Origin of the sequence: Gemmata sp. SH-PL17, assembly GCF_001610855.1 — a bacterium.
GTDB lineage: Bacteria > Planctomycetota > Planctomycetia > Gemmatales > Gemmataceae > Gemmata > Gemmata massiliana.
This window is the reverse complement of record NZ_CP011271.1, coordinates 6447662-6505332: the sequence shown is the minus strand read 5'-3', so window position 1 is coordinate 6505332 and position 57671 is coordinate 6447662. Positions and strand designations below refer to the sequence as shown.

The following is a 57671-nucleotide window of genomic DNA, read 5'->3' as shown; positions in this document are numbered from 1 at the left end:
GCGGTAAGAAGGTCGAGGCCAAAGTGGAGTACCCGAAGGGGAAAGAGCTGACCGATTCGACCGGCTCGAAATACCTCGTGTACGAGGGCACGGCGACGATTCGGGGAACGTTTGCTGCCGGGGAAGGAGAAGTCGAGGTTCGGGTGAAACTGAACGCCTGCAAAGAGGGATTGTGCCTCCCCCCAAGCGAATTGAAGTTGAAGTGAGGGGCGCGGTTAGCACGTGTGGTCCGTTGCTACCCACCGCCCTTGCGGGCGGGGTTCACGGTTGCTTGGCGAACCCGCCCGCAAGGGCGGTGGGTAGCGGTGAGTGGGTAGCTCGTGTGGGGCAATCGTCGGCCCTATTTCTGTCGTTCGCGGATGTCTGCGGCCGCGAACGTGTGCCCGGTGTGGCACCCGGTGCAGTAGTGGTAGCCGTTCGCGCGGATGCCGCTGTAATGGTCGCCAGCGATGGCGTAGAACGTGGGGGCGCGACCGTTCGCGCTCTTCGTTGGCGCGGTCCATTTCGCAACTTTGCCGTCCGCGTTCAGCCCGACCACGACGGTCGGGGTCGAGGGATCGGCCGGAACCCAGGTGTATAACTTCCCCTCGTCGTTGAGCGGCGCGACCGTCAATTTCTCCCACGAGCCGGTGATTCGCGGTTGGGCCGGGTCGTCGAACCGGTCCCGGTACGACGCATAGAACGCGACCGAACGCACATCGGGCGGCGGTAAGATGGCCGGGGCCCGGTAGCCCGTCGGTTTGTTGGTCGCACGCGGGTCCGGGATCGGCGAGCGAATCGGGTCCGGCGCGTCCGGCGGATCGATGTACATGGCGTCGAGGACCGAGGCGTTCTCGATGTATCCGCTCGGCCCGGTGTGTTCCCGCCCGTCGACGAGCTTGAGTTTCGCGGGGCGGGCGAACCCGGTCGCGGCCGGTTCCGCGCGAACGACCGGTTCGGGCGTCAGCGCTCGTGCATAAACGGCGACCGGTTCGGCGTCCGCGAGCGCGGGGTCGTCGAATACGAGTTCCGGGATTGGTGGGGCGCCGGTCCAGTCGTCCGAAGCGGTGTAGAGTCCGAAGGCACTCGGAAGCGCTTCGACCGGGGACGCGGCGAAGAGGACCGCCCCACCGGGGCACGCGGATGGGCACCCGGCGGACAACTCGCGCCCGTCCGCGTCGCGTGTGGGGCCGAACGAGAGTTCGCCGCCCGTGCTCGGCATTTCCGCGCTCGCACTGAGCGAACTCGGAGCCGAGCGGAGGTGCCCCCAATCGGCCTGAGCGACGCGCAGGCGCCCGGCAGAGGCTTCTGTCATGAACACGATGCGCCCGTTAAAGAGCGGGCGCGGGCGCCAGACCGGTTCCGGGCACTTGACCGCGTAGCCGAAATCGGCCCCGTTGGGCGTGACCCGCGCGGCCATCCAGTGGTCCGGGGGCCGCGTCGCGAACGTACCCCCCGTAGATACCGGGCGCACGTCCGAGAGGTCCGCCGTCACCACTTCCCGGTTCCGGCTCCACAAGCTGAACACGATCATGTCCTGGGAGACGAGGACCGGCCAGCGGTCGTTGTTGCGGTTCGCGGACCGCAGGGTCGGTGTTCCACCGACCGGCATCACCCAGATTTGTGTGGAGCGCCGGGTGTGATCGCGCCCCAAGTCCGGCACTCGGCTCGACGCGAACGCGATCCCGGCGGGTCCGAGGTCGGTCGGGTCCACGTCATCGAAGTCGAGGTGTTTGCGTTCGGCGTCCGGGATTCGCGCGCCGTCGAGCGCGAATCGTAGTGGAGGAAGGGAGGGGCACCCGGGATCGTCCGGTCCGCCGGTCAGCGGTTTGAGGTCACTTCCGTCGGTATTGACCTGATAGATCCGCCAGCGCCCCGCATCGGGGGACGCCTTCCGCCCGGCAAACAGGATTCGCGTGCCGTCGAGCGTAACGGACGGGCTCATCACGTCGATTAGCGTGCCGCCGTCCGGGAGCACGCGGCCCCACGTCAACTCGTACACTTTGCCGTTCGTGTCGAGTAACCGCAGGCGCCCTTCTTGTGCTGTCCACGGGATCGTTCCCGGGTACGTGAAGCCCTCGGCTTCCGGGGCCGCGGCCTTAAAACTTGCCGGCTCGGACCGGGACGTAAAGACGATCGGCACCGGCGGATTGGCACGAACGAACGGGCGCAAGTCGGTAGCTTCGGGCAGTGCGTACCGGGTGCCCTTCGCGAACAGGAAGTACCATGCGCTTCCGCCGATCGCGAGCAACCCGAGGACGGGGAGGGCGAACTTCCAATTCGCGAATCGACGCATGGGGCACCGGTTCGATGAGCACACGGAGGTGATTGACGGGTGGCGCCGTTGGTCGCGGTGCCACGATTTCTACAGCCGGTACCACCGCGGGCTGCGATTTGTTGAGATGCGCTTCGGTCTTAATTTCGTGGCACAGGCCTCTGGCCTGTGGAATCACTCACACAGGCCAGAGGCCTGTGCCACGAAATTAAGACGAGCGACAGGAGGACGTTAGTAGTCGCCGAGAACTTCACCCCCGGCGCGGGTGCCCAGGCCGCTGTACGTGGCCGGGTCGATGCCGTCGCGGATGAACCGGACGGACCCGTCGCCCAGCATGAAGTTGGCCCCGCCGGTGTGGCGGCTGCCGAAGCTGGCGATGTAGGCTTCCAGGTCGGCGGTCGGGTCCGAGATGGTCTTCTTCGGGTAGTTGAGTTTCACGCCGGTCGAGCCGAACGCTTCGTTGAACCCGTAGTCGCAGTCGATGCTGTCGGAGCCGAACTGCCAGCACGCCTTACGGCGCGCGGCGCCCTGGAGGTCGAGTTCCGCGTCGGTGTACGAGGTCTTGAGCGCGTACTCTTCTTCGCCCACGAAGACCGTGTTCGAGAGGCCGTCGGTGAAGTCCCGCATCCGCAGGCGCCCGCCCCACGTCGTCCGGCGGATGCTTTGGAACGCGCCGTCGAGGTTCTGAACGTCGGTGTGGACGTAAAGCTGCGTCCGCGTGCCGGACCCGCACACCGCGTAGCTGATCGGGGTGCGCTTGGCGACGAACCAGTTCTCGTAGCTCGGGCTGAACGAGTGCTCGGGGATCGTGGACGACGGGCACCGGAGCCCGGGGATCAGCAGCTCGCACGCCGCGATGTTGCGCTCGTTGATGCTCGCGCCGGTGATCGAGGCGTTCGCGAGGGCCGCCCGGACCCGCCGCCGACGGCCCAGTTCCCGTTCGAGCCCGACGGCCCGACGAGCCCGTCGTCGTTGTGCCCGCTCTCCGGGACCACCCAGATCGCCTGGTAGACGGCCGTTTGTTCGAGGTACGGCATGAGCCACGCCGACCACATGGCCCCGTTGTCCAGGGCGCCGGGCGGGAACCGCTCTTCGGTCGTGTGGATGTTGTGGAACGCCAGCCCGATCTGCTTCAGGTTGTTCGTGCACTTCATGCGGGCCGCGGCCTCGCGGACCTTTTGCACGGCCGGGAGCAACAGACCGATGAGGATCGCAATGATCGCGATCACGACCAACAGTTCGATCAGGGTGAAACCGGTGCGACGCGGAGTTGACATTGGCTCACCAATCATGGGGTGGGAAAAAGGAACGACAACGACACAGTGCGGGTTGTGGCAGCGGTGGGACGGTCGGGAGCGGGGTCACTTCTTCGCTTTGACTTCCAGCGTGAACGTCGCCGAATCGTGGGTGACGTTGATCGAAAGTGGGGTGTTGTTGCGGTCGCGGTAGGGCGCGGGGATGGACTCTTTGGCGGGCGTTTCCATCGACGCTTCGGACTTCTTCCCGCTCACCTGGGCGGGTTTGCCGTGGCGATCGAGGAACCGGGACACGGTGACCTTGTACTCACCGGGCGCGAAGCCGGTGCCGGTTTTGGCGTCCCCGCTCACGAAGTTACCCTTGTCGTCCGTGAACACCGTCCCGGCGCCCTCGCCGTTGGGGTCGCCGGGCCAGAACGTGAGCGTGGCCAGCGACCCCGGCTCGCCGTCGACCGTCAACGCGCCGGTAATGGGGATTTTGTTCGACCGGGACGAGCACCCGGCCAGCACGATCAGGCACGCGGCGAAAATCGCACCTGCCAGTGAGCGATAATAGAGACAGGACATGGAACAGATCCCCCGTCGGGCCGACGAAGCGTTGCGCGGAAAAATCCGCGAACATTACGGTAACGGTGGGGTGGCCTGTGAAGATGAAGACCGGGCGAATATTGTATCAGAATTTGAATGTGTGCGATACAGTTTGTGTGATTCAGTTTGTACTGCGCAAGTCACGTCCTGGTAGGGAAACTGGCCTTTAGTCTGATAACGTTCAGACGTGGACGCCCACGTCTGAAATTGGGCCGTTTTGAGTCGCGCCAAAAGACCGTAACTGATGGCTTAATCAGTACGTTGCGGTTCTCTTCACACTCCGCAGGTGGAAACCTGGATTTTTTGTCGTGTACTGCCTATAATCTGGTTGACGTCGCACGCGAATAGCGTAGACTGCCGGTAAGTTGGGAGCCCGCACTTTACTAGCGTGGTTAGCCGAGAAGAATTACGGCTCATAACGCGTCTTGACTTCCCCCCCTGTTATTTGGCACTGTAGGTCACCTCGCCCGATGTTTTGGACGAAATGCTAAAACTGGACGATCGGCGATCGAACTGCAAATATAGTGCTCGCCCCGTGTGGGGAAGTCTGTGCGAATCCTCTACCCGAGTTTTTGTTGAGTAGCGTTACGGGGAAGTGGTCCCGCGTAACTCGTTTTTGGTGGCACCCGTGCCACGTCTGACCGGGAGGCGGTTGACCGCCACCAGTCCTCTTTTCCCTTCTGACCGAGGATCTGCTATGCCCGACGCCAAGGGCGTCGAAGGGTCGCCACTGCCGCGCCCCTCACTTCTCCGTGCCGCAGCCGCCAAGCGGCCCTTCCGCAAGCCGACCGATGGCCCCGCTGGTCCCGCTACCGGCGCCCCGCCGGCCCCGGCCCCCGTTGCTCCGCCCCCCGAGCGCGTCGAGCGCGAGCGGCCCGAGCGCGTCGAACGGCCGCGCCCCGTCCACACCGGCTCCCGCCTCGACGATCTCTACCGCATGCCGATGCCGGAACTCTTCGCGCTCGCGGAGAAAGAGGGCATCCGCGAGCACACCGGGATGAGCCGGGCGCAACTCATCGTCGGCGTCGTGCGCCGGCAGATCGAGCGCGGCGAAGTGGTCCGCGGGTCCGGCACGCTGGAAGTTCTGCCCGACGGCTACGGGTTCCTCCGCAGCCAGGCGCACAACTACCTCGCCAGCCCGGAAGACATCTACGTTTCGCCGTCGCAGATCCGCCGCATGAGCCTCCGCACCGGGCTCGTAGTGGAAGGCCCGATCCGGCTCCCGATCGAGAACCAGGACAACTTCGCCCTGATGCAGATCGAGCTGGTGAACAACAAGCACCCCGACGAGGGGACGGGCGTCACCAGCTTTGAAGACCTCACGCCGCTGCACCCGAACGAGCGCCTCCGGCTCGAGAGCGCGCCCGACGAGCTCTCGATGCGGATCGTGGACCTCATCACCCCCGTGGGCAAGGGCCAGCGCGGGCTGATCGTCGCCCCGCCGCGGACCGGGAAGACCATCCTGCTCGCGAAGATGGCCAACGCGATCATCCGCAACCACCCCGAGTCCTACGTGTTCGTGCTGCTCGTGGACGAGCGCCCGGAAGAAGTGACCGAAATGCAGCGGCTGGTGAACAGCCCGAACGCCGAGGTGGTCGCGAGCACCTTCGACGAGCCGCCGGAAGAACACATCCACGTCTCCGAGATCGTGCTGGAGAAGGCCAAGCGGATGGTGGAGATGAAGAAGGACGTCATCATCCTTCTCGACTCGATCACGCGGTTGGCCCGCGCCCACAACACCGAGGCCCCGGGCGGCGGGAAGCTGCTCTCCGGTGGTCTCGACTCCAACGCGATGCAGAAGCCGAAGCGGTTCTTCGGTGCCGCGCGTAACGTCGAAGAGGGCGGTTCTCTCACCATCCTGGCGACGGCGCTGGTGGACACCGGCTCGCGCATGGACGAGGTGATCTTCGAGGAGTTCAAGGGCACGGGTAACAGCGAGCTCCACCTCGACCGCCGGCTCGTCGAGAAGCGGGTTTATCCCGCCATCGACGCGGTGAAGAGCGGGACGCGAAAGGAAGAGCTCCTGATGCACCCGGAGGAGTACGACAAGGTGCGCATCCTGCGCCGCGTGCTGGCCGACATGCACCCGGTGGAAGCGATGGAAATGCTCCTGAACAAGTCGCGGAAGACGAAGTCCAACATGGAGTTCCTCCTCTCGATGAACCTGGGCTAACTTCAGCACCCCCCGGCCGCATGGCCGGCGGGTTGAAGCGTAAGGCACCCTCGACCGCGGTTCGCCGTGATCGAGGGTGTTTGCGTTTGGAGGCGAGATCCGCGATGACAGAATCGGAATGGCTGAGATCGACGAACCCTTGCCAACTGCTTCGCGAGGTCTGTCCGCAGCACGTCCTGCGCGGCGAAGACGATTCACTACCGCGGAAAGAATTGCTGTTCACTTTTGCCGCGTGTCGTCACTGGAGGTTTCAAATCCGCAAAGAGTGGGCGGCACAGATCGCGGATAACGAGCGCGTGTTCGAGGAAACGGGTCGGGGACTCACGCGGAGCGAGCAAGACGCGCTGGATTTTGACATCGATATGGCCCGCGACGATTCGCGGACGAGAGAGGCGCGGGAACATTATTCGTTCCTGCGAGTAGTCGCCTTCGGTGTTTGGGATTTTGATCCCGGTGAGACTGTTGATTATTTCCTTCTGTCCGCACTATCTGATTGCGCTCGCGATATTTTCGCCAACCCCTTCCGCCCCGTTTCTTTCTCCCCTTCGTGGCGCACGTCCAACGCAGTCACACTTGCGTCCCAGATGTACGAGTCGCGTGACTTCAGCGCGATGCCGATCTTGGCGGACGCGCTTCAAGACGCCGGGTGCGACAGCGCGGATGTGCTGGACCACTGTCGCGACCCGAAGCAGATTCACGTCCGCGGGTGCTGGGTCGCAGACCTCGTTTTGGGCAAGACCTAACCCCCCACCCCCCTTCCCTAAAAAGGAAGGGGGAGCAAAACCAAATACAGCAGGCGTCGCGCGACCTGTGATGGTTTTAAGCCCCTCTCCGTTTAGGGGAGGGGTTGGGGAGGGGTTACAACCACAACGCCGAGAAGGGCACGCCATGTTCACGCTGTCGCGGGACGAGGTACGCGAACTGGATCGCCGGGCCATCAACGAGTTCGGCGTTCCGGGCGTGGTGCTCATGGAGAACGCCGGCCGCGGGTGCGCAGAACTCCTCATGCGCCTGAATCTGGAGCGCAAGCCGGTCGTGATTCTGTGCGGGCCGGGTAACAACGGCGGCGACGGCTTCGTCATCGCGCGGCACCTCGATAATCACGGGTGGCCGGTGAAAGCGTGGCTTCTGGCGGATGCGAAAAAGCTAACGGGTGACGCCGCGGTGAACTACGGTGCGGCCAAAGCGAGCGGGCTTGTCGGCGATCAGGTCAGCGCCCTTGATGGGTGGGTCGTAGATGCCCTCTTTGGCACGGGGTTGAGCCGCGCACTTGCGGCCCCTTACGACGGAGTCGTCGCCCAAATAAACGCCTCCCGCTGTCCGGTTCTCGCGATCGATATTCCCTCCGGTCTCGATTGCGATACGGGCGAACCGCTTGGGCCGACCGTGAAAGCCACGCACACCGCGACCTTCGTGGCCCATAAACGCGGATTCCTCAACACCGCATCGAAGCCCTGGACCGGCGAAGTTCACGTGATTGACATTGGCGCGCCGCGTGTCCTTGTGGATGAATACAAACAGAAGACTGGCGAGCGGCCGGCGTGAGCCGGCTGGTAACATCACACGGATTGTCACAACGCGCTGCGTGAGGGAACGCGATTCATGGACGCACTGCAATTCCTCGCGGCGAAGGACTCCAAGCGCCAATCGGTGTACGCCCTCGTCGGTGACGAAGACTTCCTGAAGCGGCACGCCCGCGAGCGCATCATTTCTGTCGTGCTCGGGGAGGAAGACCCGTCGTTCGCGGTCAGCGTGTACGCGGGAGACAAACTCGATTTCTCCACGGCCCGTAACGAACTCGAAACACTCCCGTTCCTCGCTCCGTGTCGCGTTGTGATCGTGGAAAATGCCGACAAGTTCGTGACGGACAATCGGCCCGCGCTGGAGGCGTACTTCACGAAACCGAGTCGCGTCGGGGTGCTGATTCTCGACGTCAAGACGTTCCCGGAAACTACCAAACTCGCGAAAGCGCTCCCCGACGCGGCCAAGATCGGGTGCAAGTCCCTGCCCATATACAAGCTCTCGGCGTGGTGCGTCGAATGGGCGAAGACCGCACACAAAAAGAAGCTCGTGGCAGGCGCTGCGGACTTGCTCGTCGAACTCGTCGGCACGTCGATGGGCTTGCTCGATCAGGAGATCGGCAAGCTCGCGAACGCGGTGGGTTCCAAGCCCGGTATTTCGGCCGAAGACGTGGACGCACTCGTGGGCCGCAGCAAGGCGGCCGACGTGTTCCGCATTATGGACGCGGTCGGCGAGGGGCGCCCGGGGGAGGCCCTGAGCATCCTTCAGGAACTGTTCGGCGAGGGCGAAGACCCGATGGCCGTTATCGGGCCGCTCACGGCCCAGCTCCGCAAGCTCGCTACCGTGGGGCGGCTCCATTTAGTAGAGAAAATGGCACTCGGTCCCGCGATGGATGCGGCCAACGTGCCGAAGTGGGACAAGGCGCGGATCAGTTTCGATAAGCAGCTCAAGCACCTCGGCGGGCGCCGACTGTTGAAACTTCCCGATTGGCTGGTCGAAATCAACCACGGTTTGAAGGGCGGGAACGCCCTTCCGGAACGGGTGCAAGTCGAGCGCCTGGTTGTGACCCTCGCGCGCCCGCTCGCTCTTGCAAAGGCGTGATGCAAACGGGTCGAGCAATTCAAAACATCCGGCCGCCGAGCGGGACGTCGTGGTCGGGCGCGAGCAGCACGACATTCCCTTCGGCGTCCGGCGCGCCCAGAACGAGCACTTCCGAGTTGAACCCGTTGATTTTGCGCGTCCCCAGGTTCACCGCGGCCACGACGAGCCGGCCGACGAGTGCTTCAACCGTGTAGAGCGCAACGAGTTGGGCGCTCGACTGCTTCACGCCGAGCGGCCCGAAGTCGATCCACAGTTTGAACGCCGGCTTCCGCGCGCCCGCGTTCGGTTCGGCACGCAGGACGCGCCCCATACGCACATCAACGAGGCCGAACGCTTCCAGTGGTTCCACAAAAGTCCTTAGTATTCGGAGATCACTTGCCCGTCGTTGCGCGTCGTGAGGCGCTCAAGTAAGATCGGGTCGGTGGTTTCTGGGAGTGCCCGCACACTGCCATCGGCCAAGCAGAACTGCACGACTCCGGAGTGCCGGCTCCCGAACTTCCATCCCGTATCGGTCGGGTTCGTTGTCAACGGGTTGGAGCGCGAAGCGGAGCGGCTCCAACACCGTGCGTAGTTCCCATTGTAGGTGGAACAGTCCGTCCACCCGACCCCGTGATTGCCCTTCGCAACCTGCTTTTCACCGATAAGGAGCGTGTTGGTCAGCCCGTCAGTGAAATCGGCGAACCGGAACCCGGTCTCCATCCGGAACGGGCCGTTCACGGCGTTGTTAACCTGGACCGACACCTGGCTCGCCGAGTCGCTTCCGCTCGGATCGAGGACCGCCGCGTAGTCGGACAACCCGCCGGGTTGGTGGGGGTAGTTCGCAGGAGCGATCTGCGGGACGTCCCCGGACACACTAAAGCCGTCCTTGCTGGTTCGGCGCGACGGGCAGAAGTAGCCCTTCACGTTGTACCGGGTGATAGTGCCCTGTTCGTAGTAGGTGAAATTGGGCCTCCATTCTCGGTAAAAGTTTTCCTCTTCGAGATGGGGCAGAATGAACACTGCCCAAGTCGCGCCGCCCTCGTAGACCAGGTTGTCCGCTTGGGGAGGGGGGACGATGGGGTGGATCCCGTACACGCGCGACGGGGGCAACCGCTCGAAGTTGTTGTGGTACATGTGCATGGCCAGCCCGATTTGCTTCAGGTTGTTGGCACAGGTTATGCGCGCCGCGGCTTCTCGCGCCTTCTGTACGGCCGGTAACAACATCCCGATCAAAATCGAGATGATGGCGATGACAACCAATAGCTCGATCAGCGTGAACGCTTTTCTCTTGAACACGGTCATCTCCTAACGGGGGAGGTCTTGCGATCCGGGGGGGCGAACCTGGAGCCCGAGCGCGCTGATTCGGAACTTGATGTCCTCGGGGTACCCGAATGCGACCCCGGAGAGTTGTACCTGGACCGAATCGGTCTTCTTCGGCGGAGCGGGAAACAGGAACCGAACCTCTGACACGTTCCCCGGCATCGCGCGGGGCGCGGGGCGCCCGCGGTCCGGAGTGAACGTGCCCTCAAATTTCGCCGGATCGAGTTGTTTGCCCGATCCATCAGTCACGCGCACCCCGTCCGTGGTCAAGCCGGCGGCCCACCCAGAGAGTGAAACTTCGCGCTCGAAGCCGACGTTGGCGATGTGCACGGAAATTTGAAGGTACGATTCCTTCGTCGTGCGCTTTGCGTTGTCCGGTCCGCGGAGCTCGACCGGCCCCACCACGGACCGGACCGTTACGCGGACGTCCTTGAGTTGCCACGAACTGCGCCCGGCGTCGAGCACCGCGCCGGGGGTGGTCATCGTCCTGATGCCGGTCCCGTGCTCGATCACAACCGGGCCTTGTGGCTCCTCGACCGGCGGGGCGTCCCACGGGTCCAGGTTGAGCCACGACGGGAGGAGCAGCACAACCACCGCGACGCCCGCGTGCAGCAGGGCCGCCAGCGCCCCTCCGATCCGGGCGCGCCCTTCCGCGCCGAGACACAGTAGCCCCCCGATGAACCCGATCGCGGCCAGAGCGAGCGCGATGAGCCGGCCGAACGGGAGCTGGGACGCCAGCACCGTTGGCCCCACGAGCGTGAGCGCCCCGAGCGCGAGCAAGAAACCGGCGTCGGTGGGCGCGGCCGGTTCGCCCGCGTCGGGGGTAAACACCGGGGCCGGTTGTGCCGCGGGACGTGATTGGGGGCGCGGCTCCGCGGGCAGGACGGGTGACGGCTCGGTCACGTCCAGGGCGTCCATCGCGCGGGTCTCTTCGACCGCGGGCAGTTTCAGTTTCGGCTTCTCGGCCGACGGCGCGGAGATCACGACCGCGTCCGCGCTGGCTTTCGCGACCCAATCCGGGAGATCGTCGTCCGGAACGATCGTGAAACTGCTCTTGCACTTGGGGCACTTGGCGCTGGCGCCCAGCGCGGTGCCCTTGGCCCGAACCCCACCGGAACGGCAATACGGACAGATGGCTACGATTGTTGACACGCAAACACCGGCATGTGAGAGAGGGCAGAGCGGAGGTGATTTCGCAACAGTTGTAACAGGTGTGACGGGATATGCCAAGAAATTTCGGCTCATGAGGCGTCAGGCGGGTAGGCATCGGGGAAGTTGGTGGGAACTGTGTTCAGTTCGGTGTAGCTTTGAGCGTCGTGGGGAATTTACCCGGGCAGGAGGTCGTTATGTCCGAACCGCTTGAACCTACACTCGAAGCCAAAGCCCAAGAATTGGCCGCGCGCATCAAGGCTCGATCCGCCGACGCCATCTTGGGGATGGCACGTCGGCTCGTTGCGACCACCGATGACGACCTCTTTGGTGACACGGAGTTCGCGTTGCGGGACCAAGCCCAAGGCATCGTCGCCGATGCTTACGCGGAACACCTCCCCCAAAAAGTGGCTACACCACCAGCGCCATCGACTGCCCCCACTGCTCCCACCGCGCCCCCTTCCACGGGTACCGCGAGAAAACGGTCGAAACGCTCGGCGGGCCGGTCACCTGCAACCGCGCCTATTACTACTGCGGGCTCTGCGCCAAAGGCTCCTGCCCTTGGGACGGGCGAGTCGGATTGACCGCTGGGCGTCTCTCGCCGGCGGTGGAACGACTCGCCACGCTCTGCGGGGCCGTCGCCGACAGTTTCGAGAAGGGAGCCGAACTGTTGAAGGAGACCACCGGCGTTGTGCTGAGTGCATCGACGGTGCAACGGACCACCGAAGCGACCGGGGAACGAATTGCCGAACACCTTCAGAAGGGTCGCACCTTCGGCGGCAAAGTGGCGTGGGACTGGTTCCGGGACGCGTGCGGGCGCACCGTGGGCTACATCGGGATCGACGCCACCGGCGTGCGCCAACAAGGGCCACGCGGCGAAGCGGCGGATGGTCGGATGGCCTACGTGGGGATGGTGTTCAACCCGCTCCCGGATCGCGAGCGCGTGTTCGAGTGCCTGCCCAAGCCGGGCGTGGCGATGAAGGCTCGGTACATCAGCGGTTTGTACCCGCTGGCGGAAATGGGTCCGCTGATACGCCGCCAGGGTGCTCAAGTGGACTTGGACCGTGCGGAGGTGTGGGTGGCGCTGACCGACGGCGGCGCGGGCTTGGAGGACTTCGTGCGGCTCAACTTCCCGCGTGTGGAAGCAGTGATCTTGGACTTCTATCACGCGGCGGAATACCTGGCGCAGTTGGCGCGTGCGTTACACCCGACCGACGAAGGCGCGGCACTTGCGCAGACGAAGTCGTGGTCGCGCCTGTTACGAGACGAATGGGGCCATGTGATGATCGGGGTGCTGGAGGGTTGGGAATGGCCGAGCCGAAAAGGGTTGGCGACGGTGCGGAGTGAGGTGCTGGGTTACTTCCGCAATCAGGTGGATCGGATGGACTACCCGAGTTACGAAGCCGCCGGCTGGTACATCGGTTCGGGTGCCGTCGAGAGCGCGTGCAAGACGGTGGTGGGACAGCGAATGAAGGGATCGGGAATGCGGTGGAGCGAACCGGGCTCCCATGCGGTCTGCCATGTCCGCGCGTTGTATCGCAGCGAACGCGGCCAGCGGACCGACTTCTGGCGACGGTCCACGACCACATGAAACAAACATCCACCAACTAATGTGACGCTTACCCGCGTCAGGGGTGATCAGGAGCATAATTCTCAGCGTATCGGGTATCGCGTCTTTGAGGTTGTATGACCACAGAAAGATGGTGACGAATTGTTATATTTTGTGTTTGCTAATAAATATGAACGAATTCGCGATCGTTCGCGGCGCGGCCCACTATCCTTCCAGGGTGTTGTCATGCACTTCGCGAATCCCGTCCCCGTCGTCATCTCGCGCCCACTCCCGCTGACCGGGCGTGTGGTTCACCGTCGCATGACCGCGATTGTTCTGCGCCAACCGGGCGTACCCCTTCCATTCGTCGGTGTACACCATCGCCTCCGCGACGGTCGACGAGCCGACGAATGAGGTAAGCGTCTCCTGATCCGTTCGACCCACGACCGCGAGGGCAACCGCGCCACTTCCCCGGCCGACGACTCCGACCACCGGCGGGCGATCGTTGTCGAAGTTCCCGTGGCCCCGTTGCTTGTTGGCCCGGCGCCGAGGCGGGTCATCGGGGTCCGGGTGGCAAATGCCTTTTTTCCCCCGCGTTCGGGAACATTTCATCGGCCTCGGTTGTCGAACCGGGCACCGGACCCATGTGCTCCGCGGCTTGCAAAGCCAAGCCCTGAAGTCGGTGCCGGAGTGTGAGCAGGTGCTTGCGATCACATCCGAGTTCGCGAGCCAGCTGTGCGGTTGGTGTGCCCTGGCAGATGCCCCGCAGGATCAACACCTACGGGACGGGCGAGCGGTGCGTCTTCTGGAGCGCGGTGCCCGTGTACGCGTTGAACACGGCCCCGCAGTGGCGGCACCGGTAGTCGAACACGGGCGCGCGATGGCGGTCGTGAACGGACAACGCATCGCCCCGCCGGCACCCGGGGCAATGCAATCCGTCGGGGTGTAGCGTGCCGACCAGGAACTGGTCGCACGCATCGATGTCCATCAACTCCCGGATCGGGAAGTCCATCCCTGGACGCTCCAAGAAAGAAGGGCGCACGGCCAGAAAGGATAACCGCTCCTACGACCTGAAAACACCCGATTCACCCCTGATGCCTCATGAGCCAAAAGTGTTACTGAGTGGCCGTCGCGTGCGAGCAGGTACGCAGTGGTTGCGCCCGCGATCCCAAATCCGACGATCCCAACGCGGAATTTTCGGGCCACGGGCGATCTCCTGGCAAACGGTCCCGGACTCAATTGGTCGGGAGGTTACCAGTTCGCGGGCCGGTTCGCGACCACTTTTTCGGTCGGTCGCGTGGTACGGATCGCGCTCTACATCTTGGAAGCCCGAGTCGGTTGCTTCTGGGCAGTGATCTGGAGCATCGCGCGCGTTTCCCGCAGCGATTCAATAACCGTCTTGGAGAGCGATTTCCGGATCAGCCGGATCGTTTCCAGGCCCGCACACTCGTGGAGGCGCAAGAAGCCGGGGCACTTTTCCATCTGGTAGTTGGCCAACTTCCGTTCGCGCTGAACGTGGTTCGCAAGCCCGTCGGCCGCGGCCGTCAGAGCAACCAGCACCGGGTGATCCCGTTCTGCTTTGGGGAAGTGGTGATTCAGAATCGCGCTCGTGACGCCCGGCGAGAGCTTGTTCGCGTTGGCGAACCGGACCCCGATCTCGCAGTGATCGAGTTGCAGGATGTCGCGCTCGCGCCCCAGGATGCCGCTGTCTTCCTCGAACGTCATGGGATCGGCGTGCATAAAGGCATCGGGCGCCCGAACACACACGATCACGCGGCCGATATCATGGAGCAACCCGGCGGTGAACTCTTCCCCGCGGAACCCGAGTCCGCCCGCGTTGTTCAACCGCGACGCCAGCGTCGCGGTAAACAGAGCGTGCCGGAGCAGCCCTTCGCACATGACACCGACTTGGGGCGTACTGTATTTGAAGACCCCGCCCACCCCAACAGCCGCGATAATCTGCTGGCACCGGCGCATACCCAGACGCACGGTCGCTTGTTGGACGTTTTCGGTCCCGCGCTTCCCGCGGAACGCGGCCGAGTTCGCGAGTTTGAGCACCGCTACAGCGAGCACCCCGTCCCGCCGGACCAGTTCGGCCAGGTTCGCGAGCGTCGCGTTCTGGTCGTTCGCGAGCGCGAGGGCGCGCACGGTCGTGTCGGAGAGCGTCGGGAACGACTCGACCTTTCCGAGATCGCGGATGAGTGCTGGCTGGGCCAACACATTCGGCGTCTCGCGACCAAAGAGCCGCGTAAAAGCTTTGAAGAACATGGAACGCTCACGGGTCGAGTCGGGTGTCGGGGGTGCCGGCTAACTTCCTATAGGACGTGAATTGACCTTCTGCCAGCCAATAGGGATTATCGGCGATATGTGAGAGTGCAAATGCGCGGACGGAACAATTGGGAACCGGCATGAAGATCGGCGGAGTCGTGCTGTGCGGCGGAAAATCGTCGCGAATGGGGCGGCCGAAGGCGTGGCTCCCGTTCGGCGGCGAATTCATGCTCCAGCGCGCGGTTCGCGTTCTGAGCGAAATCGTCGAACCGGTTGTTGTCGTTGCGGCGCGGAACCAGGACGTGCCACCACTACCATCTGAAGTCGCCATTGTTAGCGACGAAATCGACGAAAAAGGCCCGCTCGCAGGTTTAGCTGCGGGTTTAGCCGCACTCGCGGGGCAGTGCGATGCGGTGTACCTGTCCGCGTGCGACGTGCCGTTTCTGAAGCCGGAATTCGTGCGCCGGGTGGTTTCGTTCTTGAGGGAGGAAAGGCAACCTCCCCCCCCGCCCCCCTTTCCTTCAGGGAGGGGGGATGGGGAGGTAGGTTCGGCCCCAAACGCCCCCTTCCCTTCAGGGAGGGGGGGCGCAGGATTACGTGCCACCGTTCCTCGTGTCGGCGGGTTCCTTCATCCACTGGCCGCAGCGTACCGCATGGAAGTTGCGCAGGTCGTGCGTGCGATGCTCACAGAGGGGCAACTGCGTGCGACGGACCTCTTCGACCGCGTTCCGACGCGCGTAATCGAGCCCGAAGAGTTGACCGACGTGGACCCCGAACTGGCGTCACTCCGTAATCTGAATTCGCCGGAGGATTACGAGGCCGCACTGCGGCTCCTACCGACCGGTGCCGAGGATCGCCCGTAAACCAGCCCGCATCTCGCGTGTAGGCGGGTTCTCGGGTTTCCGTCCCCTGACTTCTGGTTTCAGCCATGCACCCACACAAGCCGCACTACGACCGCCACGCCGGGACCGACGCGAACAAGGCGTTTCTGCACAAGATCAGCCGCGAGCGGATCGACCCGGCGGGTGTCGCGGGTGGTACGAGCGCGGCCGATCTCATCGACGGCGCGTTCCTGTCTTACAACGGCGGCCGGCTCCGCGAGGGCTGCCAGTTGTACGTGCGGAAGATGCTCGCGAACAACGGCACGATCGGCCTCGCGCTCTCGGGCGCCCTTACGCCGGCCGGACTGGGGATGTCGTGCTTGGTGCCACTCGTGGAAGCCGGGTTCATCGACTGGATCGTTTCGACCGGCGCGAACCTGTACCACGACACGCACTACGCACTCGGCATGGACCTGTACCAGGCCGGACCGAGCCTGCCGGACCTGGAACTGCGCGAAAATCAGGTTATCCGCATTTACGACATCATTTTCGACTACGAGAACCTGCTCGGAACGGACAAATTCTTCCGCACCCTCTGTCGCGGAGAGGCGTTCCAGCAGACAATGGGGACGGCCGAGTTCCACAACCTCGTGGGCAAATACCTCGCGGAGCGCGAGGACCAAACCGGGCACCGCGGGAAGAACTTGCTGGCCGCCGCGTACCGCCACGGGGTACCGATCTTCACCAGTTCGCCCGGCGACAGTTCGATCGGCATGAATCTCGCGGCCCTCATGCTCGAAGGCAGCAAGCTCCGAATCGACCCGCTCCGCGACGTGAACCAGTCGGCCGCGATCGTGTGGGACGCAAAGGCATCGGGTGGAAATAGTTCAGTTCTGATCCTCGGGGGCGGAAGTCCGAAAAACTTCATGCTCCAAACGGAGCCGCAAATTCAGGAAGTACTCGGGTTGCTCGAGGCAGGGCACGATTACTTCCTACAGTTCACTGACGCGCGCCCCGACACCGGCGGGTTGAGTGGTGCGACGCCGAGCGAAGCGATGACTTGGGGCAAGGTCGACCCCGACAAACTGCCGGACTCGGTCACGTGTTACGTCGATTCGACGATCGCACTCCCTCTCCTGACCGCGTATGCGCTCACTCGTACCGAGAAGCGCGTACCGAAGCGCCTGTTCGACAAGTTCCCGGAGTTGACCCGCCGACTCGAAGAAGGGTACGCTCAGACGGTTGCCAAGCGCGAGGAGTGACGGAATGCGATCACGTCTCTTTCCCCGACCCACCGCGAGCCGGGCGCTCCTGGCCGCGGTGCTCGTTGCGTTTGCGTCCGCGGCGCCCGCGCCGGCCCAACAGCCGCGCACGGAAGCCCCACGGGAGCCGAAGTACATCGACGACGACGACGTGTACAAGCGCTTGTACGACAAGCTCGAAGAGCTCGCGAAGGCCGACAAACTGCTGGCGCACGACAAACTCGTCGACCGAATGAAGGCCGGCCCCGCAAAGATCGCGACGACCAAATCCGGCGACAAGGTCTTGGCACCAGAAGACGTGTACAAGTCCGCGGTTCGTAGTGTGTTCATCGTCGGAAGCGTTTACCCGGACAAGGACGGGAACTGGGAAAGCGGCACCTACGCGACCGCGTGGGTCGCAGCGGCCGACGGCGTGCTGGTCACCAACTGGCACGTGTTCGAGGATCTGAAGCCGGGCGAAATGTTCGGCGTCTCCGACCGCGACGGGAACGTGTACCCACTCACTGATTTCCTCGGGGGCAACAAAACGGCCGACGTCGCGGTGTTCCGCATCGGCGCGAAGGGGCTCACCCCGCTCCCCATCGCATCGGGACACGCAGATGTCGGCGCGTGGGTCGGAGTCATCAGTCACCCCGGCGATCTGTTCTATCTGTATACACAAGGCGCTATTACGCGGTACAGCACGAACACTAACGAAGACGGCAAAACCGAAAAGTGGATGGGCATTACCGCGGAGTACGCGAGCGGATCGAGCGGCGCTCCGGTGTTGAACAAGTACGGTGCGGTGGTCGGCATGGCGGCCCTCACCCTCAGCCTCGATGCGGGCGACGACGGCAAGAACCCCGCGCGCCGCATCCGCGCGATGAAAATGCCGAAAAAGGGTGCGTCGCGTGCCGACGACAAGAAGGACGACAAGCTCAAAGATCCCGCAAAACCCGACCCGAACCCGAAGGGATCGACCCTCCAAATGGTGGTGAAGATGGTCGTTCCCGGCCCCACGGTCCTCAAGTGGCTCGGCAAACAGGAATGAAATAGCAGCCACGGATGAACACAGATAACACCGATCAAGAAAAACTTTTGGCAAGATGAACGGGATCGCAATTCACAATCCTGTTCATCTTGTTAATCCTGTCGAAATCTCTTTTTGTCTTGATCTGCGTTATCTGTGTTCATCCGTGGCGATTTTTCTCTTCATGCCCGTGGTTGTTCTTCGTTATTTCTCTCTGATCCACTCCGTTCCGAATCGCGCCAGAGTGAGCCGTCCGTAGTTCGCACCCTTTTCGCCGGCGCGTTCGTAGAAGAGCAAGACGGGACCGTCTTTTGTGGCTGCCAGATCCGAGTAAGCGCTGAAGCCACTCTCCACGCTGCGTTTCGCGGCCCAAGTCTTGCCATTGTCTTCACTTAAACGCACAGTCAGGTTTTTGCGATCGCGTCCGCTCCCCGGAGCGGGAGGAACTTTTGCGCCGGTTTTCTCCAGATTGTCAGGGTTACTGAAGAGTAACAACGGCTTCTTGCCCGGAAGCACAAGAATGCTGCCCACACAGACGGGTTCTACGAGTGCATCATCGAACACGGGCTTGCTCCACTTGGTCGCGCCGTCCGCGCTATGAGTGACGAGCCGGCGATTGTTCTTCGATTCGCTGCGTGCGTTCAGCACAACGGTGCCGTCGGACAGCTCCGCGACACACGATTCGTTGGGGTTCACGTACTCCGCTGTGTGCGGAACCGCGATCTCGCCGGCCTTCCAGGTCTTCCCCGCGTCATCGCTGAAAATGGTCGTCACAACACTCGGGCGGTGTGCGTGGCCACCAGTGCCGAGCGAGAGCCACACGGGGCACAGCAATCGGCCGCTTTTGAGCTGAATCCCGTGACCGGGACCGGTAGCGAGCACCTTCCAGTCGTAGCCCTTCTTGATGGGGTCAAAAGCACTCGCGGTAATCTCGGTGGGCGCGGTCCAAGTCTTGCCGTAGTCATCGGATCGGGCGTAAAAGCACCGCATGTATTCGAGGCAAAAGAGCAGGTGAACCGCCCCCGATTTGTCCGCGATCATGACGGGGTTGTTGTACGTCACGTCGTCCTTGTTCGCGAGCTTCTGCGCGAGCGCAACGGGGTTCTTCTCCTTCGGTCCGGGCACGTCCGCGATCTTCTTCGGCTCGTCCCAGGTCTTGCCCCCATCAGCACTTCGGCGGAACAGAATGTCGATCTCGCCCCAATCCCCGCGGGCGCTCTTGCGCGCCTCGCAGTACGCCAGCACCACACCCGATTTGGTGACCACGATCCCCGGAATGCGGTACTGTTTGTACCCGCCTCGGTCCGCATCAAAGAGGTCGATCTTCTCCGGTTCTGCAGCAAACGCAGGTACAGAAAACGCGGCTAATACGAGCACCAAAGCGAAACGAGTCACGACGCGATCTCCACGAAATCGATACAACCGGAGCAATTCCTAGAGCGATCCCAAAGCCCCTCAATTACGCCCCGAAGTGCTCTGGACGCGAGCACGCGACCGGCGGAAAAGTAGAATATCTGCCCGATCCTTAAGAGGTTACGCCGATGTACCGAATCCTAGCTCTGTTCGCCCTTTGCGTGCTGCCGACGGGGAGTTTCGCACAAACGGTTGTCGTTCCCGTCGCACCCACTTTGACCGGAAAGTGGTCCGGCTATTGGGTTAGTGACAAAAACGGTCACACCGGACCGCTGCACGCGACATTCACCCCACTCGGCGACGATGCGTACCGCGTGAAGTATCGCGGTCGGTTCGCGAAGGTGATCCCGTTCCGGTACACGACCACGATGGACGTTGTCGGAACCGGAGACGGCGCGGTTGTGCTCTCCGCGGAGAAACCACTCGGGCCGTTCGGCACGTTCCGCACGACCGCGACCGCAACGAACGCGAACTTCGACGCGACGTTCACCAGTCGCCGCGATTCCGGACGGTTCGTGCTACAACGCAAGTAGCCACCTTTTGTCCACAACCGCATATTCAGTTTAAACTTAAGATCCGAACACGGGCCTGCCAGTGCTAACAATTGCTAACGTTTTGGACTTCGGGGCAATCTGCTGGAGTGAACCGAAGCCCGAATATCGCAGCAAGCGCCGATACACCAAATCATTCGATTCTCGAAACGCAAAAGGCACTCGTGAGGCATTATCAATCGGGGCTAACAATCGCCACAAAACATCCAAATCCGGCCGATTCGTGATACGCTTTCGCCAAAATCGGGAGCCTCTTGTAGCGTTTGATTGAAATTTTGCCTTCGCCCCGAAAAAACCGACAAACACAACGCGGGGGAGGCTCTGTATCCCCATTGCCACCAACACCCAAATCATACCCCAATGTACTAAAGTTCACAACCAGAATCCCCTCGAATTTGTCTCGTCGTTTCCGCGCCCAACTGCTGTTGACACCGTCGTGAAGTGCGGGTACACGCCGCCGCATGGTCACGTTGCGCCATTGCGCCGGCAGCCGGACGGTGTTCGCGGGGTCGCTCATTGCCCTGGCAGTCCTGGTCGGGTGCCAAACACCCCGACCGGCGGAACGCGCGCGCGCCAAAGCGCACCGGGTACTCGCGTCGGAAGACGGCCCGCCCATTGTGCCGCCCGGTGCGGTGCTCGCGTCCCCGGCGGACCTCATTGTCGGGATGCGCAAGCCACAACACGTACTCGCACTGTCGAGCGGCGGTCTATACGGCGCGTACTCGGCCGGGGTGCTCGACGGCTGGACGCGCACCGGCACGCGCCCCGAGTTCGACGTGGTGACCGGCACGAGCACCGGCGCGCTGATCGCCCCGTTCGCGTTCCTGGGGAGCGAGTACGACGCACAGGCGGTGAAGCTCTACACGGGCGTGCGCACCTCGGACATCTTCCACATGCGGGCCTGGGTGACGATCCCGTTCCGCGACGCGCTCGCGACCTCGGAGCCGCTCCAGAGGCTCATCGAATCGCAAATCACTCCGGCGCTGTTGGACCGCATCGCGGAAGAGCACCGTAAGGGCCGGCGCCTCTACGTGGGCACCACCGACCTGCGCACCCGGCGCGCGGTGATCTGGGACATGGGGGCGATCGCGTGCCGCCCGCGCCCCGAGGGGGGCACGCTGTTCCGGGACGTGTTACTCGCGTCGGCGTCGATCCCCGGCGTGCTCCCGCCTGTGCCCTTCCGCATCGCGGTCGACGGGCAACGCGAAACCGAGTACCACGCCGACGGCGGGGTCACCGCCCCGCTGTTCATGCCCCCGGGCGTGTTCGAGCTGGCGCGGCTCGGACCCAATACGGACCCCATGCAGACGCGCGCCAACTTCTACGCGATCGTGTCCGGCCGGCTGTACCCGGAAGAAGGCCCCGTGCGCCGGCGCATCCTGCCCGTGCTCGGCGCGAGCACGGGGGCGATGCTGTTCGCCCACTGCCGCGCGGAACTGGCGAACACGTACTGGCAGTCGCAACTCGCGGGGATGCGGTACCACATGATCGCGCTCCGGCAGGACACCGAAATTCAGGTCGATACCGCCGTCAGCTTCGATCGCAAGGTGATGACGCAACTATACCAGGAGGGGTTGAACGACGGGCAGGACGGGCCGAGCTGGATGTACATTCCCCCGGCCCTCAGCCCGTGCGACGGTAACTACGCACGCGGCGGCCTCCGGCTCCGCACCATGCCGCCCATGCAGCCACCGGCTCCGTGATACCGTCTCGTTTTGATGGTCTTCTGTAGCCGGCCTCTGTGAGGCCGGGACATCCACAGTTTGTGGCTCACCGGCCTCACACAACGAATTGCAAACGTGGATCGCCCGTGGTGGTGGTTTTGCCCTCTCCCCTTGCGGGAGAGGGTCGCCGCGCTTCGCGGCGGGGTGAGGGGTGTTGCTTCCACACTCGGGCGCCCACCCCTCACCCGGTTCGCAAAGCCTCACCACCCTCTCCCGCAAGGGGAGAGGGCACAACCAAAAGCCGATCTACAACCCACGTTTGCAATTCGTTGACAGAGGCCGGCTACAGAAGATAACTAATCAGCACGATTCGGTATGAGAGGGGTGCACGGTACCACTCGAACCGGTCGCGATCGAGTCGGCGTTCGACGACTGACCGATACCAACAGACCCTACTTTTACAGAGGCGAGAGCAAAAATGGCGACCCTACTCCTCCATAAGGGAGTGACTTTTGAAGATCAGACCGTTTATCTCTCGGGCAACGCTTACGTTGAATGCAACTTCGCGAGGTGTACTTTCGTTTTGAGGGACGCCCCCTTTCATATTGAAGGGGGAAAAGCGGAAGGATGTGTCTGGCACCTTGACCTTGTCGTTCACGACCCCGCACAGTTGACTGCCCTTATCACATTCTTGCAAAGCAGTGTTGCGGGCTCGATACCGAATGCACCAGAGAATCAAACCCCGCCCACCGCTTCTCCACAAGCGTAGCTCCAATGACTTTGGCCCGTGAGGGCTGTCCTCACGGGCCAGATACGAACACGAGGGTGGCAATCACCCAACAGCGCTTGGACGGTGAACATCAATTATGGGGAAGCTGGCTTGTGGTGCCAGTCGTTCAAGGAGTGCAGCCGGCCCCTGGTGGGTTTCAAGGAACCGCTCATCGGGGTGTAGTGGATAGACGGTGTAAAACCGGATCTCCCGTCCATCAGCGACGCGAACCTGAGCGGTGCCTGACTCCGGGTGAAACAGGAGAAGGCTGTCGAAAGGAAGGCCCGGTGCCAGGGGTTGAGGCGGGCTCCCATTCGCCAGGATGCCGTACCCGGGGCCGATCCACGTTCGGTGCTCGTGGAAGAAATGGGCCGCCCGGCGCAGCCATTCGATTGCCCACCCACTTCTTGAATCTGCAAGCGAGTCGGGGTTGAGTTTCCAATCGCTCGGCAGAAGCAGCACCAATTCCGCGTACCGGTCATCTTCCCGCCCCGCGGGAACTGTGAGTGCGCGATCACTCATCCCTGTCGTAAAGAGAAGCAGGTACCCGTGCCCGGGTGCTGGCGGAACGATATGCACTGAAACAGCGACTTCGCCCGGCACAATCTCCGCGATGCTGAGCGGTTCAACGGGACCGATCCTCAATGCGAAATGGCGAACGATTTCTTCGCGGAGTGTCACTGGCGATTCTGGGGCAGGTGCAGTGGGGGTTGCACCGTGAGCCAGGAGAAGTTCAGCGACCTCGGTCCGACCACGGTCAAGTGCTTTACTTAATACACTCGTCGGCGGAGAACCCCACGAAACATTCGGATCGGCCCCACGGTCAAGCAACAACTGTGTCATTTTGACAGAGTCTATGGCGACTGCGAGGAGCGGTGCCCCTCCCCAACCAACATCGGTTGTGAGGATCTTGGCCCCGTGGTCGAGAAGCAAACGCGCAACATCCACTCGATCGTAGAGAACGGCATCTTCAAGTGCCGGGGTCACATCAAGACCCACCTGCACGAAAAACTCCACAGTTGCGATATCCGCATATTTCGCAGCAATCTGAAGCCACGACTCGGCCCCCACATCCTCTTGGAGGAACCCGGGATGGTCCGTCAAAATTTGTTGGAGTTTGACAATATCGTTCCTCTTAATCGCATCGTAGAAATCACGGAATGGCAGTTGGCTCATCACTTGGGCTCCGTGGAAAACCATTTTCCCACTGTTTTTCTCGCCTTATCCTGATCGACCCACCAGCCGCGCCTTGTGCGTTCATCACTCGCTCGCGGACTGCGCTGACGCCCCACACTTCGCACTCACAGTCCCGGCGGGGTGAGCGTTTCGTCCGAGAGCCGGCCGCCGTGCTTCTGGATCTGCTCGCGCACGAGCACGACGAGCGCGTTGTGAATGCGCTCCTCAGCGCCCACGATGGTACAGGTGCGTTCGTCTCCGCCGGATACGAACACGATCTGCGTGATCCACGCGCCGGCCTCGTGTGCGATCAGCCGACCGGCCTCCACGTCGTAGTCGTTGGCCGTGATGATCGCGCCCGTTCCCCCGCGCCCGGCCATGTGCGCCAGAATCAGCGCGACCGATCCACTGTTGCGTAGTGCGGCTCCGCTGCGTGCGAGTTCGCTGAACGTGTCCGTTTGCGCGGCCAAATCCAGTCCGCGTGCGGAATAATCGATGAGCTGGTGCTTGAGCGGGTTCGCGGGGTCGACCGCGGGCACGAACACGGTCGCGCGGCGCTCGAGGTCGGTGCGCTCGATGACGAACGCCCCCTGCCCTCGCTCCGCCCAGAAGATGCGCCCGGACGCGGGGTGCGCGACCACACCGTCCGTCGTCACCCATCCCACGCCGTTCCACTCCTGGCACGCGATAGCGATGCAGAACTCCTCACGCCGGCACAGGAAGTTGCGCGTGCCGTCGAGCGGGTCGACCAGGAACCGGCGCTCCCCGACCGCGGGTAACGCGCGGTTCGGGTCGCCGTGTTCTTCGCCATAGAACCGGTGCGATGGGAAGTGCCCCTTCAGCACCTCGCTAATGCGCCCCTCGATCTCGTCGTCCACGACGCTCGCGATATTGTGCTCGTCCTTGTGAGTTGCGACCAGTCCGCCACCGGCCCAATGTGCCTCGAAGTGTTTCATCGCGATCCCGTTAGCCTCGAACGCGGCCTCGATCATCGCCCCGACGTGCCCGTAGTGCATCCCGCCCGGCAGTTTCCTCTTCACCACGCCGTCCCAGACGGGCTTGAGCACCGTGATGCGTGAATTCATCTCACCGCGAATCGCCCCGAAGTAGCGCCACATCTCCTTCGTCAGCGCGCCGTAGTCCTCCGCCCATATGCGTGCGCCTTTCGGGTACGAGTTCGCTTTCGCGAGCAGCAAGCGAACGTACCGTGTGTTCCGGTCGTCGTCGTTGAGGTGCGCCGGGTTCGTGCGGCCCTCAATCAGATCCCGCACCGCGCGCTCGGACCGTTCCAGCACGTCCTTGCACTCGTCGTACCGGCGCTCGAAGGCGTCGATCGCGTGCGGGGTCTTGAACGCCTCGCACAACAAATACCCCGCGATCATCCCGACCGAGAGGTTCCGCCCGTGCTTGGGGTGGTACAGCCAGTCGTAGAACTTCAGGATTTCGTCGAGCGTGTCGCGGTAGCGGTTCAGACACCCTCGGAGCGTTTCCACCGGGATCGCGGGTATCGTCGGAACGAGTTTGTTGTCGTCCGGGAGGAGCGTTTCCTCGAACAGAATCGGGAGCGAGCGCCCGGCCCCATCGACCAGTGACGGGCCGTGAATGTACACCGTGGAACAAAAATCCCCGTTGGCGAAACCGGTCTCCGCGTTCGTTTCCACGAAATGCGCGTCTTCCAACACTTGCGCGTAAGCATCACCCGATGTGAATGTCTCCGACGCGCCGCGTTCGAGGACCGCGGTCCCCAAATGGGTCTTGCGCAGGTCGCCGTTCGCGTCGCGCCGGTAGCCCGCGTAGGCGGGCATGGTGCGCCGAGTGTGGGCTTGTTCCCCGATCGTTGGGGAGAGGTCCATGCCGCGCACCAGTTCGTTCGCGGGCACGAACTCGACCACGCGCCAGACGTGGTTCGTGAGTTCGCCGGTCACGATCGCCGACGCCATCTCGAACCGGTGCAGGTGAAGCCGTTCGAGGGACGCAAAGTTCGCCCCGCGCCAGTACACGTGGAGCCGGAATTTGAAGCCGGTCGCCCGATCGTCGTCGAGCACCAGTTTGTCGAACCCGATGGGGTGCGGGTACGATCGCGCGGCAATGGCCGCGAGTGCCTCTTCGTCCGCCAGGATCGACGCCACGATCGCGCGCACCACGCGCTTGTCCGCGAAACTCGCCGTGATCGTCCGGAGCGACTCCACATCACCGGTACTGTGATTGCGAAAGTACGCGCGGAGCACCTGCCGGCCGGTTTCGAGCGTCGGGGCCGAGAAGAACTCTTCGATCCGTGCAACGAGCCCGGGGAACCGCTCCGCGCGGTCCGCGAAATACGCAAGGGTCGCGGCACGCACGGAGAGTTGCGGATCGAACGACATGAGCCACCCTCGTTATGATGAACGTGTGCGGGTAGTATGCGTCGGAGCACCGGTGCAGTCCACCCACCCGTTCGCACAGGACAGCGGGTGCGGTTCCCGACAATCGGATTTCGCTCTCGGACTCCAGTGATTGAATGGCAATTGCGCGGATACAATGTTGGTCGAGTGCTCTCCCGTCCGCCAGATACGAGTTCCGTTAACGGCTCGGTTACCCAACACGCAGCGCACCCGAAACGCGATCACCAACCGGGGTGAGCATGGAATCATTGTTCGTCTTCACGTCCCCGCCGAGCACGTGCAGCTACTTGCCGGACCAGCAGTGGTCACTCACGTACCAGATGGTGTCGCAACTCACCCCCCTTGAGTACCAGGAGCGATTGAAGGCGGGCTGGCGCCGGTTCGGGTTCTCGCTCTTCAGGCCGACGTGCCCGGCGTGTACCGCGTGCCGGTCGCTCCGCGTACCGGTGGCGACGTTCAAGCCGGACCGGTCCCAGCGCCGGTGCATGGCCGCGAACGACGGCGACGTGAAACTGGTGATCGGGCTACCCGAGGTGACGGACGAAAAACTCGACCTCTACGACCGGTTCCACTCGTACCAACACGAACACGTCGGCTGGTCCGACCACGGCCCGAAGGACGCGAGCGACTTCGCGGAATCGTTCGTCGACAACCCGTTCGTCACGCAGGAGTGGTGCTACTACCTGGGCGAAAAACTGGTCGGCGTGGGGTACGTGGACAATTTCCCGGAGGGTTTGTCGGCGATCTACTTCTTCCACGACCCGGCCGAGCGGAACCGGTCGCTGGGCACGTTCAACGTGCTCTCGATCATCCGCGCCGCAGCGCAATGGAACCTGCCGCACGTGTACCTGGGCTACTTCGTCGAGGGGTGCCGATCACTGGAATACAAGGCGCGGTTCCGCCCGAACGAAGCACTTGGCGTGGATGGAGAATGGGAAGCGTTCCGGGAGGGGTGATCTGCGTTACAAAGATTTCTTGACAGGATTAACAGGATCGACAGGATACAAAACCAAATATAGGTCTTGATCTTGTTGATCCTGTTAATCCTGTCGAAACTCTTCTGAAGGTCATCAATCAGCCCGCAGGCACCGGCCGTTCACCAGCATCCGACCATTGCGGTTTACACGACTTCGGCGAGCTTCTTGAGTTCCGCGGCGATCGCGGACAGTTCCGATCGGCCGACGGTCAGCTCCTTACGGAGCACGTCCAGTTTCTCGACCGCTTCCGTGTGTGCTTGGCGCCGCGCCGTGAGTGATTTCTCGGTCTCGGTCACCGCCTGCTCGGTGTAACAGACGTCCTTCTCCGCCTGTTTCACATCGGCCGGGAGCTTGCGGATCTGGTTCTCCAGCGCGATCTGGTCGGCGATCAGTTGCGTTCGCGTGGCCCGCGCCTGGGCGCGCTTCACGACTTGGTTTTCGGGTTCACCAACCGGGGTCGGCACCGCGACCACTTGTACCCGCGTCGCGGCCACTTCCACCGACTCGCGGAACGACTTCCCGCGCGCCTTGTGGTACACGACCGTCAACAGGAACGTGCCCAGCGCGACCGATACCGGGACCGGGTTGGCCTCGATCCCGTCGGCCGCCCGCGCGACCGCTTTCATCGCCTGATCGAGGAACCGCGCGACCGCGACCGGTTCCACCGCGTAGACCGTACCAACGGCGGCGCCGACGCCCGCGCCCGTGAGCGCAATCAGCTTCTTCATGGTGTTCTTCCTTGGTGTTGTGCGTCCGCGACGGGCAAACCCGGATCGAGCCGCAGAATTGGACGTTCACCCGGATAGAGGCGTCGGATAACACTTGGTTCGCGCGATACGCGAAAGAAAATTGCCGGCACACGGGTCGCGTTACTGGAACCCCAGTACGAGCGAGACGCGCTCGATCGCGTGCCCCCCGCCGCTCACGGGCGCGTCCGCGGGGAGCACGCGGTGCTTCCACACGTACCGGCTCTCGCCGCTGAGCAGGAGCAGCGCGCCGACCGGGAGCGGGATGTCGGTCACCGCGTCGCCCTTCGCGATCTGGAACAGCACCTCGCGCTGGACGTTGAGGATCATCGTGACGACGCCGTTCGCCGGGATGTCGACATGGAACGGGAACCCCGCGACCTTGCCGTTCACGCGCTGGTAGAAGTTCATCGTGAGCTTCCACACTACCGGTTCCCGCGTGGGGAACGTTCCCAATCAAGCAGTGAGTGTTAAGCCGGGTAGTCGCGTTTCTTCGATGAACGCTCTCAACAGGTCCGGTCGATGTTTTACGGTGATCAGCTCCTCGACCACATGATCCCAGAGCTCCTGCTTGTCGTTGGCCGCTAGGTTTGCCAATCGACCGTACTTGGTCCAACCCCAGACGCCCTCGTCCGGGTTCAACTCCGGGACGTAGCCGGGGAAGTCCTCCACCACCACGCCCGGGTGCTCCGCCAGCCACGCCTGGACCGCCTTCGATTTCGAGTGGATCGGGTTTCGGTCCCAAATCACCGTCAGCGGACCCAACCGCCGGTGCAACGTCTTCAGGAACGCGACCATGTCCTCGCCGTGAACGTTGTGGTCGAGCAACTCGAAGTACAGGCCCGGGCGCCCGACCACCGGGCGGAGTGTGATGCAACTGATGGCCGACCACTTGTCCCGCCGGTCCCAGGCGCTCAACACCGGCGTCTTCCCCCGTGGGGCCAGCGTGCGCCGGACGGTCGGGGTCAGGAAGAACCCGGACTCGTCGAGGAACACGTAGTACGCCTTGCGCCCGAACGTTTCCCGGACGATCCGGGGGAACTCGTCGGCGACCCATCGGGCCACCTCCTTGTCGTTGCGCTCGCGGGCCTTGCGCCGGGGCTTCTGACTGGTCCACCCGAGGCGCCGCTTGAGGATCTTGCGCACGTGCTCGGGGTGATACTCGATCCGGAAGTGGTGCTCGATCAGCCGTGCGACCCGCGCGGCGGTCCACAACTCGTTGTGCCATCCGTTGGCCTTGGCTCCCCGGACTAGTAAGGCCTCCAACGTCCGGAGGTCGTCGTCGCTCAGTCCGGGTGCCGGTCCGGATTGGGGCTTGGCAGCCAAGCCACCCGGCTCCCGCGCGGCGCGCACCCACCGGGAAATAGTCTTGATGTGAACGCCCAGCACCTGGGCGACGGTCTTTCGGGATTGACCGTCGGCTACGGCTTGCACGGCCCGCTTACGGCGGCGTTCCAGTTCCTCAGCGGTTCCAATTGGTCGGCTCATATACGGTTAGAGGCACAGAGCAAGCGGAGGGTGCGTTACCAAAGCTGGAGCCGGTAGTTCCTGATCGGGCGCTACGAATCCCTCACTCGCGACCAGCCCGTGAACGCCGGGCGCGAGGTCGCGTGCGACGAAATCCGGGAGGTTCGCGTTGCGCTGGAAGTACGCGAGCGCGTGCCCGTCTTCACCGTACCGCGGGAAATATTCGCACCGGATCGTGCGCTGGTCCTCTTCGGTCAAGGCGACGCGCGCGAAGTGTTCCTCGCTTTTGAGGTTGTGTTCCGCGCTGCGCACGTAAGCCGGTTGCGGAATGTGGGCCGTCTCCAACGAGCCTTCCGCACCACCGACTGCGGTTTCCAGTCGCTCGTACAGCGCGAGTGACTGGCGCACGAGCTGCGAGCACTGGTCCGGCGCGAAGTAATCGGTGTCGAGGAACAGTCCCGGGATGTGGCGAAATTGCTGCCGAGGCATGGCACGAACCGGCGACGAGGAACGCCGTTCACGAGGGAACGACCGGGGCAACCTCACCGCGAGAGGATACCCGCGGCGCGCGACCGCTTTACACCCCGCTCCACTTGAGTTCATCGCTGCCCTCCGGGTTACCGTAATAACGGGCGCGGGCCGTGCGCGTTGGCGACCCGGCGCGGGCACCCGCGCATACCGCGTCCTTTCTGTGTTGCCCGCGATTCGGCCCACTCGTAATCTCAGGGCAGTTCCACTCTCTCACTCGACGAGTCTCTTTCCATGAGCCACAAGCGCGTGAACGTCGCCATCGTGGGCCTCGGGTTCGGGTCCGAGTTCATCCCCATCTACCAGGCGCACCCGGACGCCGAGATGTACGCCATCTGCCGGCGCAACAAGGCCGAGCTGGAGGCGTGCGGCGCGAAGTTCGGCATCCCGAAGGAGCGCCGGTACACCGACTTCGAGGCGATGCTCAAGGACCCGAACATCGACGCGGTCCACATCAACAGCCCGATCCCGGACCACGGCCCGCAGACCATCGCGGCGCTCAAGGCCGGCAAGCACGTCGCCTGCACCGTACCGATGGCAACCAAGAAGGAAGAAATCAAGGAGATCATCGAGCTGCAGCGCAAGACGGGCAAAGTGTACATGATGATGGAAACCGTCGTGTACGCCCGCGAGTACCTGTTCGCCAAAGATCTGTACGACCGCGGCGTGCTCGGGCGCATCCAGTTCCTCCGCGGGAGCCACCAGCAGGACATGGACGGGTGGCCGGGCTACTGGCCGGGCCTGCCCCCGATGTGGTACGCGACCCACTGCGTCAGCCCGTGCCTCGCGATCCTCTCGGACCCGGCGAAGGGCAAGCTCGCGCTCGCCGAGAGCGTGGTGTGCCACGGCTCGGGGCGCATCCGCGAGGAGTTCATCCCGATCTACGGCTCCCCGTTCGCCATCGAGACCGCGACGTTCAAGATCAAGGACTCGGACGTGTGCGCGGAAGTCACCCGCAGCCTGTACGACACGGCCCGGCAGTACCGCGAGAGCTTCGACGTGACCGCGAGCAACGTCAGCTTCGAGTGGCAGCAGGTGGAGGGCGAGGACCCGGTGCTGCACATGCGCGGGCTGCCCGAGCACCAGATCCCGCGCCGCGTGAAGGTGCCGGACTTCGCCGGGCGCCTGCCGGACCCGATCCGCAAGTTTACCGGGGCGATCCACGACGCGACGCACCTGAGCTTCGTGCAGGGCGGCGGGCACGGCGGCAGCCACCCGCACCTGGTCCACAACTTCCTCATGGCGGTGACCGGCAAGCAGCCCGCGTTCCCGGACGCCCCCACGAGCGCGAACTGGACCCTCGTCGGCATCTGCGCCCACGAGAGCGCGCTGAGCGGCGACCGGGTGAAGATCCCGATGTGGTGAGGTGAGAATCACCGGAACCGCAGATCAACGCAGATCAACGCAGATCGGAAACAAAAGCGAGGGCGGCGGTTGTGGGTAGAACCCACAACCGCCGCCCTCGCTTCGTCGGAAGCTCACTCTTCCGAACCGAGACTACTTCTTGTCGTCCGGCTTCTTGTCGTCACCCTTCTTGTCATCCGGCTTTGTACCTTCGGCCTTCGGCATCGGCTCCGCTTTCTTGTCGTCCGACTTCTTATCCTCCGGCTTCTTATCGTCGGACTTTTTGTCGTCGCCCTTCTTGTCATCGGGCTTCTTATCGTCCGCCTTGGGAGTAACGACCGGCGCGGGCACGACCGGCGTAACGGGGTTGCTCTTCAGGTCGGTCGTCGTGGGCTTCGGTGCGTCGACGCGCGGGGCGCGCACGTCGATGTCGGCGAGCGCCTCGCCCCCGGCACGGGTGCTCATCCCGAGCAGCACCTTCTTGTCGATGGTCGCCGGGATGAACCGCACCGAGCCGTCGCCCATCAGGGCGAAGGTGCCCGGTTTGCCGCCCTGGTTGTAGCGGAACCCGGCCATCGGGTCGTTCTCGTCGAGCCCGCGCACCGTCGCGCCGCCGCCCGCGATCCACGGCTGCTGCAAGCCCGGTGGGGTCTGCATCAGGTAGATCGTGTTCGCCAGCCCGTCGGTCACCTCTTCGGCCTTCGAGCCCCACCCGTACCCGGTCATCCCCAGCTTCGTCTTCACGGCCGGGTCCTTCGGGTCGTACCGTGCGGAATCGAGCCCGGCCCCGGAGATCCCGACGTAGTTGGTCGCGCCGAACACGGCGTCGGGGGCGTAGGGCGTGGTCGCGCGCCACGCGGACTGCGGGTAGGTCGGCACGAGCAGCTCGGGCACCCACGCGCCGCCCACCTCCAGGTTCTTATCGGCGTACCACGCGGCGTTCTTGTTCACCTGCGAGCCCAGCGACCCGCGCCCGAGGTACGGGAGCAGGTCGGCGAAGAAGCTGACGCGCTGCACCGGCGGGTAGTCCAACCCGATCCGGTCGGGATCGGTCTTCGCCCGGTTCCACGTGCCGCGCGGGGTTCCCTGGGGCGTGCCCAGCGCCCGCGGCCCGGCTTGCGCGAGCACGTGGGGGCCGGATTCGGCCGAGAACACGGCCATCTTCCCCTTGAGCTGGTTCACGACGCCCATCATGCGCGGGCGGACCGCGGTCCGGTACACCTCCTCCGCCCAGGTGACGTCGACGGTGATTTTCAGTTGGTCGTCGGTCAGTTCGAGGTCGACGTGTGACACCGGTTCGTGCGGCGCGTTCGGGTCGCTCGCTCCCCCGGGGCCGACCGGACCGCCCGGGTACCTTCCGGGGCCGCCCGGCCCGTACCCTCCGGGGCCGGGCATACCGGGTTCGGGGGGGCCACCCGCACCGGGGGGCCACCCGCACCGGGGGGCCACCCGCACCGGGGGGCCACCCGGCCCGGGCAGCCGCCCGGGTTGCCCGCCCTTGTTCACGCCGCCCGGGGGCGAAAGCGGCCCCCCGCTCGACCCAACTCCCGGCGGGGAGCCCCCGGGGAACCCCGGGAAGCCGCCCGGCCCGGAGAGCCACCCGGGAACCCACCCGGCCCCGGGGGGCCGCCCGGGAACCCCGGCCCGCCCCCCGGCGGCACGCTGCCCGGAACCGTGTAATCGCGGAACTCGATCTCCGTTGTGAGCAAGAGCTTTAACACTTCCACGACGGCCGTCAGCCCCGGGGCGAGCGTGTCCTTCGCGATCTCGGGCACGTAGCTCTGGTCCGCGAACCTCAGCCGCAACTGGGCGACCAGTTGCCGGTCGCTGAACGCCGACACGCGCCCGCTCAGGTAACTCATGCGGTTCGCGATCGGGTCGAGCGCCGTCGAGAGGAGCAGGTAGTCCTTCTTCAGCATCTTGGGGTCGTAGTGCGCCCGATCGAACTTCTCGGCGTACACCAGGATCGGCTTCCCCGACGGGTCGACTTCCAATTCATCGAGCGCGCGCTTCAAATTGAATTCGAGGGTCCGGTACGCGTTCACCGTCGTGAAGCCCTGACCGCCGGGCCGCTTCGGGGGAACCGCCGGCGTCGTGGGTGGAGTGGTGGGGGGCGCCGGGGGCGCGGTCCCCTCGGTCGGCATCCCGGGCGTGGTCGGCGCCGCGTCGGGCGTAATCACCGGCGTGTTGTCCAGCTCGGTCCGGAACGGCGGGTACCCGTCGGCCCCGAGTTCCCCGAGGAACCGCTCCAACAGAACGTAATCGCCGACCAGAACGTGCTGCGTGTCGTACACGCACACGCCGAACGGTTTGTCCCTTTGCGCGGCCGAGGGGGGCATCGGGATCGCGGAGTACATGTCCCCGAACAGCGCCCGCATCGCGAGCGCGTTCGAGACCGCGCTCAGGAACGGCGCGGTGCGGAACGAGTACAGGTCGCGCCCCTTCACCGCTTTGGGTTTGGCGAGCACCGGCATCCGCACGAGCAGGTCCGGCGCCTTCACGGGGTTCTTGAGCCGGATGACCCCGAACGGGTCGCGCGTGTCGCCCGCGAAGCAGTGCACGTAAGACTGCACGTCCTCGGTCGAGACCCCGAGCGTCCCCTGGAACATTTGGGCCACCGCCTGATCCACGAGCGGGTCGTAGACCGGGGTCGTTCGCAGGCGGTCCAGATTGAAATTATAAACCGCGACCGCCTGGCCCGGGAGCAGATTGGTCGCGATCTTGTCACTACCCGGGATCGTCGGCACGACCGGGGCGCCCTTCTTCTCCGGGTTCTGCTCGTCCGGGTTCTGCTCGTCCGGATTGTTGTTGCTCGCGACGGGCTTGGGGATGTCGAACGGGTTCTTGGTGTCTTTTTTACCGCCGAGAACGGCGACCCCGACCCCGCCGAGCACCAGCACCGCGACCACGCCCACAATAATGGGCACGAGTTTCTTGTTCTTCCCGCCGGCCGCGGCCTTGGCCTTCTTCTCTTTCTTGTCCGCCTTATCGGTCTTCTTGTCCTTGGCGGTGGCCGTGGCGGTCGCCGCCCCCGCCGCGCCGGGCGCGCCCCCTTCCGGCGGCGGCTCTTCCACCTTGAAGCGGTACTTGCACTTCGGGCATTCCACCTTGGTGCCGACGAGGTCCGGGTTCTTGATCAGAACCGGCGCCTCGCAACTGGGGCAGGGAACCTTGAAACTCGGCATGGAGCGCTCCCGCGTGCCGTTATGAGGGCGTGAAATGGCGTGAGTATCATACTAGCGGCGCGGGCGCGAACGGTGCAAAGGCTTTTTGAACCCGTTACTGTGTGAAATCCGCGTGCGCGGCGGCCAATCGCGCGGGCCGCGTGCGAGCGGCGACCGATCGCGCGTCCGTTACGGTTCGTGAGGGCCGGCGAGCGGGGCAAAATCGCCCGGTCGTACTAACGGGATACTCACGGCGTCCAGAAACCCGCGCGGGTTGTACTTTTTCTCTACACACTGGAACCGCCCGCACTATCCTGTAACATCATTCGCCGCCCCGTCGCGCCACGGGTCGGCGTCGCGGAGTCCCCTCGCCATGCGTTCCCCAATTAAGGGGCTAATCGACCGGCTCCGGCCGCGGCACTACGGCCGCCGGCACCCGCTCGTGCTCATCAACGGGCTGGCCGAGCAAGCCGAGTCCTGGTACCGCAACCGCAAGTTCTGGTCGCGGTACTTCGACGTCCACACCCCGAACATCCTCGCCTACGAGGGCGAGACGATTCACCGGTTGATCGCGGCCAAGGAGCCGATCACGGTCGAGTACCTGGTGAACCAGCTCTTCATCTACCTCGACCAGTTCGTGCAGACCCCGCCGTACCACCTCGTGGCCAGCAGCCTCGGCGGGAAGGTCGCCGTCGAGTTCGCCGCGCGCTACCCGGAGATGGTCAACCGCGTGGTCCTGCTGTGCCCCTCGGGGATGGGCGACGAGGAGCAGCTCCCGATCATCGACGGCGTGGTGGGCCGGAACGCGGAGATGATGGTCAAGAGCGTGTTCCACCGCCCCCGGCTCGTGGACCGCGAGATCGAGCGGTACTACCGGTCCAAGTTCGCGAACCGGAAGTGGCAGAAGGGGTTCATCCGCACGGTGCGCGGAACCCTCGATCACACCGTGCGCGGGAAGATGAAGGACGTGAAGGCGCCGACGCTGCTCGTCACCGCGACCGAGGACAAGGTGTGCAACCCGGTCACGGCCGAAGAAGCGGCCCGCGAGCTGCCCAACGGCCACTTCCGTAAGATCGAGCGGTGCGGCCACGCGCCCCAGATCGAGAAGCACTGGCTGATCAATCGACTGGTCGTAGACTTCCTCAATTCGACGCGACCGACCGCGCACCCGTCGTGGACCAAACTCATCCTGGCGAAGCCAACACGAGCGAGCAAATAAATGCCATCAACTGTGCCGCCGCAGCCGGTCGCCCATACACCCCCGGCAACTCCCCCCAATACGGCCCCCCACCCCCAGCCCGGCCCCAATGCGGCGGACAGTGCCAAAACCAACCCGAACCCGCCGGCGCCCCTCGCCACGCACACCCCGAAGGGACCGGACTGGTGGCTCATGATGCGGGCCTTCCTCACACAGGGGAAGAAGATCGCGTCGTTCGCGCCCAGTTCGCGGTTCATGGCCCGCAAGATCCTCGACGGCATCAACTGGGCCACCGCGGGGTCCATTGTCGAACTCGGGGCCGGCACCGGACCGATCACGGCCGAGATGGTCAAACTGGCGAGCCCGAAGACCCGGCTCGTGGTGATCGAACTCGACCCCGTGCTCTGCGGCCGGCTCCGCGAGCGGTTCCGCGGCTCCCCGAACGTCGAGGTGATCCTCGGCGACGCGACGAAGTTCGGCGACCTGCTCGCCGAGCGCGGCATCCCGAAGGTCGACCACGTGCTCTCCGGGCTCCCGCTCCCGTCGTTCCCGGCCGAGGCCCGGGACAGCATCCTGGCGACGGCCGCGCGCACCCTCGGCGCCGGCGGGACGTTCCGCCAACTCACCGTGATGCCGCTGGTGTACTACAAGCTCTACCGCCGGTACTTCGAGGCCGTGCGGTTCCGGTTCGTGCCGTTCAACCTCCCGCCCGGCGGCGTGTACGTGTGCCGCGGGTTCCGGAGCGCGGCGACCCCGTGAGTCCTTGAGCGCGGGTTCTCGGTCCCGGTCGCGGTTCCCCCGGTTCGAGCGGAAGTCCCGAACAATGTCGGGCGCCCCGGGGCGAACAACTACTGACCGATGACCGAGGGTCCGATCCCATGCCGAGCACCAAATTTCTCGCGCCGGTCGCGAACACCCGGCTCGTCCGCAAGGCGGCCGACGCCGCGCTCCTCCGGTACTCGCACTACCGCACCGTTCAGCTCGACCAGATGGGCGCCGGGGCCGTGCAGCACGCGACCCTGATGCGCCTCGTCCGCAAAGCCCGCCGCACCCGGTTCGGGCGCGACCACGAGTTCTCCCGCATCGCCTCCGTCGCGGACTACCAGGCCCGCGTGCCCGTGCGCGACTACGAGTGGTTCTGGAACACGTACTGGAAGTCCGCGTACCCGAACCTCGACGACGTGACGTGGCCCGGGAAGATCCCGTACTACGCGCTCTCGTCCGGAACCACGAGCGGCGCGACCAAGTACATTCCCGTGTCGTGGGACATGGTGCGGTCGAACAAGAAGGCCGCGTTCACCACCACCTCGCTGTTCCGGCACACGAACCCGACCGCGAAGCTGTTCACCGGGAAGTTCTTCTTCCTCGGCGGGAGCACCGACTTGCGGAAGCAGCCCGACGGGAGCCTCGCGGGGGACCTGAGCGGGATCGCGGCGAAAGAGCTGTACGAGTTCCTCCGGCCCTACACGTTCCCGCCCGCCGAACTCACGCTCATCGCCGACTGGGAAGAGAAGGTCCGACGGTTCGCGGAATTGAGCGCGCGCGAGCCGATCACGGCCCTGAGCGGCGTCCCCGCGTGGATGTACGTTCTGTTCTCGCGCCTGAAGGAAGTAACCGGCAAGTCAACAGTTGCCGAAGTGTGGCCCGACCTGCGCCTCGTGATCCACGGCGGTACCAAGTTCGACCCGTACCGCGAACTGTTCAAGAAGGAAATCGGCAGCGACCTCGTGAAGTTCTGCGAGGTGTACCCGTGCTCGGAAGGGTTCATCGCGACCGAAGACCCGCGGTACAATCTGCTCCGGATCGTGCCCGACCACGACGTCTTCTTCGAGTTCATCCCGACCGAAGAGTTGAGCAAAGAGCGCCCCACGCGCCACACGCTCGCGAACGTGGAAGTCGGGGTGCAGTACGCGGTGGTCATCACGTCGTGCGCGGGGGTGTGGTCGTACCTCGTTGGGGACACCGTCGCATTCGAGAAGCGGAACCCGCCGCTGATTCGCTTCACCGGGCGCACGAAATACTTCCTGTCCGCGTTCGGCGAGCACCTCATCAGCGAGGAAGTGGAGAAGGCCGTCACGCACGCCGCGACCGTGTGCGGGGTGAACGCGCTGGACTTCCACGTCGGCCCCGTGTTCCCGTCGCAACCGGGCAAGCCGGGGCACCACCTATACCTGATCGAGTTCGCTGACCAGACGCCCGACACGAGCCGCTTCGCCAAGGAAATCGACGAAGAACTCACGCGCATCAACGAAGACTACGGCCCGCACCGCGTCGGCGATTTGGCGATGCTGGTGCCCGAGGTGCGCGTCGTGAAGCGCGGCGGGTTCGACGAGTGGATGAAGGCCCGCGGGAAGTACGGCGGGCAGAACAAGGTACCGCGCATGGACAACAGCGGCGCGCTCACGAAAGACATGACGACGTGGTTCGCGGAACACGGCTCGATTTAATCTCGGTTCGCGCGTGGCGCGGGCGGGCTGCCGTTGATAGAGTAAATTCACCCGCACACCAGCAAAACCGTTCGCGGAGCGAGCGGAACATCCCAGAACACGGCGTTCTCCACTAGCGCGCAGAACTCATGCGACCGCACACACCGTTTGTTGGGTTGGTCCCGGCCGTCCTCACGCCCTTCGATTCGACCGGCGAACTGAACCTCGCCGCGGTCGAACCGCACGCCGAGTTGCTCGCCGCGGACGGCGTGGCCGGCGTGTTCGTCGGCGGCACCACGGGGGAATTTAGTTCCCTCACGCTGGAAGAACGGCTCTCGCTCACCGCACGCTGGGCCACCGTTACAAAGGGCAGCCCGACGCGGTTGGTCGTTCACGTCGGGGCGAACTGCCTCGCGGACGCGAAGCACCTCGCGGCGCACGCCAACGCGCTCGGCGCATCGGCGATCGCGGCCGTCGCCCCGAGCTACTTCAAGCCGAAATCGCTGGACGTGCTCATTTCGTGGTGCGCGGAACTCGCTGCCGCCGCGCCCGACACACCGTTCTACTTCTACGACATCCCGGTCCTCACCGGGGTCGCGTTCTCGATGCCGGACTTCCTCGAACAGGCGCCCGCCCGCATCCCCACCCTGGTGGGCGCGAAGTTCACCAACCCGGACCTGCTGTCGCTCCAGCGCATGCTCCACGCGGGCGGCGGGCGCTTCGACGTGCTGTTCGGGATGGACGAGCAACTGCTCGCGGCGGTGGTTCTGGGCACGCGGGGCGCGGTCGGGAGCGGGTACAACTTCGCCGCCCCGCACTTCAACCGGATCCTCGCGTCCGCCCGCGCCAACGACTTCGCGACGGCCCGCGCCGACCAGTACCGTGCGGCTGAACTGGTCGCGCTCCTGATGCGCCACGGCTACCTGCCCGCGGCCAAGGAAGTGATGCGCACCCGGGGCGTCGACCTCGGCGGCGTGCGGTTGCCGCACCTGGGATTCACCCCGGAACAGGCCGCGAACTTCCGCCGCGATCTCGAGGTCGGGGGCTTCGGCGACGTGATCGGCGCGCGCGGAGCGTGAACGCCCGTTTCGGTATCTCGCCGGCGCGCCCCGACTGGCATTCCGTAATCCCCCGGTGGTCCGCTGTTTACCACCGCGGGACCGTGAGCTATAGTTAACAGTTAACACGGGTCACTTGCCCGGCCCGCGTCTCATGAGATTCCGGCGTGAAGGCGATCATTAGCGACATCCACGGCAACATGGAAGCCCTCCAAGCCGTGCTCGCAGACATCAAGGACCAGGGCATCCGCGAGGTGTACTGCCTCGGCGACGTGGTCGGCTACGGGCCGAACCCGCGCGAGTGCATCGACCTCGTCATGGACTGCAAGCTCGTCCTGCTCGGCAACCACGACCAGGGCGCGATGTTCGACCCGGACGGGTTCAACCAGTCCGCCGAGCGCGCCATCTTCTGGACCCGCGGGCAACTGGAGTCCCCCAGCGAGCCGCGCCCGGCGCGCGAGAAGCGCTGGGAGTTCCTCTCGGAGCGCCCCCGGAGCCACCGCGAGAACGGGCACCTGTTCGTCCACGGCTCGGCCCGCAACCCGCTCAACGAGTACGTGTTCCCCGAAGACGTGTACAACCAGCGCAAGATGGAGCGCATCTTCGCCCTCGTCGACCGGTACTGCTTCCAGGGGCACACGCACGTCCCGGGCATCTTCACCGAGAACATGCAGTTCCTCAGCCCGGAAGAGGTCGACTTCGCGCACAAGCTCGACGGCCGCAAGACGCTCTGCAACGTCGGCTCGGTGGGCCAGCCCCGGGACGGCAACTGGCGCGCGTGCTACGTGGTGCTCGACAACGACGTGATCAAGTTCCGCCGCGTCGAGTACGACTGGCAGAAGACCCGCGACAAGATCTACGAGATCTCGGACCTCGACAACTTCCTCGGCGACCGGCTCGGCGAGGGGCGCTAAAGTTCCGGGCGCGGTCCGCGAATAACCCGAAGGCCCACGGATGAGCTTCGTCCGCGGGCCTTCGGGTTTGTTGTTTTTCCGGGTGCGTCCCCAACCGGGCACGGGCTACAGAAAAGCCGGTGCGAATTTCTAAGATAGCCCGGTCGGGCCGTTCGCGATTCCTACTGATTTTTTACACATGCGCAAGAACGCTCTCAACGTCGTCGCCTTCGTCTTCCTCGCCGGGGGGCTGTTCTTCCTTTGGCAGTACGCGGAGAAGAACTGGGTTCCCAAGCCGGCCAAGAAGGAAGATCTCAACGAGAAACTCGCTGAGGAGTGGAAGAAGCGGGCCGAAGAGGACGCGAAGCTCGCCACCGAAGCCGCCGAGAAGAAGCGGACCGCGCAGGCGTCGCTCACCGCGGCCGGGAGCGGGCTCGTGGTCGCGGGCGATTTGCCGAAGCCCAAGCCCCCGGAACCGCCGAAGGTGGCGCCGCCGAAACTCGCCGGGGTCGACCCGCGGGCGCTCGGCGAGGCGGTCACGAGCGGTGTCATCGAGTACACCGCCCGGCCGACGCTCATCGCACTCGGCACCGACAAGTTCTACAACCACGCCCTGCTCACCACGCAGGGCGGCGGCGTGCAGCAGATCGTGCTGCCGCAGTTCGGGCAGGCCGACCGCCTCGGGCGCGAGGTCAAGCGGAAGGACGGCAACGGCAACCCGACCAAAAAAAACGTCCCGCTGTACCTGGTTCCCGGCACCCCGTACACGCGGACGAAACAGCTCCGCGAAGAGTACCACGTGCCGGACCTCGTTGCGGGTAAGGTGGCCGACCCGTCGATCCTCGCCGAGCCGAGCTACACCGTCTTCCACTACCCCGTGCCCGAGGACAAGAACCCGGACCCGTTCCTCGGCACCACGAACTGGACCGTCGTGTCCGAAGAGCACCCGGACGAGGGCGACCACAAGGTCGTGTTCGAGAAAGAGCTCGGCGACCCGTACTTCGTGAAATTGCGAAAAACCTACACGCTCGGGCCGCGGGACTACCACATCGGGCTGCGGGTCGAGATCGAAAAGCTGTCGCGGCCCGGCGCGGCAAAGGGGAAGGGACAGTTGCGGTACCAGCTCTCCGGCCCGCGCGGGCTGCCCATCGAGGGCGAGTGGTACACCAGCACCTACCGCGTGGCGATCATCGGGTGGACGGACGCCAAGGGCACGCCGCGCCGCCAGTACGAGGACGCATCCTCCATCGGCCTCAAGCGCGGCGGCGAGGCCGTCAACCGCGGCGAGAACTCGTTCAAGTACGCGGTGGTCGCCAACCAGTATTTCGCCTCCGGCATGGCCGTCGACACCGCGGGGAAGAACCCGTGGGCCTACGCGCGGGCCACGACCGAAATCCCGTTCGACAAGAAACAAGACCTGAACCAGCCCCAGTTCGACGACATCACCGTCCGGGCCGCGTCCGAGACCATCGATCTCGCGCCCGGCGAGAAGCTCGAGCACAGTTACCTGCTCTACAACGGCCCGTCGAAGGTCGGGCTACTCGAACTCATGCCGAAGGACGCGGACGGCACTCCGGCCGTCAGCAAGGAGCTGGTGAAGCACTACAAGGACGACCTGATCCTCTCCACGCTCACCGACTTCCGCTCCGACACGTGGATCGGCCGGTTCGCCAACACGATCTTCTGGACCGACATCGTGATCGTGACCACGAACCTGATGCACATGTTCCTCTACTACATTCACAGCGCGGTCGGGAGCTGGGCGCTGTCCATCGTGCTGCTCACCGCGTGCGTGCGGCTCGTGCTGCTGATGCCCAGCCGCAAGCAGACCGCGATGAGCATGAAGATGATGGAGGTGCAGAAACAGTTGCAGCCCGAGTTCGAGAAGCTGCAAGAGAAGTACAAGGACGACATGCACTCTTACAACCGCGAGAAGACGCGGTTGATGATGCAGAACGGGGCCAACCCGTTCGCGATGATGGGCGGGTGCCTCCTGCTCGTCGCGCAGATGCCCATCATGATGGGGCTCTACTTCGGGCTCCAGGAGAGCGTCTTCTTCCGGCTCGACGCGGCCCTGTGGATCGACAACCTCGCCGCGCCGGACATGCTCGTCTGGTGGGGCGAGGGCATCCCGTTCATCAGCACGCCCGAGGACCTCGGCAGCTTCATCTACCTGGGGCCGTACTTCAACCTGCTGCCGATCCTGGCCGTGGGGCTGATGCTCTACCAGCAGGCGAAGATGATGCCGCCCTCGACCGACCCGCAGGCCGAGCAGCAGCGGATGATGATGAAGATGATGATGGTGATGATGGCGGTGTTCTTCTACAAGGTGGCGGCGGGCCTCGCGCTGTACTTCATCGTGAGCACCGGGTGGGCCATCATCGAGCGCCAGTTCATCCCCAAGCCGAAAATTAGCGGACCCAACACCGACGGTAACGGCACGGGCGCGACGCTGTACCCCAAGACCGGTTCGCCCAACGGCAAGTCGCCCGCGGACGCCGGCGCCGCGGCTCAGACCAAGAGCCGAGGACTACTCGGGCGCCTGCGCGAACAGCTCCAGGCCAAGATGGAGGAGATGCAGCGCCAGGCCGACGAGCAGGCGAAGCGCCAGATCCGCAACGACCGCGGCGGCCCGACGGACGCGCCGCCCCCGGCACGGACGGCAAGCCGAACAACCCGCGCCGCGACAACAAAAAGAAGCGCAAGAAGTAAGTGCGAATTCGGGATCATCAGAGCGAGTTTGACGAGCCGCGACCGCAAGGGAGCGGGAGGCACAAGCTGCTCCGATGATCCGATCGCTCTTGAACAGGCGCGGGCAATCTTAAGGTTTGGTGGCATAAAATCCCGCGCTTCCGACACGTGATTTCGGTTTACCATCTACGAGCCGCACACCGCTCCCTTGCGGTCGCGGCTCGTGGAACGGACCCAAACCAATCGGTCGGCCCTTACCCCAACGCCCCGAAAATAACCCGTCCGGTTCACTTTCGGGACGTGGACCGTAGGTGGCGCCGTTTGGGTGCTGGTAACGGGGTGCGTCCTATCGTGGTTCGCTATCTTTGTGATCGGACTCGGTCACCTTTGACCCCCTGAAACCGGAACCGTGCCATGCCCGCTAAGCGGATCTTGATGCTGGTCGGCGACTTCGTGGAAGACTACGAGGTGATGGTCCCGTTCCAGGCGCTCCAAATGGTCGGGCACACCGTCCACGCGGTCTGCCCCGGCAAGCGCTCCGGCGAGAAGGTCCGCACCGCGGTCCACGACTTCGAGGGCGACCAGACGTACTCCGAGAAGCCCGGCCACAACTTCGCGCTGAACGCGACCTTCGCGGAAATCGACGCGACGCATTACGACGCACTCGTGATTCCCGGCGGGCGCGCACCGGAGTACCTCCGGCTGAACCCGGACGTCCTGGACGCGGTGCGGCACTTCTTCAGCGCGAACAAGCCGGTCGCGGCGATCTGCCACGGCCCGCAGCTCCTCGCGGCGGCCGGCGTGCTGACGGGGCGGACGTGCAGCGCTTACCCCGCGGTCGGGCCGGACATCGGGTTGTGTGGCGGTGTGCTCGCGGACGTGCCGATCGACGGCACACACGTGGACGGGAATCTCGTGACCGCCCCGGCGTGGCCGGCACACCCCGCATGGCTGCGGGCGTTCTTGAAGGTGCTCGGGACCGAGATCGAAATGTGACCCGCGCCCGTACTCGGGCACGAGCCTTTCCAAAATCACCTCTCCGACCAACCGACGGGGCGCTGTTAATCGGCGGAACGAGCCGCGACCGCAAGGGAGCGGGAGTGGCTCCCTGTTTGTCGTCCCGGTTCCACACACGGGAAGCCCCGCTCCCTTGCGATCGCGGCTCGTTCCGCCGCTACAAGAGCACCGAAACCGAATTTAGTACCGGGCGATGAGTTCGACCGTCAACCGCTGGTTGAGGACGTCGTGCCGGTTGGACAGCGGCACCTCGAAAACCGCGCCGATCGAGTAGTTCTTACTCAAGACTGCTTTCGCCCCGAACGCGGCCGTTACCAGGTGCGCCCCGGCCTGACCGCGGGTGCCGAGGTTCAACAGACCGTCGCCCTCGCCGATGGCGGTCGGCAGCCGCTTCCCGCCGCTCGTGTACCAGAACCAGTTCAGTTCCGCGAGCGGGTACAGCCACCCGAGCACCTGTCGGTCGACGTGAAAACTGTTGTAGAGGAAGCTCGACCCTTGCGCGTTGTTCACCGGGAAGTAGTACCCGGTGGTCTGGAGGTAGTGCCACTTCTGCGCGAACTCTTGGCCGAAACTCACGAACGGGGCGAACGACCCGGCCCCGTGGTTCTGGAGCACCTTCGCCTCGCCGCTGGGGATCTCGTACAGGAACCCGGCCGCGGCAAGGGTCTGGGTCTCCACGTTACGGTAGAAGGTGTACTTCAACCCGGCGGCGAGGTTCAGGAACCCGGTCTGCGACGGCGCGTTTCGCGTCGCGAAGTGGGCGAGCCCGTCCTTCTCCGCGATGATGCTGAGCCGCTCGGTCACGGCGAGATTCGTTTGCAGCGCGTACACTTGAATGTTCCCGCCCCCGAGCGGGTGCGACGCGGGGATGTTGTTGTTGATGAACAGGAACCGGGCGTAAGAGTTGGACCGCGGATCCTTGCTGAAGACCGGGTTCGAGACCGGGCCGACGAACCCGTCGAACTCGTGGTCGCTCTGGAACAACCGGCGCACCGGGGCGGTACACAGGTCGCACAGGGCCGGGTTCGCGGGAGCGGGGGCCGCAGCGGGTTCCGGGTTCGCCGGTGGTGCCGGAGGATCGGCGCTCACGGTAATCGGTAGCGTCTGGTAGGTCGCGGGTGCCGGTTGTTGATAGGACGGGTGGGCACCGACTGGGCCGACCGCCATCAGGACGGTCAAAGTAAGGGCGTTCATCCATGAACCTGTAGTAGCGGTACGACGTGGTAACGGGGCAAATCCGTGCCCGTGTTGGAATATCGAGCCGCGCGGTCCGGAAATGCGGGACTAAAGGGAAAGGAAAACGTTTCTCAATCCGAAAGAGTGCCGAATGTGCCGACCGCGCCGTCTGGAGGTGGTCGAGAGCACACCCGCCCGGTTTCAAATCACACCGGTGCGGGTGCCCGCCCACAATGTTCAACCGATCCGCGGGAACAGCGGCTTCACCTTGTCTGCAACCAACTCCGCCGTGATGCGCAGGTCGTCGGGTTGGGCCTTCAGTGCGATCGCGTCCGCGTACTTCACTTCGGCCCACGGGGTCGGGAAGTTGAAGCTCGTGTAGATCGTCTCCGCGCTCTTGGGGATGAACGGCTTCAGCAGGATGCTCGCGACACGGAGCGACTGCACCGCGTTGAACAGCACCTTCTTGGCCGCGTCCTTGTCCGTCTTCACGAGTTTCCACGGAGCGTTCGCTTCGAGGTACTGGTTCGTCGGCGTGAGGAAGTCCTGCACGATCTTCTGGAGCGCGAGGTGGTACCGGCACGCCTCAATGTGCTCGCGCACCTCCCCAACAAACAACTCCAGGTTCAACCCGGGCACGACCGGGTCCGGCACCTGCCCCGCGGTGCCGTCGAACACCCCACCGAAATTCTTCCACGTGATCGTCATCTCGCGGGAGAACAGGTTGCCGAGGTTGTTCGCTAGCTCGGAGTTGTAGACCTCCATGAACCGTTCCGGGCTGATTTCACCGTCGGACGGGTACGGGCACTCCCTCATGAAGTAGTAACGGAACGCTTCCGCGCTGAACCTCTGAATGATGAGCATCGGTTCCAGAAGGTAATCCAGCCCGCGTGCTCGCAACTCCTCCTCGCGCGATTTCCCGATCTTCCCCTCGAAGTTCACGAACCCGTGGCTGAACACCTTCTTCGGGGCTTCCTCGCCCGCGGCCCACAGCATCGCCGGCCACAGCGCGCAGTGGAAGCGGGTGATGTCCTTACCGATAAAGTGCGTGTCGCACGGCCAGTGTTTGCGGAACGTCGCTTCGTCGTCGCCGTACCCGATTCCGGTGATGTACGTGAGCAGCGCGTCGAACCAGACGTAGATGGTGAACTCCGGGTCGAACGGGATGCGGATGCCCCAATCTTCGCCGGTCCGCGAGATGTTGATGTCGCGCAGCCCCTCCGTCTCGATCAGCGAGATCATCTCGTTCCGGCGGCTCTCCGGCTGGATGAAGTCCGGGTTCTCCTTGTAGTGCGCCAGCAACCGGTCCTGGAACGCGGAGAGCCGGAACAGGTAGCACGGTTCCGACCGCCGAGTAAGCGGGCGCTTGTGAACCGGGCAATTCCCGGCGTTCTCGTCCCGGACCTTGTCGCTCTTGAACTCCTCGCACCCGTCGCAGTACCAGCCCTCGTAACTCCCCTTATAGATGTGCCCGTTGTCGTACACCTTCTGGATGAACTTGCGGCAGCACTGTTTGTGGCGCTCGCTGCTCGTCTGCACGAACGTGTCGTAGCTGATGTCCAGCGCGGCCCACACCTCGCGGAACTGACGGGCCATGTCGTCGCAGTACACCTGCGTGTCCTGGCCGAGTTCCGCGGCGCGCTTCGACACCTTCACCGTGTTCTCGTCGTTGCCCATCAGGAAGAAGACGTCGAACCCCTCCATGCGCCGGTACCGCGCCTGCACGTCGGCGCCGAGCTTCTCGAACGCGGTACCGATGTGCGGCCGGCTGTTCGGGTAGTCGATTGCGGTCGTCTGGAACCAGCGGGGTTTGTCCGTCACGGTCTGCTCCTTCGTCTGCACGGCCCAATGTAGCCTTTCTACAGACGCGACGGGCGCGGAGCAGGTTCAGACCACCACGTCCGCACCGAAGCCGGCGCGCAGGCGCGTCTCCGTGTACCACGTGAGGTTCGGGCTGTCGTAGGTGCGCCGGAGCTGGAGGTGCTGTAACCGGAGCAAATGCGGCGAATTAAGGATCGCGGCCGCACCGGTGTTCGTCAACCTGAGAGGCCCCATGAACAGGGATTTCAGCCCGCGCAGCGCCGGGCACTCGGCCACGCACCGGAGCGCGCCCTCTCCGAACGTTCCCCGCTCAACCGGATCGTACCATAGTGCCAAATCGAGTTCCGTCAGCCGGTCCAGCGCGGGCCACGTGACGAACTCGGCGACCGCGCGGTCGGACACGCTGCTCAGGTGCAGTACCCGGCACGGAACCCGGTCGGCCAGGCGCGCCCAGACACCCGCTACGGCGGAGAAGTTGCCGACCAGTCGCGTCGGGAACCCGCGCTCCCACTGGTCCGCGCCGGCGCACTCGATCCCCAGCCGCTCGCGCAGTTTTTCTAGCCCATAAGCCGACTCGAACACGCGCGACTGCGGCGCGCCTGCCGTATCGGTCGATCCGTTCGCGAGCCACACCTGCGCGCGAATGCCGTTCGCCCAGGCGGTGTTTACGGCCCCACCTCGCTCCGAGAGCCAGTCGGCGAACGCCAACCGCGGGGTGTCTTCGTCCGGGTGCGCACAGATCGCGCGCAGGAGTGCGTCTTCGTCGTCCATCGGGGTGCTGCGTTCTTACACAAGAAATGTGTTTAGACCCTATTCCACTATAACCTTCTAAACGGATAGCGCCCGCCTTCAGAACCAATCGCACCGGCGAAAGTACCAACGAGTTCGCGCCGGACCGAAATTACCGACCCACAAACTACGAACCGTAGCGCCCGCTCCGAATACGAGCGAGCAGTTCCCGACTGATCGGGTTCTCTGACAGGTCGAGCCCGCGCACTTTGACGAGGAACCCCGAGCCGGACAGCACGGCAGCGCTGGCGTCGGTGATGTTGTTGTTGCGGAGGTCGACCCCGCGCAATCGGGGGAAGCCCGGCGACTCGCACAGCGCACGCAACCCGACGTCCCCAATTTCTTGCCGCGCGAGATCGAGGTGCTCCAGTAGCGGGTACGAACCGCCCGCGAGCGCGTAGGCCCCGGCCCAGCCGAGCAACCGGTCCCCGCGCACGACGAGCGTTTCTACCCGCGCGAAGACCGGCCGCTTCACGATTTCGTGCAACCGGCGCGCGGGCACGTCGGGCACCAGTTCCAGGTACTCGAGCAGGTGCGCACGCGGATCGTCCGTTTCCCCCGCCTGCGACGCGGTGAGTATCCCGCGGTCCGCGAACCCGCGCCGTTGAGACGCGAGCGCCTTGTACCCCTGCGGCATCTCGTCCCGCCACACCGCGCCCCACGCGGAGAGCAGTTGGTCGATGCGTGGCCCCGCGGCCTTCCGGTCCGGGTGATGGAACGGGAGCCGGTCGGTGTAGACGTGCAGCCGGATGAACTCCGCACGGGCGGCGCGCGACGGCTCCCCCGATTCGTCGAGGTAGTCCGCGTAGACGAGCCACGGCGTGTCCTCGTCCGGGTTCGCGACGATGGCCCGTAGGAGCGCGGTTTCCGTGTTGGTCATTGGGTGCCCGGTTACAGTTTCACTTTGGACCAGAACCGGCTCCGGAGTGTGGAACAGGCCGCGTGATCGATCGGGTTGTCTTGCAGGTCAAGAAGTCGCAGTTGCGTCATGTACGGCGACGACGCCAGCGCCCGCGCGCCTCGGTTGCCCACCCGGTTCGAGCCGAGCCACAATTCCGTGAGGTTCTGAAACCACCCACCAGCGATATTAACACTCACCACGTTATCGATCCGGTTCCCGTGCAGATCGAGTACGACCAATTGGCCGAGGTGCGGCGACGCGAGGAGGATTCCCAACCCGTCCTCGTGCGCACCAGCACTCACCATTTTCAGCGCCCGGAGTCGCGCGAGTTGCGGGACTTCAGCGAGGGCTTGCGCCCTTCTCAAGCGCCGTAACCGGAGGACGTGGATACCCGGGACACGAAAGATCGCGTCCGCGTGTTGAATCACGGAGCGATCGTCCGCGGCCTGTACCTCCTCGATCAGCCCGCGGTTGAAGTCGCCCCACTCGATGCCGTCAATTCGAGGGAGCTGCGCCTTCCAGTGCGGAACCCAGTTGGTGAGGTAATAGACGTTCTTCTTGACGAGTTGGTGGCGCTCCGCGGCCGTTAGTTCGCGTCGAGTCAACTCGATCTGGTTGCGCACGAAGTCGGCGCGCTCGGGCTGCCCGTTCTCTTCAAGCCAATCGGCGAACATGAGCCGCGGGGTGTCTTCTTCCGGGTGCTCGCCGATCGCGTGCAGTAGCGCGTCGTGGTCGTTCATCAGGTCGTCCGATGGTAATGAGTCACGAGGGCACCGGGAACCGCGACCAGAACACCCGTTCGGTGGCCGGGGACAGCTCGCTCGCGCGGAATTGCAGCACGCGCAGGCGCCCCGTGTGAGGGCTATCGAGCAGCGCCATCGCGACGGCGTCCGTGATCTGCAGATCGTGGAGGTAGAGGTGCGTGACCGACGCGAACCACGGGCGCACGCACAGCTCAATAATGGCTGCTGCGTTCACGGGGCGCAGGAACAACTCGCGGATCGGTGTGAGTCGCGCGAGTTTGTCACCGTATTTGGTAATGACCGCCGCAGGAACGGGTTATCCGATGTCATGGCGGAAGGACAGTTGCGCACCCGGTTCGGGTTCACTTGGCGCGAAGAGCGCCCGCCAGCGAAGCCCGGCGCTCACCCGATCGCGACGCGGTCACCGGGTGCGGGGACGCCCACGTCGTCGAAACCCGCGTCGCGGAGCGTGGCGGCCAGTGCGTCGGCCTGCTCGTGCTCGCCGTGAATCAGGCGCACCTTCCCCACCTTACCCGCGAGCGGTTCCAGGTACGCGAGAAAGTCGTTTTTGTCCGCGTGTCCGCTGAAGCCGTCGAGGTGAACCACGTCGATCCACTTGTTCCAGTCGCGCCCCTGGAACCGCACCGTCGGCTTCGGGTCGAGGAGCTTGCGCCCCACCGTACCCGACGCCTGGTAGCTCACGAGGATGATCGTGCAGCGCGGGTCGTCCACGAGCTGCTTCAGGTGCTGCTGGATGCGCCCCGCGTCGCACATGCCGCTCGACGCGATGATGACGCTCGGTCCCGGGCGCGTGGCGAGGATCGTGCTCTGCTCGAAGTCGCGCACGTAGGTCACGCCGTCCCCGCCGAGTAAGCCGTGCCCCTCGCGCAGCGCCTGGGCGATCTCATCGGACAGGCTGTTCGGGTGCGCCCGGTACACCGCCGCGACTTCCGACGCGAGCGGGCTGTCGACGTAAACCGGGATCTCGGGGAGCTTCCGCTCGCGCAGCCCCTGTTGCAAAATGTGAATGATGAGCTGCGTGCGCCCCAAGCTGAACGCCGGGATGAGCACTTTTCCGCCGCGGTCCACGGTGTCGCGGATCGTGGCGTAGAGCTTCTCGACCGTTTCCGCGAACGAGCGGTGCGTGCGGTTCCCGTAGGTGCTCTCGCACACCAGCACGTCGGCCGGCGGGACCGCCCCGGTCGGCTTCAAAATGGGTAACCCCCGGCGCCCCATGTCCCCGCTGAACGTGAGCGTCCGGTCGCGATCGGGCGCGGCCACGGTGACGTACACCATCGCGGACCCGAGCACGTGGCCCGCTTCGATGAACCGGAAGCGCACGGTCTTCGTGACGTCCGTGTCGCGCCCGTAGGGGACCGAGACGAGCCGGCCGAACACCTTCTCCACGTCGATGACCGTGTACAGCGGCTGGACCCACGGCTCCGCGTAGTTGCGGGCGATGTTGATGTGGGCCGCGTCCTCTTCTTGGATCTTCGCGGAGTCCGCGAGCATGACCCGGAGCAGGTCGCGCGTCGGCGGGGTGCAATAAATGGGGCCGTCGAACCCCTGACGGATAAGGGTGGGCAGGTTACCGCAGTGGTCGATGTGGGCGTGACTGACGATGACCGCGTCGATCTGGGTGGGGTGGAACGGGAAGTGCCCGTTCCGCTGGCGCGCCTCCTCGCGCCGGCCCTGGTGCAACCCGCAGTCGAGCAGGATCTTGTGGTTCCCGGTCTCAATGAGGTGCATCGACCCGGTGACGCCGCCGGCCGCCCCCCAGAACGTGAGCGTGGGATCGGCGTTCGGCGATGGTGTGCTGGTGGGTTTCATTCACCCATTCTAACCCGCGGGGCGACGAGCACAAACCCGATGAGCGATGTGACGGTGCGAACGCGCGCCGGTGCGCTCGCCCGCGCCGCACAGTCCGCCTTGATTCGCCCGGCGCGGCGCCTATAAGTCCCCGCTCTTTCAGTGCAGACAGAACCGTTTCGGCGTGACCGCTTCGCGCGGCGAACCACTTGTTTCGCCGTGCGCCGATGAAGGGACACCGCGTGTTCAGCGGGCGAGCGATAATTTGGGCCGGGCTGGTAATTTCCGCGCTCCTGGCGAGCGCACCGGCGACCCGCGCACAGCCGGTTCCGCCCGTGCGCCCCACGGTGCGGTTCCCGGACGACCCGGCGGCGGGCACGTTTTCGCTACCGACCGACGGACTAATGTCCCCGGTCCAGCCGGTGCCCCCGCGCACCGCGTACCAGCCGCCCCGCGACACCGGTTCCCCCTACGAACCGGACCCGCTCCCCAACGGCGCGGTGATCCCCACCCCGCAATCGAAGAAGCGGTACGGCAAGGTCATGCCGCGGTACGCGGCGACCACCTACAACGCGGACAAGGTCAAGCTCGAGGACGGGACCGAGCGCATCCTGTTCACCGGCGGGGTCATCATCAACATCTCCAGCGAGGACGGGGACCAAACGACCGAGTTCGCGACCGACGAAGCGGTGATGTGGCTCCGGAACAAAACTCAGGACGAGAAGGACGGGTTCGCCACCGGCGGGGACGGCCAAACCGAGGTCGAAGTTTACCTGTCGGGCAACGTGATCGTTCGCACGACCAAGGGGGACAAGGACAAAAAAAAGCCCGCCGTGACGCAGACGCTCCGAGCCGTTCAGGTGTACTACGACGCGACGCAGAACCGCGCGGTCGCGCTCCGGGCCGACCTCGAAATGGCGCTCCCGAGCGTCCCCGACGCCTTCCACTTGAGGGGCGAAGAGGTGCGCCGGCTGGACCTGGAGAACTGGGAGATCCTGAACGGTACGTCGAACGCGAGCAAGTTGCCCAGTGACCCCGGGTTGCGGCTCGATTCGCAGCGCTTCACGCTGAGCCAGCGCCGGATCGTGCTGCGGAACATTTTCGGGTTCCCGATCCGCGACATCCGGACCGGCGAGCCGATCGAGGGCCAGGAGCAGATCGTTACGGGCACGAACGTGGTCACCCGGCTCGGCGGCCTCCCGGTGTTCTACCTGCCCAAAATGCGGTTCGACGCGACCGACCCGCTCGGCCCGGTCACCGGGCTGGGGTTCAGCCAGAACCGGATCTTCGGGTCGCAGTTCTACTCGTCGTTCGACATCTACGAACTGCTCGCGCTGCGCCCGCCCCCGGGTCACAGTTGGCGCCTCAACCTGGACTACTTGAGCCGGCGCGGGCTCGCGGGCGGCACCGACTACACGTACCGCCTCCCGGCCCCGCAACTGGGCGAGTACCCGATCGGCGCCGGCCTCATCAAACTGTACGGCCTCCAGGACGACGGGCTGGACATCCTCGGCGGCCCGCGCGGGACCGAGCCGGCCCAGCCGTCGTTCCGCGGGCGCGCCCTGTGGCGGCACCAGCAAGAGGTCATGGAGGGGACGTACTTCCAGGGGCAGTTCGCGTACCTGAGCGACAAGAACTTCCTGGAGCAGTACTACAAGAACGAATTCGACATGGGGCCGAACCAGGAGACGTTCGCGTACCTCACCTGGCAGCGCCGCAACTTCGGGGCGTCCGCGCTGGTCCAGGACCGGCTCAACCGCGAGTGGGTGAGCACGACGAACTGGCTCCCGCGCGTCGACGGGCACCTGCTCGGGCAGACGTTCCTGGACGACCTGTTCGTGTACAGCGCGCGGGCGAGCGCGGGCTACGCCCAGGCGCGCCCCACCGAGATCCCCCCGTTCGCCCTCCTGCCCACCGAGCGCCGGGTCGATACGGGTCGGTTCGACTTGTGGCAGGAACTGAGCGTCCCGTTCGCCCTCGGCCCGGTGAAACTGGCGCCCTACGGCGTCCTCGACCTCACCGAGTACACCAGCGACATCAACGGCAACGAGGTCGGGCGCGTGTACGGCGGGGGCGGTACCCGGGCGAGCCTGCCGTTCTCGCGGCTCTACGGCGACGTGAGCAGCGAGCTGCTGAACCTGCGCGGGCTGAACCACAAGGTCGTGTTCGGCGGGAACTACCTGTACGCCCGCTCGAACGAGCCGTACACGCGGTTCCCGATGCTCGACCGGCTCAACGACGACGCGGTGGACCAGGCGTACCGCAACATCCGCCCGATCCAGTCGCAGCTCGTGCCCGGGGCGGACGGGCTGGCGCTCATGAACTCGCCGATCTTCAACCCGCAACTGTACGCGATCCGGCGCCTCGTGGAGAACCGCACCGACACGCTCGACAGCATGAACGTGCTCCAGATGGACGTGCGGCAGCGGTTCCAGACGAAGCGCGGGTACCCGGGGATGGAGCACACGGTCGACTTCCTCACGTTCGACGTGTCCGCGTCGTACTTCCCGGACGCCAAGCGCGACAACTTCGGGAACCCGTTCTCGTTCCTCGAGTACGGCACCGTGTGGAACCTCGGGGACCGCACCTCGCTGGTGTCGAACGGGTGGTTCGAGCCGTATGAGGGCGGGAGCCGGTACTGGAACGCGGGCGTGTACGTGAACCGCACGGACCGCACCAACGTGTACCTCGGGTACCGCCAAACGGACCCGATCAACAGCAAGGCGGTGGTGCTGACGATGGGGTACCAGATGAGCCCCCGGTACTACATGAACTTGGGCGCGAGCTACGACTTCGGGCTCCAGCAGGCCCTCTCGAACACGTTCACCCTGACGCGCACGGGCGCCGACCTGACGGTCACGGTCGGGTTCACTTACAACGCCTTCGTGAACAACTTCGGGTTCCAGTTCCTCGTGATACCGAACCTGGCCTCGGCCCTGGGCGGCCGGTTCGCGGGCACGCCGATCAGCAACCAGCAGCTCAACAGCCGGCGGTAACGGAAAAGTTCCAGAGTTCCAGAGTTCCAGAGTTCCAGAGTTCCAGAGTTCCAGAGTTCCAAAGTTCCAAAGTTCCAGAGTTCCAGAGTTCGTGGCCCATTCGGTTCGCCGCGCTCGAATCGCGGAACGTAAAGTTCGGAAGTGGGTTCTGTTTTTGAACCTCTGGAACTTTTGGAACGTGGAACTCTGAAACTTCATACTTGGAACTCTGGAACTCTGAAAGTGGGGAACGCATGCCCGCAAACCAGTGGAGCGCGCCCGGCGACGACCCGCCGCGGAAGAAGTCGCGCTTGTGGCGCGACAAGTTCCGTGAAGCGGTCCGCGGCGTGAAGCGCGGGGTGCGCGGGCACTCCAGTTTCTCCGTTCACTTCTTCTGTGCGGTCGTGGCGCTCGCGGCGGCCGTCGCGCTGGAGTGCGACTACCGGGAGTGGTGCCTCGTGATCGGGTGCATCGGCCTGGTCGTCACCGCGGAACTGTTCAACAGCTCCATCGAGACGCTGTTCCGCGGGCTGGACCAGGAGGCCCGGGACCGCGTGTACGGCTGTTTGGACATCGCGGCCGGGGCGGTGCTCGTGGCCGGTCTGTGCGCCGCGACCGTCGGGGCCGTCATCTTCGGCCGCAAAATCCTCCTGCTGTTCCACTGGCTCCCGGCGTAACCGCGAGACGCCCCGCGGTCCCGCGCGTAAAATACTCCCGAGACCACCCCACGGGACCGACGATGAAACTCACGCTCCACGTCTGGCGGCAGAAATCGCGCACGGCCGCGGGCCAAATGGTGCCCTACACCCTCGACGGCGTCAGCCCGGACATGTCGTTCCTCGAAATGATGGACACGCTCAACGAGCAGTTGATCCGCAAGGGCGAGGAACCCGTCGCGTTCGACCACGACTGCCGCGAGGGGATCTGCGGCAGCTGCAACATGATGATTAACGGGCTCGCGCACGGCCCGGAAAAGGGCACGACGACGTGCCAGTTGCACATGCGCAGCTTCGCCGACGGCGCCGAACTGTACATCGAGCCGTGGCGCGCCGGACCGTTCCCGGTGGTGAAGGATCTGGTTTGCGACCGCTCGGCGTTCGACCGGATCATTCAGAAGGGCGGGTTCGTCGGCGTGAACACCGGCGGCGCGCCGGACGGGAACTCGCTGCCGATCGCGAAGAAGGACCAGGACCGCGCGATGGACGCGGCCGCGTGCATCGGGTGCGGGGCGTGCGTGGCCGCGTGCCCGAACGCCTCGGCCATGCTGTTCCTCAGCGCGAAGGTGAGCCACCTGGCGCAACTGCCGCAGGGCCAGCCCGAGCGCAACGACCGGGTCCGCGCGATGGTGGCCCAGCACGACCGCGAGGGCTTCGGGCACTGCACGAACATCAACGAGTGCGAGGCCGCGTGCCCGAAGGACATCAGCGTCGAGCACATCGCGCAGCTCAACCGCGACTTCATCGCGAGCACCGTGAGCGCCGTGGTGAAGTAGGGTCATCCGGTTCCGGATTGTAACGAGCCGCGACCGCGAGGGAGCGGGAGGCGCGGCCCGTACCGGATTATCCCAGGAAGTCTTGCCGCTCCCTCGCGGTCGCGGCTCGTTCGACTGTTACGGTGGGCCGAAACGGGATTAGCGCGCTGATCCCCCGCGGAGCGTGAATTGTTGGTCATTCGGGTCCGGCCCCACCGACCCGAACCGCTGCGTGAGAAGCTCCGCAATACCGGCACGCTCGGCGTTCGACGGGAACACGTCGAGCGTCGTAAGCGTTTGAAGGCACACCGATTCGGTCAAAACGCGCACGCCCGCCGCGCGGATCTCAATATTTCCCGCCAGATCCAATTGCAACAACCCAGGCGCGCCCGTCCACGCGGCCAGCGCTTCGGCCGCTTTCGTCGTTAACCACATTCCCACCAACCCCAATTCGCGTAGGGCCGGGAGCCGGGCCGAGCGCACGAGCGCGGTGATGAGTTCGTCCCCGTCTGGGAACCCGTTGGCGCTCAGGTCGAGCCGTTGCAACTTCTCGAACCGCCCCGGTCCGAACAGCCGATCGATCCCGTCCGCGGTGATGTCGTTCGAGGACAGGCTGAGTTCAATCAGTTGACCGGCAAGGGTCGATTCCCCCAGCACCTCCGCGCCCGCGTCGCCGATGTTGCCGCCATCGAACCGCAAGTGGACGAGTTGACGGCTCGCCGCGGACGAACACAACGCGCTCATCGCGTCCGGGCCGGCGAAAGAATAACCCCAATGCAATTCAGTCAAATTGCCCGCGTGCGGGGATGCAACCAGGTTGGTAAACACTCGGCTGTTGTGAAAGAGCTGAAGCACCCCGATCCGACGAAAACATTCGTCCCCGAAAAGCGATTCCAGTTCCTTCTCTGTGAGATTCGAGAACCAAAACGCCCAGGTGGGCGCGTGCGGGAGCAGATCGCGGAACACTTTGTGAAACTTGTGGCTGTTCATGGGCCGAAGTGGGGGAGCAACGAACCCCCGCGCGAACGGGTACGCGCGCATCCGGTCCGGTAGCCCCCGCCGGAACATTTTTCGGTGCGCCTCCCAGAGCCCAGCCTCGCGCTTCTTCAGTACGGGCCACTGCGGATCGCTCTTGTCCGTTCTCGCGATCGTACACTGGAGCCGGATGAATTCGGCGCGCGCGGGTTGGCCATTTTCCTGGAGCCAGTCCGCGTAGATCAGGCGCACGGTATCGTCGTGCGGGTGCTCCCAGATCGCCGCGAGCAGCGCCTTCTCGTCGGACATAGTGCCTCACGCAACGGGCCGCGCCGAGGAGGTTCCCGGCGCGGCCCATCATAAATCCCAACAGCGAACGAAGCGAGCGAACCGCACCGGAATCAGCCCATCCACTCGGGGTGCTTGGCGATGTCACGCAAATCCCGCACCGAATCGCGCGTCACAAGTTTCAAGACCCACCACCAAATTTCGGCTCATGAGGCATCAGGGGTGAATCGGGTGTTTTCAGGTCGTAGGAGCGGTGGCTCATGAGGCGGTAGAGGTGGAGGTTTAGTGCAGGACGCTGTCGGGCAACGAATTGCGACCAGCCTCCACCTCTACCGCCTCATGAGCCACTCACGGACGAGCGAAGTCGCAGTGCCGTGGAGATTACGGAAAAACATGTAGATGACTTGGTAAGTGATGATGAGGCAAATGATGCAATGCGGGCGGCGGACCAGGCGTGGCGTGACGCGGAGAAGAATACTCCCGATCGGATTGAAAATGCTGACCGTGCTGCGAATTGTGGTAGCTGGGCTGCTTACTATACCGACTTCCCAGAATGGGCATCGCGAGAGGCGCGAACGGCTATGGTTTGGGAAAAAATCGAGCAGGGCATTGACCATCGCGTCGCCAACGAAGCTGAAGCAGCACAGCAAAGCAAAGCATCCTACTGCGTGACATCTTCGGTAACCCCTTCCGCCCCGGCACCGTTGATCTCTCTTGGCTCACGACGGACGTTCGCATTCTTGCCGAAGGTATTTACCAAGACCGTGCATTCGACCGGATGCCGATTCTGGCCGACGCACTTCAGGACGCCGGGTGCGACAACGACGACATCCTGAGCCACTGCCGCGGCGAGGGGCCGCACGTTAGGGGGTGCTGGGTTGTGGACTTGCTGACGAACCGGAAATGATGAGCCTTATCTGTACGTTGATGGTCTTTTGGCGAGCCAAAGAAGACTTGCAAGTGCGCAAACCACAATTCACGTCTGTTTCAACTCGGGCACTATGCCGTTC

50 protein-coding genes and 2 pseudogenes (1 of these 52 cut by a window edge) are annotated in these 57671 nt (G+C 64.4%); 24 read left to right on the top strand and 28 right to left on the bottom strand.

The features are described 5' to 3' along the window. Positions 1–206 carry the 3' portion of a DUF255 domain-containing protein gene (locus VT84_RS26800; protein ID WP_082841660.1) on the top strand. The gene continues 2167 nt to the left of window position 1, outside the view, so 206 of the gene's 2373 nt are visible here — the last part of the coding sequence; the start codon falls outside the window, past its left edge; the stop codon is at positions 204–206. A gap of 134 nt (positions 207–340) precedes the next feature. Here the strand turns inward: VT84_RS26800 and VT84_RS26795 are convergent, their stop codons facing one another. The 4 genes and pseudogenes from VT84_RS26795 to VT84_RS26780 all read right to left on the bottom strand — a co-directional run bounded on the left by VT84_RS26795 (position 341) and on the right by VT84_RS26780 (position 4077). After that, positions 341–2275, bottom strand: a complete 1935-nt coding sequence (locus tag VT84_RS26795) for a hypothetical protein (protein ID WP_082841659.1) — start codon at positions 2273–2275, stop codon at positions 341–343. A gap of 210 nt (positions 2276–2485) precedes the next feature. Next, a complete protein-coding gene (locus tag VT84_RS41265) occupies positions 2486–3298 on the bottom strand; it encodes a DUF1559 domain-containing protein (RefSeq protein WP_082841658.1) in 813 nt (270 codons plus the stop codon). After that, positions 3253–3531 (bottom strand): annotated as a pseudogene (locus VT84_RS41260) (DUF1559 domain-containing protein); the annotation flags it as partial. The pseudogene VT84_RS41260 and the gene VT84_RS41265, both read right to left, overlap by 46 nt. A gap of 84 nt (positions 3532–3615) precedes the next feature. After that, positions 3616–4077, bottom strand: a complete 462-nt coding sequence (locus tag VT84_RS26780) for a hypothetical protein (RefSeq protein WP_052561981.1) — start codon at positions 4075–4077, stop codon at positions 3616–3618. A 718-nt stretch (positions 4078–4795) separates the two neighbouring features. Here VT84_RS26780 and rho point away from each other — a divergent pair. The 4 genes from rho to holA all read left to right on the top strand — a co-directional run bounded on the left by rho (position 4796) and on the right by holA (position 8893). Beyond that, on the top strand, positions 4796–6271 hold the full coding sequence (rho, locus tag VT84_RS26775; protein ID WP_052561979.1) for a transcription termination factor Rho: 1476 nt from the start codon (positions 4796–4798) through the stop codon (positions 6269–6271). Between the two features lie 104 nt (positions 6272–6375). Continuing rightward, a complete protein-coding gene (locus VT84_RS40265; protein ID WP_204249843.1) occupies positions 6376–7014 on the top strand; it encodes a hypothetical protein in 639 nt (212 codons plus the stop codon). A 145-nt stretch (positions 7015–7159) separates the two neighbouring features. Further along, positions 7160–7816, top strand: a complete 657-nt coding sequence (locus VT84_RS26765) for an NAD(P)H-hydrate epimerase (protein ID WP_082841656.1) — start codon at positions 7160–7162, stop codon at positions 7814–7816. A 57-nt stretch (positions 7817–7873) separates the two neighbouring features. Then, positions 7874–8893 (top strand): DNA polymerase III subunit delta, encoded by a 1020-nt coding sequence (gene holA / locus VT84_RS26760; RefSeq protein WP_082841655.1) that lies wholly within the window; start codon positions 7874–7876, stop codon positions 8891–8893. Between the two features lie 19 nt (positions 8894–8912). Here the strand turns inward: holA and VT84_RS26755 are convergent, their stop codons facing one another. Genes VT84_RS26755 through VT84_RS26745 form a run of 3 tightly spaced genes read right to left on the bottom strand, consistent with a single transcriptional unit; the run spans position 8913 to position 11344 of the window. Further along, positions 8913–9242 carry a tRNA-binding protein gene (locus VT84_RS26755; protein WP_082841654.1) on the bottom strand — a complete coding sequence of 110 codons (330 nt, stop codon included), beginning with the start codon at positions 9240–9242 and terminating at the stop codon, positions 8913–8915. An 8-nt stretch (positions 9243–9250) separates the two neighbouring features. Then, positions 9251–10168 (bottom strand): DUF1559 domain-containing protein, encoded by a 918-nt coding sequence (locus tag VT84_RS26750; protein ID WP_162271858.1) that lies wholly within the window; start codon positions 10166–10168, stop codon positions 9251–9253. Between the two features lie 9 nt (positions 10169–10177). Continuing rightward, the gene (locus VT84_RS26745) at positions 10178–11344 is read right to left on the bottom strand and encodes a DUF5336 domain-containing protein (RefSeq protein ID WP_052561961.1); all 1167 of its coding nucleotides are present in this window, start codon (positions 11342–11344) and stop codon (positions 10178–10180) included. A 194-nt stretch (positions 11345–11538) separates the two neighbouring features. On the opposite strand from VT84_RS26745, the pseudogene VT84_RS26735 reads away from it, so the two are divergent. Beyond that, positions 11539–12932, top strand: a pseudogene (locus VT84_RS26735) (ISKra4 family transposase). 183 nt (positions 12933–13115) lie between these two features. Here the strand turns inward: VT84_RS26735 and VT84_RS26730 are convergent. The 4 genes from VT84_RS26730 to VT84_RS26715 all read right to left on the bottom strand — a co-directional run bounded on the left by VT84_RS26730 (position 13116) and on the right by VT84_RS26715 (position 15158). Beyond that, positions 13116–13502 carry a transposase gene (locus tag VT84_RS26730; RefSeq protein ID WP_082841651.1) on the bottom strand — a complete coding sequence of 129 codons (387 nt, stop codon included), beginning with the start codon at positions 13500–13502 and terminating at the stop codon, positions 13116–13118. Positions 13503–13668: 166 nt separating this feature from the next. After that, entirely contained in the window at positions 13669–13902 is a 234-nt protein-coding gene (locus tag VT84_RS26725) for a hypothetical protein (protein ID WP_052561953.1), read from the bottom strand. Further along, complete coding sequence (locus VT84_RS42435; protein WP_204249649.1) at positions 13878–14096, bottom strand: FAD-dependent oxidoreductase; 219 nt, start codon at positions 14094–14096, stop codon at positions 13878–13880. Before VT84_RS42435 ends, VT84_RS26725 begins: the two co-directional genes overlap by 25 nt. A 108-nt stretch (positions 14097–14204) precedes the next feature. Next, positions 14205–15158, bottom strand: coding sequence for an HDOD domain-containing protein (locus VT84_RS26715; protein ID WP_052561951.1), 954 nt, complete (start codon positions 15156–15158; stop codon positions 14205–14207). 140 nt (positions 15159–15298) lie between these two features. Between VT84_RS26715 and VT84_RS26710 the strand changes: the two genes are divergently transcribed. The 3 genes from VT84_RS26710 to VT84_RS26700 all read left to right on the top strand — a co-directional run bounded on the left by VT84_RS26710 (position 15299) and on the right by VT84_RS26700 (position 18271). After that, positions 15299–16021, top strand: a complete 723-nt coding sequence (locus VT84_RS26710; protein WP_082841649.1) for a molybdenum cofactor guanylyltransferase — start codon at positions 15299–15301, stop codon at positions 16019–16021. 65 nt (positions 16022–16086) lie between these two features. Continuing rightward, positions 16087–17241: a homospermidine biosynthesis protein gene (locus VT84_RS26705; RefSeq protein ID WP_082841648.1), complete on the top strand. Its 1155-nt coding sequence runs from the start codon at positions 16087–16089 to the stop codon at positions 17239–17241. Between the two features lie 4 nt (positions 17242–17245). Then, positions 17246–18271, top strand: coding sequence for a serine protease (locus VT84_RS26700; protein ID WP_082841647.1), 1026 nt, complete (start codon positions 17246–17248; stop codon positions 18269–18271). 183 nt (positions 18272–18454) lie between these two features. Here the strand turns inward: VT84_RS26700 and VT84_RS26695 are convergent, their stop codons facing one another. After that, positions 18455–19645: a sialidase family protein gene (locus VT84_RS26695; protein WP_082841646.1), complete on the bottom strand. Its 1191-nt coding sequence runs from the start codon at positions 19643–19645 to the stop codon at positions 18455–18457. A gap of 146 nt (positions 19646–19791) precedes the next feature. Between VT84_RS26695 and VT84_RS26690 the strand changes: the two genes are divergently transcribed. Together VT84_RS26690 and VT84_RS26685 are read left to right on the top strand one after the other, a co-directional pair. Further along, positions 19792–20196: a hypothetical protein gene (locus VT84_RS26690; protein WP_082841645.1), complete on the top strand. Its 405-nt coding sequence runs from the start codon at positions 19792–19794 to the stop codon at positions 20194–20196. A 479-nt stretch (positions 20197–20675) separates the two neighbouring features. Further along, positions 20676–21917: a patatin-like phospholipase family protein gene (locus VT84_RS26685; RefSeq protein ID WP_052561937.1), complete on the top strand. Its 1242-nt coding sequence runs from the start codon at positions 20676–20678 to the stop codon at positions 21915–21917. A gap of 793 nt (positions 21918–22710) precedes the next feature. On the opposite strand, the gene VT84_RS26680 is transcribed toward VT84_RS26685, so the two are convergent. Next, positions 22711–23823 carry a suppressor of fused domain protein gene (locus VT84_RS26680; protein WP_162271857.1) on the bottom strand — a complete coding sequence of 371 codons (1113 nt, stop codon included), beginning with the start codon at positions 23821–23823 and terminating at the stop codon, positions 22711–22713. Positions 23824–23948: 125 nt separating this feature from the next. Beyond that, positions 23949–26186, bottom strand: coding sequence for an inositol monophosphatase family protein (locus VT84_RS26675; RefSeq protein ID WP_082841643.1), 2238 nt, complete (start codon positions 26184–26186; stop codon positions 23949–23951). Between the two features lie 257 nt (positions 26187–26443). Here VT84_RS26675 and VT84_RS26670 point away from each other — a divergent pair, with 257 nt between their 5' ends. Further along, positions 26444–27160 carry an arginyltransferase gene (locus tag VT84_RS26670; protein WP_082841642.1) on the top strand — a complete coding sequence of 239 codons (717 nt, stop codon included), beginning with the start codon at positions 26444–26446 and terminating at the stop codon, positions 27158–27160. 164 nt (positions 27161–27324) lie between these two features. Here the strand turns inward: VT84_RS26670 and VT84_RS26665 are convergent, their stop codons facing one another. The 4 genes from VT84_RS26665 to VT84_RS26650 form a co-directional block, all read right to left on the bottom strand. Further along, positions 27325–27909 carry a hypothetical protein gene (locus tag VT84_RS26665; protein ID WP_082841641.1) on the bottom strand — a complete coding sequence of 195 codons (585 nt, stop codon included), beginning with the start codon at positions 27907–27909 and terminating at the stop codon, positions 27325–27327. 141 nt (positions 27910–28050) lie between these two features. Continuing rightward, on the bottom strand, positions 28051–28353 hold the full coding sequence (locus tag VT84_RS26660; protein ID WP_082841640.1) for a hypothetical protein: 303 nt from the start codon (positions 28351–28353) through the stop codon (positions 28051–28053). Between the two features lie 30 nt (positions 28354–28383). Next, a complete protein-coding gene (locus tag VT84_RS26655) occupies positions 28384–29415 on the bottom strand; it encodes an IS630 family transposase (protein WP_157469131.1) in 1032 nt (343 codons plus the stop codon). 6 nt (positions 29416–29421) lie between these two features. Then, positions 29422–29883 carry a hypothetical protein gene (locus tag VT84_RS26650; protein WP_082841639.1) on the bottom strand — a complete coding sequence of 154 codons (462 nt, stop codon included), beginning with the start codon at positions 29881–29883 and terminating at the stop codon, positions 29422–29424. A gap of 273 nt (positions 29884–30156) precedes the next feature. Between VT84_RS26650 and VT84_RS26645 the strand changes: the two genes are divergently transcribed. Further along, positions 30157–31287 carry a Gfo/Idh/MocA family protein gene (locus tag VT84_RS26645; protein WP_082841638.1) on the top strand — a complete coding sequence of 377 codons (1131 nt, stop codon included), beginning with the start codon at positions 30157–30159 and terminating at the stop codon, positions 31285–31287. Positions 31288–31419: 132 nt separating this feature from the next. Here VT84_RS26645 and VT84_RS40260 read toward each other — a convergent pair whose 3' ends face one another. Together VT84_RS40260 and VT84_RS40255 are read right to left on the bottom strand one after the other, a co-directional pair. Then, entirely contained in the window at positions 31420–32661 is a 1242-nt protein-coding gene (locus VT84_RS40260; RefSeq protein ID WP_082841637.1) for a DUF1559 domain-containing protein, read from the bottom strand. Positions 32662–32768: 107 nt separating this feature from the next. Continuing rightward, positions 32769–34451, bottom strand: a complete 1683-nt coding sequence (locus VT84_RS40255) for a hypothetical protein (protein WP_082841636.1) — start codon at positions 34449–34451, stop codon at positions 32769–32771. 352 nt (positions 34452–34803) lie between these two features. On the opposite strand from VT84_RS40255, the gene VT84_RS26630 reads away from it, so the two are divergent. The 7 genes from VT84_RS26630 (at position 34804) to VT84_RS26600 (ending at position 43692) form a co-directional block, all read left to right on the top strand. Then, complete coding sequence (locus tag VT84_RS26630) at positions 34804–35649, top strand: alpha/beta fold hydrolase (protein WP_052561926.1); 846 nt, start codon at positions 34804–34806, stop codon at positions 35647–35649. Further along, a complete protein-coding gene (locus VT84_RS26625; protein WP_082841635.1) occupies positions 35650–36387 on the top strand; it encodes a class I SAM-dependent methyltransferase in 738 nt (245 codons plus the stop codon). Positions 36388–36506: 119 nt separating this feature from the next. Beyond that, positions 36507–38075, top strand: a complete 1569-nt coding sequence (locus VT84_RS26620) for a GH3 auxin-responsive promoter family protein (protein ID WP_082841634.1) — start codon at positions 36507–36509, stop codon at positions 38073–38075. Between the two features lie 128 nt (positions 38076–38203). Beyond that, a complete protein-coding gene (locus tag VT84_RS26615; RefSeq protein WP_082841633.1) occupies positions 38204–39133 on the top strand; it encodes a dihydrodipicolinate synthase family protein in 930 nt (309 codons plus the stop codon). 146 nt (positions 39134–39279) lie between these two features. Further along, positions 39280–40026, top strand: a complete 747-nt coding sequence (locus VT84_RS26610; protein WP_082841632.1) for a metallophosphoesterase family protein — start codon at positions 39280–39282, stop codon at positions 40024–40026. 178 nt (positions 40027–40204) lie between these two features. Beyond that, positions 40205–42868 (top strand): YidC/Oxa1 family insertase periplasmic-domain containing protein, encoded by a 2664-nt coding sequence (locus tag VT84_RS26605; RefSeq protein WP_082841631.1) that lies wholly within the window; start codon positions 40205–40207, stop codon positions 42866–42868. A gap of 242 nt (positions 42869–43110) precedes the next feature. Then, positions 43111–43692: a DJ-1/PfpI family protein gene (locus tag VT84_RS26600; RefSeq protein ID WP_082841630.1), complete on the top strand. Its 582-nt coding sequence runs from the start codon at positions 43111–43113 to the stop codon at positions 43690–43692. Between the two features lie 201 nt (positions 43693–43893). Here VT84_RS26600 and VT84_RS26595 read toward each other — a convergent pair whose 3' ends face one another. The 7 genes from VT84_RS26595 to VT84_RS26565 all read right to left on the bottom strand — a co-directional run bounded on the left by VT84_RS26595 (position 43894) and on the right by VT84_RS26565 (position 50973). Then, on the bottom strand, positions 43894–44907 hold the full coding sequence (locus VT84_RS26595) for a hypothetical protein (protein WP_157469847.1): 1014 nt from the start codon (positions 44905–44907) through the stop codon (positions 43894–43896). A 219-nt stretch (positions 44908–45126) separates the two neighbouring features. Next, positions 45127–46710, bottom strand: coding sequence for a methionine--tRNA ligase (metG, locus tag VT84_RS26590; RefSeq protein WP_082841629.1), 1584 nt, complete (start codon positions 46708–46710; stop codon positions 45127–45129). Between the two features lie 66 nt (positions 46711–46776). Next, the gene (locus VT84_RS26585; protein WP_082841628.1) at positions 46777–47481 is read right to left on the bottom strand and encodes a TIGR02996 domain-containing protein; all 705 of its coding nucleotides are present in this window, start codon (positions 47479–47481) and stop codon (positions 46777–46779) included. A gap of 145 nt (positions 47482–47626) precedes the next feature. Next, positions 47627–48379, bottom strand: coding sequence for a TIGR02996 domain-containing protein (locus VT84_RS26580; protein ID WP_082841627.1), 753 nt, complete (start codon positions 48377–48379; stop codon positions 47627–47629). A gap of 11 nt (positions 48380–48390) precedes the next feature. Then, complete coding sequence (locus tag VT84_RS26575) at positions 48391–49140, bottom strand: TIGR02996 domain-containing protein (RefSeq protein ID WP_082841626.1); 750 nt, start codon at positions 49138–49140, stop codon at positions 48391–48393. A 22-nt stretch (positions 49141–49162) separates the two neighbouring features. Then, complete coding sequence (locus VT84_RS26570) at positions 49163–49393, bottom strand: hypothetical protein (protein ID WP_052561428.1); 231 nt, start codon at positions 49391–49393, stop codon at positions 49163–49165. 152 nt (positions 49394–49545) lie between these two features. Then, on the bottom strand, positions 49546–50973 hold the full coding sequence (locus VT84_RS26565; RefSeq protein WP_082841625.1) for an MBL fold metallo-hydrolase: 1428 nt from the start codon (positions 50971–50973) through the stop codon (positions 49546–49548). 206 nt (positions 50974–51179) lie between these two features. On the opposite strand from VT84_RS26565, the gene lptD reads away from it, so the two are divergent. The 3 genes from lptD (at position 51180) to VT84_RS26550 (ending at position 55419) form a co-directional block, all read left to right on the top strand. After that, the gene (gene lptD, locus VT84_RS26560) at positions 51180–53948 is read left to right on the top strand and encodes an LPS assembly protein LptD (protein ID WP_082841624.1); all 2769 of its coding nucleotides are present in this window, start codon (positions 51180–51182) and stop codon (positions 53946–53948) included. Between the two features lie 233 nt (positions 53949–54181). Further along, complete coding sequence (locus VT84_RS26555) at positions 54182–54604, top strand: diacylglycerol kinase (RefSeq protein WP_082841623.1); 423 nt, start codon at positions 54182–54184, stop codon at positions 54602–54604. A gap of 62 nt (positions 54605–54666) precedes the next feature. Next, positions 54667–55419 (top strand): succinate dehydrogenase/fumarate reductase iron-sulfur subunit, encoded by a 753-nt coding sequence (locus VT84_RS26550; RefSeq protein WP_052561439.1) that lies wholly within the window; start codon positions 54667–54669, stop codon positions 55417–55419. A 138-nt stretch (positions 55420–55557) separates the two neighbouring features. Here the strand turns inward: VT84_RS26550 and VT84_RS26545 are convergent, their stop codons facing one another. Continuing rightward, entirely contained in the window at positions 55558–56682 is a 1125-nt protein-coding gene (locus VT84_RS26545) for a TIGR02996 domain-containing protein (protein WP_052561441.1), read from the bottom strand. Between the two features lie 757 nt (positions 56683–57439). Between VT84_RS26545 and VT84_RS41780 the strand changes: the two genes are divergently transcribed. Continuing rightward, entirely contained in the window at positions 57440–57568 is a 129-nt protein-coding gene (locus tag VT84_RS41780) for a hypothetical protein (protein ID WP_255359511.1), read from the top strand. Positions 57569–57671 lie beyond the last annotated feature (103 nt).

What these genes read in the sequence shown, in the direction of transcription:
- VT84_RS26630 (WP_052561926.1), top strand. Translation starts at nt 34,804, where the DNA reads ATGCGTTCCCCAATTAAGGGGCTAATCGACCGGCTCCGGCCGCGGCAC.
- VT84_RS26665 (WP_082841641.1), bottom strand. Translation starts at nt 27,909, where the DNA reads ATGAAGAAGCTGATTGCGCTCACGGGCGCGGGCGTCGGCGCCGCCGTT.
- VT84_RS26565 (WP_082841625.1), bottom strand. Translation starts at nt 50,973, where the DNA reads ATGAAACCCACCAGCACACCATCGCCGAACGCCGATCCCACGCTCACG.
- VT84_RS26680 (WP_162271857.1), bottom strand. Translation starts at nt 23,823, where the DNA reads ATGAGCCAACTGCCATTCCGTGATTTCTACGATGCGATTAAGAGGAAC.
- VT84_RS26765 (WP_082841656.1), top strand. Translation starts at nt 7,160, where the DNA reads ATGTTCACGCTGTCGCGGGACGAGGTACGCGAACTGGATCGCCGGGCC.
- VT84_RS26675 (WP_082841643.1), bottom strand. Translation starts at nt 26,186, where the DNA reads ATGTCGTTCGATCCGCAACTCTCCGTGCGTGCCGCGACCCTTGCGTAT.
- VT84_RS26545 (WP_052561441.1), bottom strand. Translation starts at nt 56,682, where the DNA reads ATGTCCGACGAGAAGGCGCTGCTCGCGGCGATCTGGGAGCACCCGCAC.
- VT84_RS26730 (WP_082841651.1), bottom strand. Translation starts at nt 13,502, where the DNA reads ATGAAATGTTCCCGAACGCGGGGGAAAAAAGGCATTTGCCACCCGGAC.
- VT84_RS40255 (WP_082841636.1), bottom strand. Translation starts at nt 34,451, where the DNA reads ATGCCGAGTTTCAAGGTTCCCTGCCCCAGTTGCGAGGCGCCGGTTCTG.
- VT84_RS26650 (WP_082841639.1), bottom strand. Translation starts at nt 29,883, where the DNA reads ATGCCTCGGCAGCAATTTCGCCACATCCCGGGACTGTTCCTCGACACC.
- VT84_RS26705 (WP_082841648.1), top strand. Translation starts at nt 16,087, where the DNA reads ATGCACCCACACAAGCCGCACTACGACCGCCACGCCGGGACCGACGCG.
- VT84_RS26715 (WP_052561951.1), bottom strand. Translation starts at nt 15,158, where the DNA reads ATGTTCTTCAAAGCTTTTACGCGGCTCTTTGGTCGCGAGACGCCGAAT.
- VT84_RS26580 (WP_082841627.1), bottom strand. Translation starts at nt 48,379, where the DNA reads ATGACCAACACGGAAACCGCGCTCCTACGGGCCATCGTCGCGAACCCG.
- VT84_RS26690 (WP_082841645.1), top strand. Translation starts at nt 19,792, where the DNA reads ATGTACCGAATCCTAGCTCTGTTCGCCCTTTGCGTGCTGCCGACGGGG.
- VT84_RS26625 (WP_082841635.1), top strand. Translation starts at nt 35,650, where the DNA reads ATGCCATCAACTGTGCCGCCGCAGCCGGTCGCCCATACACCCCCGGCA.
- VT84_RS26575 (WP_082841626.1), bottom strand. Translation starts at nt 49,140, where the DNA reads ATGAACGACCACGACGCGCTACTGCACGCGATCGGCGAGCACCCGGAA.
- VT84_RS26710 (WP_082841649.1), top strand. Translation starts at nt 15,299, where the DNA reads ATGAAGATCGGCGGAGTCGTGCTGTGCGGCGGAAAATCGTCGCGAATG.
- VT84_RS40260 (WP_082841637.1), bottom strand. Translation starts at nt 32,661, where the DNA reads ATGCCCGGCCCCGGAGGGTACGGGCCGGGCGGCCCCGGAAGGTACCCG.
- VT84_RS26725 (WP_052561953.1), bottom strand. Translation starts at nt 13,902, where the DNA reads ATGGACTTCCCGATCCGGGAGTTGATGGACATCGATGCGTGCGACCAG.
- VT84_RS26645 (WP_082841638.1), top strand. Translation starts at nt 30,157, where the DNA reads ATGAGCCACAAGCGCGTGAACGTCGCCATCGTGGGCCTCGGGTTCGGG.
- VT84_RS26605 (WP_082841631.1), top strand. Translation starts at nt 40,205, where the DNA reads ATGCGCAAGAACGCTCTCAACGTCGTCGCCTTCGTCTTCCTCGCCGGG.
- VT84_RS26550 (WP_052561439.1), top strand. Translation starts at nt 54,667, where the DNA reads ATGAAACTCACGCTCCACGTCTGGCGGCAGAAATCGCGCACGGCCGCG.
- VT84_RS26620 (WP_082841634.1), top strand. Translation starts at nt 36,507, where the DNA reads ATGCCGAGCACCAAATTTCTCGCGCCGGTCGCGAACACCCGGCTCGTC.
- VT84_RS26795 (WP_082841659.1), bottom strand. Translation starts at nt 2,275, where the DNA reads ATGCGTCGATTCGCGAATTGGAAGTTCGCCCTCCCCGTCCTCGGGTTG.
- VT84_RS26700 (WP_082841647.1), top strand. Translation starts at nt 17,246, where the DNA reads ATGCGATCACGTCTCTTTCCCCGACCCACCGCGAGCCGGGCGCTCCTG.
- VT84_RS26595 (WP_157469847.1), bottom strand. Translation starts at nt 44,907, where the DNA reads ATGAACGCCCTTACTTTGACCGTCCTGATGGCGGTCGGCCCAGTCGGT.
- rho (WP_052561979.1), top strand. Translation starts at nt 4,796, where the DNA reads ATGCCCGACGCCAAGGGCGTCGAAGGGTCGCCACTGCCGCGCCCCTCA.
- VT84_RS26600 (WP_082841630.1), top strand. Translation starts at nt 43,111, where the DNA reads ATGCCCGCTAAGCGGATCTTGATGCTGGTCGGCGACTTCGTGGAAGAC.
- VT84_RS26655 (WP_157469131.1), bottom strand. Translation starts at nt 29,415, where the DNA reads ATGAGCCGACCAATTGGAACCGCTGAGGAACTGGAACGCCGCCGTAAG.
- VT84_RS26685 (WP_052561937.1), top strand. Translation starts at nt 20,676, where the DNA reads ATGGTCACGTTGCGCCATTGCGCCGGCAGCCGGACGGTGTTCGCGGGG.
- VT84_RS40265 (WP_204249843.1), top strand. Translation starts at nt 6,376, where the DNA reads ATGACAGAATCGGAATGGCTGAGATCGACGAACCCTTGCCAACTGCTT.
- holA (WP_082841655.1), top strand. Translation starts at nt 7,874, where the DNA reads ATGGACGCACTGCAATTCCTCGCGGCGAAGGACTCCAAGCGCCAATCG.
- VT84_RS26585 (WP_082841628.1), bottom strand. Translation starts at nt 47,481, where the DNA reads ATGGACGACGAAGACGCACTCCTGCGCGCGATCTGTGCGCACCCGGAC.
- VT84_RS26555 (WP_082841623.1), top strand. Translation starts at nt 54,182, where the DNA reads ATGCCCGCAAACCAGTGGAGCGCGCCCGGCGACGACCCGCCGCGGAAG.
- VT84_RS26780 (WP_052561981.1), bottom strand. Translation starts at nt 4,077, where the DNA reads ATGTCCTGTCTCTATTATCGCTCACTGGCAGGTGCGATTTTCGCCGCG.
- VT84_RS26670 (WP_082841642.1), top strand. Translation starts at nt 26,444, where the DNA reads ATGGAATCATTGTTCGTCTTCACGTCCCCGCCGAGCACGTGCAGCTAC.
- lptD (WP_082841624.1), top strand. Translation starts at nt 51,180, where the DNA reads ATGAAGGGACACCGCGTGTTCAGCGGGCGAGCGATAATTTGGGCCGGG.
- VT84_RS26615 (WP_082841633.1), top strand. Translation starts at nt 38,204, where the DNA reads ATGCGACCGCACACACCGTTTGTTGGGTTGGTCCCGGCCGTCCTCACG.
- VT84_RS41780 (WP_255359511.1), top strand. Translation starts at nt 57,440, where the DNA reads ATGCCGATTCTGGCCGACGCACTTCAGGACGCCGGGTGCGACAACGAC.